Genomic DNA, 56,642 nt, shown 5'->3' with positions numbered 1-56,642 from the left:
TCAGCTACATTAAATATTTCGTGATCTATTTTTCTAAGATTAAAATCTATTTCATCAGCGATAGCACCGCTTTTTCCTGTTGTTGTACCGTAAAAAACTCCTATTTTTTCCATAATTCATTCTCCTTAAATTTATTTTAAATTGCAAATATCCTTTATAACTTCAGAGGCAATAATAAGTCCTGCCACAGATGGAACAAAAGATATGCTACCCACATTGACAGATTTTTCTCTGCTATTGTCTTCATTGAAAGGTTTTCTAGGATTTTCTTTAGAATAAAGCACTTTTAATTTTTTAATTCCTCTATTTTTAACTTCTTTTCTAATAACCCTAGCCAAAGGGCAAACAGAAGTTTTTGAAATATCGGCAATTTCAAGAGCCATAGGATCTAATTTATTCCCAGTTCCCATAGAAGATATAATGGGGATATTTAGATTGTAGGCATTTTCAATTATACTAAGTTTGGAAGTAACCATATCAATAGCATCAACTACATAAGTATAATTTTTGTTTTCGAAAAATTTAGAGCTATTTTCTCTTAAAAATTTTTCATTGAATTTATTAATTTTTATCTGAGGATTAATTGACTTAGCCCTCTCTTCTATTAAGTCAACTTTAACTTTTCCAATAGTTTCAGTTGTGGCTATAATTTGACGATTTATATTTGTGATGTCCACAGTATCAAAGTCAACTATACTTAATTCACCGATTCCGCCACGAACAAGTCCTTCAACTACAAATCCTCCAACTCCACCGACACCAAAAACAATTACATGGGAGTTTTTAAGTCTTTCTAAATTTTCTTTTCCAATTAATAATTCTTCTCTTTTAAATATCATATTTCTCCAATTATTTTAATTTTTTATCTGTATGCTCTAAAAGCTCTTTCATTAAAGTGATATACTTTGTTTCAACATAGGGGATAGAGATGTCAAACTTAACCTCTATTTCACTAACTATATTGGCAATATCAAAAGAGTCAGCACCTAAATCTTTAAATAGATCTGAATCATCAGTTATATCAGATATTGATATATCAAGTTGATCAGCTACAATTTTTTTAATAATTTCTAATTGATTAAAATTCATAGTTTCACTCCTAACTTACTCCTACGAGAGTATTATATAATACTTGATTAAAAAAATAAAGAAAAAAATATAATAAACTGTAATAAAATAAAAATTGTAATGATTCAAAACTAAAATATCTTTATCTCGTCACCAGTATTAAGCTGACAACTTAAAAATTCATCATCTTTTTTTATAAGTTCAGTAATTTTTTCTCCAGAACAATGAGAGAAACCTAAAATTTTTACACCTAATTTTTTCATCTCTGTTAAAGTCTTTTCAAGACGGGAATCGTCAGCCTCAACTAAATGTGTTCCACCATATACAGCATAGATTTTTTCATTAAAAATATCTTTTATACTAGAAAGCATATTTAAAATACCAGGATGAGAACATCCAGTTACAACAACTAACCCTTCAGATGTTTTTATAACTATACAAATTTCATCTTCAAAATTATCTATCTCTATTTTATCTCCTCTATCAACAATAAATCTTTTAGGACTCATTTCAAAATCATAATTTCTTTTAAAATTTCCAATGATAAATAGATTTTTTTCAAGCTTAATTAAATTTTTACAAACTGTGTGAGAGATATTATTCTTTTTAAGAAAGTTTTCATCAAATCCACAACCTAAATATGAATACTTTAATCCGTCGAAAGAATATTTTGTATCAAAGAAATTTTTTCCAGTATAAAGATTTTTAACTTCAAAATTTTCTACAAGATCTAAAAATCCACAACAGTGATCAAAATGAGAGTGACTAAGAATAACACCCTTTATTTTAGAAAGATCGACATTCATTTTTTTTGCATTTTTTAAAAATTTATCTCCTCCACTACAATCAAAAAGATAAGAATTTTCATCGATAGTGATAAGGAAAGATAAACCATGTTCAAATAAAAGGCTACGATTTCTAGAACCAGAATTTTCTAATAAAGTTTTTATAGTGATCATTTTTTCCTCCTAAAACAATTATCATATAAAAAGATTATAGCACAAAAAATAAAAAAATGATTATTTTTTAAACGAATTTATATAATTTGAGATATTTTTAAGAAAAAATAAGGAATATTAATTAAAGGGTTGAAAAGTAAAAATAAAAGGAATATAATCAAGACAGCTGGAGAAAATGGGAGATGATTTTTGATGAAAGAACATAAATTTGTAAACTTTTCTCAAGAGGCTGATGTACACTATATTATAAATAAATATCATAAAAAAGAGCACGAAGCTGTAAAAGAATATCTTGAAACTTTAAAAGGTGAAAAAAGTTTAACACATGAAGATGTGTACAAATTGATTGAAAAAAATTTAAAGTTAAAAAAAATAGCTAAGTAGAACAACTTAAATGAAATTTAATTTTTAATTAATACTCCAGTGATAAAAAATAGCCAATGTATTTTGGCTATTTTTTATATTCTATATTATAAAATCTATATTAATATGATATAATAATGAAAAAAATAAAGGTTTGGTATAAAAAATATGAAAAAAGAAGAAAGAATAAAAGAACTAAGAGAATTGATTGAAAAATATAGTTATTATTATTATACTTTAAATGAAAGTCTTGTTTCAGACATAGAGTTTGATAAACTTTTAAGAGAATTAGAGGAGCTAGAAAAAGAAAATCCTCAATATACAATGTTTAACTCTCCAACTAATCAAGTTGGATCAAGTTTAAAAAATACAAAATTTACAAAGGTAACTCATAAGGAAAAGATGTTGAGTCTTTCTAATAGTTATAATATTGGAGAGATTGAGGACTTTATAAAAAGAGTGGATAAGCTTTTAGAAGAGAGAAAAAAACCAAGTTATGTACTTGAAGTAAAACTTGATGGACTTTCTATAAGTGTAACTTATAAAGGTGGAAAATTGGTTCAAGGTGTTACAAGAGGAGATGGAATGATCGGTGAGGATGTAACAGAAAATATTTTACAAATTCAAAGCATTCCAAAAATTTTAAAAGAAAAGATTGATATAGAGGTTAGAGGTGAGATTGTTCTACCTATTAGTAGATTTATAAAGATAAATGAGAAAAGACTTGTCGATGGAGAGGAAATATTTGCTAATCCAAGAAATGCAGCTAGTGGAACTTTAAGACAATTAGATCCAGAAATTGTAAAAGAGAGAGGTCTTGATTGCTATTTTTATTTTGTAGTTGACGGGGAAAAATATGGATTAAAATCTCATAGTGAAGCCTTTGAAATGTTGGAAAGATTAGGGCTTAAAACTACAAAAATAGCTGAAGTTTTATCTAGTGTAGATGAGATAGATAAAAGAATAGAGTATTGGAAAGATGCTAGAGAAAAACTTGACTATGAAACAGATGGAATGGTATTAAAAGTAAATGAGATTGAATACTGGAGTATATTAGGAAATACAACTAAAAGTCCAAGATGGGCAATAGCTTATAAATTTCCAGCTAAACAAGTATCAACAAAACTTTTAGATATTACTTGGCAGGTAGGAAGAACAGGGAAGGTTACTCCAGTAGCAGAACTTGAAGAGGTTGAAGTATCAGGAAGTAAGGTAAAGAGAGCGAGTCTTCATAATTTTGATGAGATAGTAAGAAAAGATATAAAAATAGGAGATAAAGTTTTTATAGAGAAGGCAGCGGAGATAATACCACAGGTAGTAAAACCTATAAAAGAATTAAGAACAGGAGAAGAAAGAGAAATAGAAGCTCCTAAAACTTGTCCAATTTGTGGTTCTTCACTTGAAAAAGAAGAGGGACTTGTAGATTTAAGATGTATTAATGAAAGTTGTCCAGCAAAAATTCAAGGAAAATTTGAATATTTTGTTTCAAGAGATGGAATGAATATAATGGGACTTGGACAAAAAATAGTTGAGAGATTTTTAGAATTGGGATATCTGAAAGATATAACTGATATATATAATTTAAGTCAGTATAAAGAAGAGATAGAAAAACTTGAAAAAATGGGTAAAAAAAGTGTGGAAAATCTTTTGAATTCTATTGAAGAGAGTAAAAAAAGAGATTACTCAAAGGTACTTTATTCTTTAGGTATCCCAGAGGTTGGAAAATTTTTAGCCAATTTATTAGCTGAAGAAAGTAAAAATATAGAAACTCTTATGAAGATGACAGTGGAAGATCTTCTACTTATAAATGGAGTGGGAGATAAGGTTGCGGAATCTGTATATAATTTCTTCAAAGATGAGAAAAATATAGAGATGATAGAAAAATTAAAATCTTATGGATTAAACTTTTCACAAGAAAAAGAGTCTAAGGTAGAGAGAAATATTTTCGAGGGAAAAACATTTTTAGTTACAGGAAAATTGGTTAAATTTTCAAGAAATGAGATAAAAGAAGAGATAGAAAAATTTGGTGGAAAAAATCTTTCTGCTGTTAGTAAAAATCTAAATTATCTAATAGTGGGAGAAAGTGCTGGAAGTAAATTAAAAAAAGCTCAGGAAATAGAGAGTATAAAAATAATTACTGAAGAGGAATTTTTCAAGATAGTCAAAGGGGAATAATGAAAGACAGGTTTGACTAATAAGTAATATTATGATATATTAGAATGTGTATAATTGCAAAAAATAAAAATGGAGAGGAAATAGAGAATGATAACAAGTCTATTGAAAATGATCTTTGGTACCAAAAATGATAGAGAGATCAAAAGAATTCAGAAAAAAGTAAAATTAATTAATGATTTAGAAGAAAAATTTGTAAATCTAACAGATGAAGAATTAAAAGCAAAAACTGAAGAGTTTAAGCAAAGACTTGCAAATGGAGAAACACTAGATGATATATTAGTAGAAGCATTTGCAGTTGTAAGAGAAGCATCAAAAAGAGTTTTAGGAATGAGACACTATGATGTTCAATTAATCGGAGGAATAGTTCTTCACGAAGGAAAAATTACTGAGATGAAAACAGGGGAAGGTAAAACTTTAGTTGCTACTTGTCCTGTATATTTAAATGCTCTTAGTGGAAAAGGTGTACATATAATCACAGTAAATGATTATTTGGCAAAAAGAGACAAGGAGCAAATGGGAAAAGTTTATGAATTCTTAGGATTAACAACAGGGGTTATTCTTAATGGACTAGAAAATGATGAGAGAAAGAAAGCTTATCAAGCAGATGTAACTTATGGTACTAACTCTGAATTTGGTTTTGACTACCTAAGAGATAATATGGTTGGAAGAGTAGAAGATAAGGTACAAAGAAAATTAAATTTCTGTATAGTTGATGAGGTTGACTCAATATTAATAGATGAGGCTAGAACACCACTTATTATATCTGGTGCTGCTGAAAATACAGCTAGACTTTATCAAACTTTTTATAGAATAGTTACATATCTAGAAAGAAGTAGAGAGACTGAAAAAATAACAGATGTTAAAAAGAAAAAAGAAATGAATATTCCAGACGAAGTATGGAAAGATTATGAAGTAGATGAGAAAGCTAAGAATATAGTTTTAACAGAAAAAGGAATTAAGAAAGTTGAAAAAATGCTTAATATAGAAAATCTATACTCTCCAGAAACTATTGAATTAACTCACTACTTAATGCAATGTTTAAAAGCTAAAGAATTATTTGAAAGAGATAAAGATTATTTAATAAGAGAAAATGAAGTTGTAATAATAGATGAGTTTACAGGAAGAGCTTTAGAGGGAAGAAGATATTCTGATGGTTTACACCAAGCTATTGAAGCTAAAGAGGGTGTAAAAATAGCTGGAGAAAACCAAACTCTTGCATCTATAACTTTACAAAACTATTTTAGAATGTATGAAAAGTTATCTGGAATGACTGGTACAGCTGAAACAGAAGCTACTGAGTTTATGTTTATATATGGTTTAGCTGTTGTTATTATACCAACAAACAAACCAGTTATAAGAAAAGATAATGGAGATATAATCTATAAAACTCACGAAGAAAAAATTGAAGCAATAGTTGAAAAAATAAAAGAACTATATGAAAAAGGGCAACCAGTGTTAGTTGGAACAATAACTATTCAAGGTTCAGAACTTTTATCAAATGAGTTAAAAAAATTAAATATACCTCACAATGTATTAAATGCTAAATTCCACGAAAAAGAAGCAGAGATAGTTGCTCAAGCTGGAAGATATAAAGCTGTAACAATAGCTACAAATATGGCAGGAAGAGGAACTGACATTATGCTTGGAGGAAATGCTGAGTTTATGGCAAAAAGTGAAAATGTTTCTCCAGAAGAGTATAATGAAGTGTTAAAAAAATATAAGGCTCAATGTGATGAAGAAAAAGAAAAAGTAAAAGCTTTAGGTGGACTTTATATTCTTGGAACAGAAAGACATGAATCAAGAAGAATTGATAATCAGTTAAGAGGAAGATCAGGAAGACAAGGGGACCCAGGAGAATCACAATTCTACTTATCACTTGAAGATGATCTTATGAAACTATTTGGATCAGATAGAGTTAAAAATGTTATGGAGAGATTAGGAATCCCAAGAGGAGAGCAAATCACTCATAGAATGATAACAAAAGCTATTGAAAATGCTCAAAAGAAAGTTGAGTCAAGAAACTTTGGTATAAGAAAATCTTTACTTGAGTTTGACGACGTTATGAACAAACAAAGAGAAGCTATCTATGCAAGTAGAAATGAGGCTCTTTCTAAAGATGACTTAAAAGAAACTATAATTTCTATGTTAAGAGGAAGTGTCCAATCAGCAGTAATTGAAAAATTTGTTGGAGAGTATAAAGAAGAATGGGATATAAAAGGACTTTCTGAATTTTTAGAAGAAAAATATGGATATGTAATAGAAAATCAAGAAGAGTATAAAGCTTTTGGTATTGAAGAGTATGCTGATAAGTTAGCTGATGACTTAGAGGCAAAATATAATGAGAGAGAAGCTGAAATTACTCCAGAGATAATGAGACAGATTGAAAAATATGTTTTATTAGAAGTTGTTGATAATAGATGGAGAGAACACTTAAAAACATTAGATGGTTTGAGAGAGGGAATTTATTTAAGATCTTATGGACAAAGAGATCCTATTGTTGAATATAAATTACTTTCTGGAGAATTGTATGGACAGATGCTAGAAACAATAAAAAAAGAAACAACTTCATATATGTTTAAAGTAGCTATAAGAACTCCCGAAGAAGAAACTTTAGAGAGAATATCTGAGGAAGAAGAAGCAAAAATTGTAGAAAATAAAGAAAATATTGGTGGACCAGAAAATCCAGAGGCTCCTTGTTCTTGTGGAAGTGGAAAACCTTACAACAAATGTTGTGGAAGATAAAAAATAAGGTATGGTGATTAGATGAAAAAAGCTTTATTAATAATGTCTATCTTAGTTTTAGGAGCTTGTAGCTCTGTAAAGGAAAGACAGGCAACAGATGAAGAGATGAAGAATTGGGAATCAACAATATCAAAAGCAGTTGTTGAAAGTGCTTATATAACTGATGAATATGGTAATGAAGATCCGATCTATTATTTAAGAAAAACAGGAATAATGTCAGAGAAAGATTATAATTTCTTATCAACTTTAAGCACAAAAAAAGAGATGGATGAAGAGGATAAAGAGAGATTTGTAAAACTTTTAAATAAATATCCATCAAAAATAGATAGAAAATTCTATTTAGAAGATACAAACTTAAAAAATCCTAAAGGTTTAGTTGAAAAAATGGTTATGGATTCTCGTTTAAAAATGGCTAATCCATCAACACATATAGCTACACAAGTTGCAACAGAAGAGGAATGGCAAGAAATAGTTGCACTTTCTAAGAAAAATGATTTAGATGAAAGTGATACTAAAAAATTAAGAAAACTTTTAAATAAATTTATAAAAAGAAAAGAGTTCTTTGATGAAAGAAGTTGGTATGGAGCAGAGATTTCTGAAAGACTTGAAGAGATAGTAGGAAAATCAAAAGCAGAAACATTGGATAAAAAAGAGTTAAATAATATAAATGCAAAAGCTTTATATATAGCTTATCCAGATTATTTATCTCCATTAGAGAGATGGAAACAATAATTTTGTGGCGTTCATAAGAACGCCATTTTTTCTTCAAAAAATGACTTTAAAAAATTAGTAAAAAATGGTAAAATTTAATTAGTTATATATAATGTACCATAATTGAAAGGAGAGACACTATGATAATAGTAACAGGTGCGGCAGGATTTATAGGAAGTGCTTTTATATGGAAGCTAAATGAAATGGGAATAAATGATATTTTAGCAGTTGATAAAATGAGAACAGAAAATAAATGGCTAAATTTAAGAAAAAGAGATTATGCTGATTGGATGGACAGAGATGAATTATTTGATTGGTTAGAAAATCCAGAAAATGCAAAAAAAATCACAGGAGTAGCTCACTTCGGAGCTTGTTCAGCAACTACTGAAACAGATGCTGATTTTCTTATGAAAAATAACTACGGTTATACTAAAAAATTATGGGAATTTTGTGCAAAACAAAATATAAACTTTGTTAATGCATCTTCAGCAGCAACTTATGGAGCTGGAGAATTAGGATATGATGATGATATATCTGTTGAAGAGTTTAAAAAATTAATGCCATTAAATAAATATGGATATTCTAAAAAATTATTTGATGACTGGTCATTTAAACAAAAAGAAACTCCAAAGCAATGGATAAGCTGTAAATTCTTTAATGTTTATGGTCCTCAAGAATATCATAAAGGAAGAATGGCTTCAATGGTTTTCCATACTTTTAATCAGTATAAAGAAAATGGAAAGGTTAAACTTTTCAAATCACATAAAGAGGGGTTTGAAGATGGGGGACAACTTAGAGACTTTGTATATATAAAAGATGTTGTAGATGTATTATATTTCTTCTTAACAGAAAAAGTTGAATCTGGTGTATATAACTTAGGAACTGGAGAAGCTAGAAGTTTCAGAGATTTATCAATGGCTACAATGGAAGCTGCATCTGGTAAAAAATTAAATTCTGAGGAAGTTATAGAGTTTGTACCTATGCCAGAAGATTTAAGAGGAAGATATCAATATTACACAAAAGCAGAAATGGCAAAATTAAAAAGAGCTGGATATACAAAAAAATTCTGTACATTAGAAGAGGGAGTTTATGATTATGTAGTAAACTATCTAGCTAAAGAAGATCCATATTTATAGGGGGAAATTTTTAAATGAATCCGTTTTTATTAGTTATAATACTTGGAATAGTTGAAGGAGTTACAGAATTTCTACCTGTAAGTAGTACTGGACATATGATACTTGTTGAAAAGTTTATAAACAGTCCATATGTAACAAAGGCTTTTATGGATAATTTTTTAATAATAGTTCAATTAGGAGCTATACTTTCAGTTGTTATATATTTCTGGAATGATATTCATCCTTTTGTTAAATCGAAAGAGGTTTTTAATCAAAGAATAAATCTTTGGAGTAAGGTTATTGTAGGAGTTATACCAGCTGGAGTTTTAGGGCTTTTATTGGATGACTATATAACAGAATTTTTCTTGGGAAATACTAAAATAGTTGCAACAACTTTAATTCTTTATGGAATAATTTTTTGTTTTATAGAGGATAAAATAAAAAAATCAAATGCAATAGATAAGATTGAAAAGATACCATATAAATTAGCATTAGCTATTGGATTTTTTCAATGTTTAGCAATGATACCAGGAACTTCTCGTTCAGGAGCAACAATAATAGGTGCTTTAATTTTAGGACTTACTAAAGGAGTAGCAGCTGAATATTCATTCTTTTTGGCAATACCAACTATGCTTGGAGCTACTTTATTGAAAGTTGTAAAAAATGGCCTTGCTTTTACTCCACTTGAATGGCAATTATTAGGGATAGGTTTTTTTATATCTTTTGTAGTGGCTTATGTAGTTATAAAATGGTTTATGGGATATATAAAAACAAGAACATTTAAATTATTTGGAGTATACAGAATAATACTAGGAATATTAGTTTTATTATTTTTAAAATAATAAAATGGAGGATATTGGGAAGGAGAATCTATGAATAAAGAAACTTTTTTAGAATTAATATCTAAAGGAAGAACTTACAAAGTAACAGACATTCATTTATCAGTAGATGAATTTCCAATTTTTAGGATAGATAATAAACTTTATAAGTATGATAAATGTTCAATCATAAAAAAAGATGATATTGAGGAATTAATTTCTGAATTATTAACAGAAGAGGAAAAAGAAAGATTAAAAAGAGATAAGGAAATAGATATATCTTTTAAAGATTTAGAAGGAAATTGTAGAGTAAATATTTTTTATGAGAGAGGGGAACTTTCTCTTTCATTAAGAATTGTAAGAAAAGATCCACCTACATTGGAAGATTTAAATCTAAGTGTGAAAATAAATGATTTTTTTGATGAGACACAGGGACTTATAATTGTTTGTGGAAAAACTGGTTGTGGAAAAACAAGTACAATAGCTGCAATGATAAATAAATATAACAGTGAAAAGATATATAATATTTTAACTTTAGAAAATCCTATTGAATATGTTTTTAAAAATGATAAAAGTATAATAAGACAAAGAGAGATAGGTAAAGATGTAAGAAGCTATTCAGAAGGTATGAAGTCTGCTCTAAGACAAAATGTTGATATAGTTATGGTTGGAGAATTAATTGATAAAAAGAATGTTGAATTAGCTTTGACTTTAGCTGAAACAGGACATTTGGTCTTAACTACTTTACATTCAAATAGTGTTGTTGATGCGGTTGATAAAATTATAGGTATGTTTGAAGAGCAAGATAGAGAATATATCCAAAGGTTGGTTGCATCAAATTTATTAGGTGTAATACATCAAGAATTTATTAATGGAATCGATGAAGAAAATAAACCTATAAAACTACCTGTTTGTGAGATTATGTATACCAATAGTGGAATACAGGGAAATATAAAAAATGGAAAAGTTTCTCAAATATCATCTTTCTTAGATGTCAGTGGAAGAAAGGGAGTGCTTAATAAGCAAGAATCTATAAAAGAATTATATAGAGCTAAAAAACTTACAACTGAGCAATTTGAAAAAGAGATAAAAAATTTAAGAAAGAATTTAATGTAGGAGTAAAAGTTGAAAATAAATTTAGACTTTGTGGCAAAAGAGAATACCATATATGAATTTAAGAAAGTTCTTTTGCCTGATGAAAATATAGAAGTTTTAGATGTCAAAACCTTAGAAGAAACATCAGACAAAATATCTTTAGAAATATCATCTAATGGAAAAACTAAAGTTTTTACTTTAAAAAATTATACTGATAAAATGATAGATCAAAAAACTGTGATGGTAAAAGCTGGACTTTTAATGTTATTTGATAAAGTTTATCCTTGGGGAGCTTTAGTTGGAGTGAGACCGACTAAGCTTGTAAGAAGATATTTGATAATGGGGTATAGTTTTGAAGAGATTGATGAAATTTTGGAAAAATTGTATTTTGTATTTCCAGAAAAAAGAGAACTTCTTATAAATGTAGTAAAAAAAGAAAATCAATATTTAAATGAAGATGCAATAAATATGTATGTAGGAATTCCTTATTGTCCTACTAGATGTAAATATTGTTCCTTTGCATCTTATGAAATCAATAGTAAATTAGGAAATTACTATGAAAAATTTGTAGAAACTCTTATTGAAGAGATTAGACTTACAGGAGAGCTATTAAGAGATAAAAAATCAAAGATAGAATCCTTATATTTTGGTGGTGGGACTCCGAGTATCTTAAAAGAAAAAGATTTGGAAAATATTTTAGAGGAACTATATAAAAATATAGATCTTACTCATCTTAAAGAATTTACTTTTGAAGCTGGAAGAGAGGATACTCTCACTAAGGAGAAACTTCAGATTTTGAAAAAAATGAAGGTTGATAGAGTAAGTCTTAATCCACAAACTTTTAATGAGGAAGTTTTAAAAGATTTAAATAGAAGATTTGATATAGAGCATTTTAATGAAATGTATCAAGAGATAAAAAGATTGGGATTTATAATAAATATGGATTTTATAATCGGATTACCAAATGAAAAAGTAGAAGATGTATTAAATACTTTTGAAAAGGTAAAAGATTATGATATTGATAATTTAACTATCCATTTTCTAGCAATAAAAAATGGATCTACTCTTATAAAAAATAATTATAAGATAACAGAGATAGATAACCAAAAGATAGAGGATAAGATAAAAGAGGTAGTGAGAGAGAAAAATATGTTCCCATACTATCTTTATAGACAAAAAAATAGTATGAACTGGGGAGAAAATGTAGGTTACTCTATTGAGGGAAAAGAATCTATATTTAATATAGAGATGATAGAGGAAAATCAATCTACAATAGGACTTGGTGGTGGAGCTATCAGTAAAAAAGTAGATAAAGTTGATGAAACAAGATTTTCCATAGTTAGACAGATTAATCCAAAGGATCCTTATATGTATATCTGTGAATTAAAAGAGAGAATGGATCAAAAGAGAGAATTATTTAAAAATTTATAGTAGGTGAGCTTTATGAAAAAATTAATATTGTTGATTTGTAGTTTTTTATTTATATTTTCTTCAAGTTTTTCTCTAGATACTAAATATAAAATAATATATAGTGATAATAATTTAGGGAAACTAAATATAAATACAGCTACTCAAGAGGAGATGTTGAGAGCTGGAGTTGCCTCAAGTTATGTTTCTAAGATAATAAGCTTTAGAGATATAAAAGGCGGAATAGAATCTATAGAAGAGTTAGAAAGAATAAGTGGTATTGGTTCTAAAACTTGTAAAAAATTAGAAAAGTATTTTTTTATAGATGAAAATGATATTAAATTAAAATCAATAAATATTAATGAAATAAATGAAAAAGATTTAAGATATTATGGTTTTTCAACAAGTGAGATAAAAGCGATTAATAAGTATTTATCTACTGGAAGAATTAGAAATAATAAAGATTTAAAAAAATTAATTTCAAAGAAAAATTATGAAAAATATAAAGATTTATTTAGATATTAGGAGGAAAAATTAATTGAAAAGCAGAATAATTAGAGGAGTGAGTAAGAATGCTAGATTTTTTGTTGTAAATTCAACAGAAGTTGTACAAAAAGCTCTAGATATTCATAAATGTAGTCCAACAGCGATTGCTGGATTTGGAAGATTTTTAACAGCAGGACTTATAATGGGAGCATCTTTAAAAGGAAATGATATGTTATCTCTTATAACAGATACAGACGGACCTGTTAATAATATGGTTGTTACAGCTGATGCAAATGGACATATTAAAGGATATTTATCAAATCCTCAAGCAGATTTACCTTTAAAACCGATAGTAAACCAACCAGATGTAGCTAATTTAATTGGAAAAGGTAGTCTTAGAGTAATAAAAGATATGGGACTTAAAGAACCATATGTAGGACTTTCAGAAATTCAAACAGGAGAGATTGCGACAGATATAGCTTACTATTATGTTACTTCTGAACAAACTCCAACTGTTATAGCTTTAGGAGTAGATCTGCAAGATGAACATACAGTAAGATCTGCTGGAGGATATATGGTTCAGTTATTCCCAGGAGCTGATGAACATTTTATAGATTTGTTAGAGGCTAAAATAAAAGCTATAAGAAATGTTACAGAACTTTTTAAAGGTGGAATGGATTTAGAAAGAATTGTAAAATTATTATATGAAGATATGAGTGATGAAAGCTATGAAAAATTAGTTGAGGACTATGAAATTTTAGAAGAAAAAGAAGTTTCTTATTACTGTGATTGTAATAAAGATAAATATTATAAGGGACTTATTACATTAGGAAAAGATGAAATTTTAAATTTATTAGAAGAGTTAAAAGGAACAATAGAAACAGAATGTCATTTCTGTGGTAAAAAATATCAATTTACAAAAGAAGATTTTAAAGAATTTTTAGAAGGGAAATAGGTTACTTTAAAAATGAATATTAACCGCCTGGTCAAAACCAGACGGTTTTTAAAATTATAAGGGGGGTGTTATAGTAAAAAATATGTCATTACATTTATTTTATACTCCAGTGGAAGCCATAGAGGTTATCATTAAGAGTAATTTAAAAAAAATTTATGCAGAGACTGAAAAAATATTATTAACTGGGATTTTAGGGGGAATATTTATAGGAGTTGCAGGAGTGGGACAACTTTCTATATTGCAAAGCAGTAATCCTACAAATGAAGTATTTGTAAAATTTTTAGGAGCAACAATCTTTCCAGTTGGACTCATTCTTTGTCTATTATTAGGTGGAACTTTATTTACAGGAAATTGTTTGCTATTTGTTAATTATTTAAAAAAAGATGTGGGCTTAAAATTAATTTTAAGAAATTTAATATTAACTTGGATAGGAAATTTTTTAGGTGGAGGACTTGTAGCATATTTAAGTTATTTTGCAGGAATATTTAAATCAGAACCTATGCAAAAAATTATTGTTAATATAGCTACTAATAAATTATCTCTAAGTTATAGTGAAAATATTTTTAGTGGTTTTTTATGTAATATTTTAGTTATAGCTGGTATTTGGTTATCAACTTCCTCAAAGGATTCAGCAGGAAAATTTTATGGGTGTCTTTTTCCTATAATGCTGTTTGTAATTAGTGGATATCAACACGTTGTAGCAAATATGTTTTTTATAACGATGGCTAAGATAACTTCACCAGAATCAGTAAACTTTATAGGAAGTTTTTCTACACATTTTTTACCAGTAACAATAGGGAACTTTTTATCAGGTGGGATATTTTTCCCAATGGTATTTTATTATTTATATGTACATAAAAAATAAAAAAATGAGGTTTTGCAATGAATAAAAAAATTATAAAAAAACTGATATTGATTGGTTTTATTTTACAAATAGTAGGCTGTACCACATTAGATAAATATTTTGGTGAAAGGAATATAGATAAGGCTACAAATATATACAATAAAGAGGGCATAACTATAAAAGGTGTTGAAAAATTAGCTAAGGGAATAGAAGCTATACCGGATTCTTCAAAAGGAGTTATACTTTTTAATGTCCAATATTCTGAGATTGTAGAAAATAAAAAACTTATTATGAAAAAGAATAATTTATCAAAAGCAGATATAGAAAAGTTAAAAATTTTTATGTATGCCAGTGATAAAGCAAAAAAATTATCAAAAGGGAATAATAGGATAAAATTTAATAATAAAGATTATGAAAAATCTCAAGCTGAGATTGTAAAAAAGGTAGAAAATTATATTTTAAAAGAAGAGGTAGAAAATTATACTCGTCGAGAAAAAATAAGAAAGATAAGAGAGTATGAAAATGTGTTGAGATATATCCCTAGTTTAAAAATAAATCAAAAAAAATTAGATTTAGAAAAAGATGTTACAAGAAAAATCTCTTTTTCAACTAGAGGATTAGGATACGATACCCTGTCCAACATAATCAGAGGAGAATTTCATAAAATTTCAAATGCATATATGGATAAAACTTTAGGTGAATATATTTATTTTAAAGGATATAGAAGAGATGGAGAAGCTGACTATTTAGTTGAGCTTGATTTAACAAAAGAAAATATTAGTACTAGAAGAATATCTATTGAGGAAACAGAAAAGGGAAAAATTTTTGTTAAAGAGAAAGAGTTGGTTATAAGTGGATATTATAGTATATTTAAAATCTCTGACAGAAAATTATTAAATATGCAAAACTTTGAGATAAAAAGAAATTATACTGTTAGAAATATTCAAGAGGAAAATTCAGTTATTTTTGAATCAGAGAGAGAAATAATAGAAAAGATTATTGAGGAAGAATTAGAGTCAAACTTCTTCCAAGATATAAAAGTTTTATTAAATAGTGTTGAATTATAAAATAAAAAAGAGAGATTAAATTTCTCTCTTTTTTATTTTATAATTATATTAATTATTATTTCTTTTCTTGAATAATCCATTTAATATCATAGTTAAAGCACCGTCACCAGTAACATTACAAGCAGTACCAAAACTATCTTGTAAAGCAAATACAGTTAACATAAGTGCAGTTCCATCCTCTTTAAATCCCAATACAGAGTAAATGATACCAAGAGAAGCCATAACAGTTCCTCCGGGAACTCCAGGAGCTCCAACTGCAAAAACTCCAAGTAAAACTATGAAAAGTAGCATTGTTCCAAGGCTAGGAATTTGTCCATATAAAATTTTAGAAACTGTCATAACAAAGAAAACCTCAGTTAAAACAGAACCACAAAGGTGAGTATTAGAACCTAATGGAACCCCAAAGTTTACAACATCTTCATCTAAAACTGGAGATTTTCTAGCACATTTTAAAGCAACTGGTAAAGTAGCTGCAGATGACATTGTACCAACTGCTGTTAAATAAGCAGGTCCGTAGTGTCTAAGAACATCAAGTGGGTTACATTTATTAACAATACCTCCAATTGTATAAAGAATAAATAACCAAATGAAATGTCCAATTAAAACTATAATAATAACCTTAAAGAAAACAGGAAGTTGATTAATAATTTTACCTTCGTATGCAAGTGTAGCAAAAGTACTAGCAATAAAGAAAGGTAAAATTGGAATTATAATTTTATTAACAATAGATAGAGTAATATTTCCAAACTCAATTAAAAGTTCTTCAACTTTTTTAGAATTTGTCCAAATAACAGCAAGTCCAAGAAAGATAGATAACACAAGAGCACTCATAACAGACATTATTTGTGGTACCTCAACTTTAAATATTAGGTCTGGTAAAACTTTTGCAACTTCTTTATTTCTTTCAATATTTAATAAAGGAATTAAAGCATAGCCAGCTACCATTGACATAAAAGCTGCTCCAACAGATGATACATAAGATAATCCAAGCATAGTTCCAAGCATTTTACTTGCATTTGATTTCATTTGTGTAATAGCAGGTGTGATGAACCCTAGAATAATTAAAGGAACAACAAATAATATAATCTGTCCAAGGATAAACTTAATAGTATTAATTACTCCAATAATCTGTTGATTTGAAAAGATTCCTACAATAAAACCTAAAATAACTCCAATTATAAGTTTTATTATTAGGTAATCTTTATTTTTTGTTTTTACTTCTTCTGACATATAAAAACCTCCCTAAAAATAAAAAATTAGTAACTATACCCTAAGTATAATTTAAAATTATGAAAAAGTCAACTTTTTTTATTAAAAAAGTCAGGAATTATTTAAAATGAATTAAAGTGATTAAAAAAATTTGATAAAAAATTAAATTATAGTATAATTAATAGTGAATAGAAAAAATGAGAGGACTTTAAATATGAAATTTTTAATAAGAGAGAATTTTTTTAAAAATATAAAAAATGAAAAAATAGAGGAAATAGAAAAAAATTTATATTATTTTTATCAAGAAATTTTAAGAAATATAAATAATATAAGAAATATTCCTAAAGGATTTTGGATAAAAAAAATAAATGGGATAGAAAATAGATTTGAATTTAGAATAAATAATGGAGATAGAATTTTCTTTTCTTTAGATAGGAGAGGTGATGAAGAGGAAAAAATAACTTTTATTCTTTATTCAACTCATGATAGAGGAGTAAAGAGGGGAAAAAATGCAGATATAAAAGAAGTAAGAGATTTTAAGATAGATAAAAATGAATTTATAGATGAGGAAAAAGAAGAGATTCCTCAGGAGATTTATCTTGATTATAATCAGGTAATAAGTTATGAAGTTACCTCTGATGGTGAATTTAAAAAGGTTGGACACAGCAATAAATATTTTTATTATTATTTAAATGATGAGCAATATGAGGCTTTGAAAGAGCCCACACCTCTGCTTGTAGCTGGAAGTGCTGGAAGTGGAAAAAGTACAATTACCATAAGAAAAATTTTAAATTTAGAGGAATATCAAAATATATATGGAATAAAGAAAGTAGTATATTTTACAGGAAATAAACTTTTAAAAGACAGCATAGAGGAGCAGTATAATCTTTTTAGAAATAAAGATGATAAAAAAATAACTGAATTTTATACTCCAAGAGAGTTTTATAAAAAAGTTTTAAAAATAGATACAAGAAAAATTGTAAGACTAAAAAGATTTAAAGAGTTTTTAGCTTTTTCATTTCCAGATAGAAAAAAAATGAAGATAGAGGATTTTAATATCTATTTTGAAATAATGGGAATATTAAAAGGTTTAATGTTTAAAGAGAGAACTGATAACTGGAGCAGAGATATAAATGAAAAGTTTATCTCTTTTGATGAGTATGAAAAGTTAAATAAAAACTATTCGTTGCTGACTGTTGAAGAAAAGAAATTTATTTATAGGATAGCTGAAAAATATGAGAACTGGAAAAAAGAAAATGATTTATACGATATGAATGATTTAGCAGTGAGAAGTATAGGACTTGATATAAAATATGATTTTTTAGTTGTAGATGAGATACAGGATTTTACAGAGGTAGAAATTTATTTTATGTTGAATTTAGTAAATGATTATAGAAATATCTTATTAGCTGGAGATATTCATCAGATGATAAACTTTAATTCATTTAGTTTTGAAAGGCTTAGAAATTATTATTTTACTAAAAAAATTCAAAATCAAGAGGTTATTTTAAGTAAAAATTACAGAAACTCAAAAGATATTGTTGAACTTGCTAACTTTTTAACGGAGTTAAGACAGGAATATATAGGGAACTTAGGTGTAAAGGATTATAAAGAAAATTTTATAGTTGATAAGGGAAAAATTACTTTGATGTCACCTGATTATGAACTTTTAAAAACTATGCAGAAAGACGTTAAATACGCTATTATAGTTTCTTCGAAAGAGGAAAAGTATAAACTGGATAGATATTCAGATATACACATGAGAGTGTTTAGTATAGATGAGATAAAGGGGCTTGAATATGATAATGTTGTATGTCTAAACTTGATAACAACAAATCTATTTGCTTGGGAAAAAATATTTAATAAGGATGTAAAAAGAGATCAAAGATATAGGAAATATTTTAATCTGTTTTATGTTGGAATAACTAGATGTAAAAAAAATCTGATTATAATGGAGGATAAACTAGAAGGTAATCTTCTATTAGAAAAGATAAAGAATTTTATAAAAGTAGTTAATAATGAAACAAAAGAAAAAATAACAAAAGAGATAAATATATCAAATAAAGAGGAATGGCTAGAAGAGGGAATAAGACTTTATAATGTTGAAAACTATGAAGAGGCACAAAAGGCTTTTGAAATGGCAGGATACCCTACTTGGATACTTGAGAAAAATATAGAAGAGGATATTGAAAATGGAGATTATAAAGTAGCTCTTGAAAAGATAAGTGAGAACAGATTAGAAAATAAAAGAAAGATTTATGAAAATTTAATAATAGATACAACATTAAAAAAAGAGGAATATATAAAAAGTTTGATATATTCAGTTGAAACTTTTGACACCCCATATAGATACGCTGAGATAAAAAAAATATTTTTAGAAAAATTAAGTGAAAATAGATTTAGTAAAAAAGAGTTGGATAGAGCTGTGGCTATATTTGGAAAAAAACAAGAGAATAATATATTGGCTGAGATCTATGAAGTACAACAAAATTATTCTTTAGCACTTAACTTTTATAAAAAAGCTTCAAATTATATTGGAATTTCAAAGATGAGAAGAAAATTATTAGAGGAAAAATTTAATAAAATAGAGGGTGTAAATGATAAAATAGAGGTAATAGAAAAACTTTTAGGTAAAAAAGATATAAATACCTTCGATAAAAATAAATTAACTCCACTATTTAATAGTTTAAAATTAAATGATATTGATATCTTAAATATGCTTCTGTTCTTAGGAGCTAAGAAAAATATAAAAGTTCAGGGAAAATATGATATATTAACTTATATAGCAAAGGAAAATTTTTCCAATGCAATAGAATTATATAATTATTTCTTTGATGAAGAGTATGAATATGTATTTAATTCAAAAGTAGAAACTCCTGTTGAGTTTTCTTTAAAAAATAAAAATAGACAATTAACAGATTTAATTTTAAAAATAAATTTAGTAGAAGATAACTATGCAAGTATAGAAACTAACCCTTTAGATGTCTGTATTGAAAATTATCAAGTAAAATATTTTAAAATTTTCTTAAAAAAATTGAATATAAATTTCTTAAATGAAAAAATAATAGAAAATCTTTTTATGAGGATTTTGGTGCTTGATGATAAAAATTCGATCAAAATGAGAAAAAAAGAGATAATGAAAAAAATATATATAAGAATAATAGGGGAAACTAATAAAGAATTAAAAGAAAAGTTAAGGGAGATAGATAAAAAAATAAAAGAAAAATCTCTTGACAAAAAATTAAACTTATAGTAGAATAATCTTCGAAAATTAATTTAGGAGGAAAAAATGAAGAGATTAAATGGCTTTTTTAATAAGATAAATACAGCATTTTTAATAAAAAAAGACGATCTTTTTAATCTTTTTAAATTTTCTATTTTTTTCAATTTTAATTAGAGATATGACTATTTTAGTTATATCTCTTTTTTATAAATTTTGGGAGGTCTTTAATGAAGGGAAAATTAATTCTTGAAAATGGAAAAGTTTTTGAAGGAAAAATTTTTGGTGAGTTAGCAGATACTGTAGGAGAGATATCTTTTAATACTGGAATGACAGGATATCAAGAAATATTAACAGATCCAGCAAATCATGGAATGATGATTACAATGACATATCCAATGATAGGAAATTATGGGATAAATACTGATGATATGGAATCAGATAAAGTTCAATTAAGAGCATTAATCATAAAAGAAGATGCAAAATTACCAAACAACTTTAGATGTGAAATGACTTTAGACGGTTTCTTAAGACAATACAATGTAACAGGATTTAAAGGAATCGATACAAGATACCTTACTCAAATAATAAGAGATAATGGAGCTATGAAAGCTATCATAACAGCTGAGGATTTAACTAAGAAAGAGATCCAAGAAAGATTTGAAAAATTTTCAAATAAAAATGCTGTTGCTGAAGTAAGCACAAAAGAAGTTTATGAAATAGCTAATGAAGGAAAAAGAATAGGAGTTCTTGATTTAGGAGTTAAAAATAGTACTCTTGAATATATGAAAGAAAGAGGATTTAATGTTGTTGTATTCCCATACAATACAAAAGCAGAAGAAATCTTAGCTGCTAATCTATCAGCTTTAGTAGTTTCAAACGGACCTGGAAATCCAGAAAACTTAACTGAGACTATGGAAGAGATAAAAAAATTAGCTGGAAAAATTCAAATGTTTGGAGAAGTTTTAGGACACCAAGTAATCGCTCTTGCTCTTGGAGGAAAAGTAGCAAAATTAAAATATGGACATAGAGGTGGATACCCAGTTAAAAACCTTGCAACAGGAAAAGTTATTATAACAGCTCAAAATACAGGATATGTAGTTGAAGAACTTCCTAAAGATTTTGAAATGACTCATCAAGGAGTAAACGTTAAGACAATAGAAGGAATGAAAAACGATAACTTAAAAATAGTTACAGTTCAATATATGCCTGACTTATACAAAGAGTCAAACGATGTTTTTGAAAACTTTTTAAAACTTGTTTAATAAATTTTTAAATATTTTAGCATATATTTTTGAAGAAACAATTTTAGGAGGAAATGATGTTAGATAAATCAATAAAAAAAGTATTAGTAATAGGTTCAGGACCAATTATAATAGGACAAGCAGCAGAGTTTGACTATTCAGGAACACAAGCTTGTGAAACTTTAAAAAATGAAGGTGTAGAAGTTGTATTAATAAACTCTAACCCAGCTACAATAATGACAGATAAAGCTGTTGCAGATAGAATATATATAGAGCCAATTACAGCTGAGTTTGTTGAAAAAGTAATAGCTAAAGAAAGACCAGACTCATTACTTGCTGGAATGGGAGTACAAACTGCATTAAACCTTGCTGTTGAATTAACAGAAAAAGGAATATTAGAAAAATATAATGTAAGAGTAATCGGAACTTCTGTTGAGTCTATAAAAAAAGGTGAAGACAGAGAAATCTTCAGAGAAACAATGGAGAAAATAGGAGAGCCTTGTATAGAGAGTGAAATCGTAGAAAGTCTAGAGCATGGAATTGAAGTTGCAAAAGAAATCGGATATCCAGTAGTTGTAAGACCAGCTTATACAATGGGTGGAACTGGTGGAGGAATCGCTTACACTCAAAAAGAATTAGAAGAAATATTATTAAAAGGATTAAAACTTTCAAGAGTTGGACAAGTTTTAATAGAAAAATCTATCCTTGGATGGAAAGAGATAGAATATGAAGTAATGAGAGATAAAAATGGAAACTGTATTACAATTTGTAATATGGAAAACGTTGACCCAGTTGGAATCCATACAGGAGACTCAATAGTTGTTGCTCCAACTCAAACATTATCTCACAAAGAAGCAGTAATGCTTAAAAAATCAGCTTTAAAAATATTAGATGAGGTAGGAGTAATCGGAGGATGTAACGTTCAATTTGCTCTTCACCCAAAATCAATGAAATATGCTATAATCGAAATTAACCCAAGAGTTTCTCGTTCGTCAGCTCTTGCATCTAAAGCAACTGGTTACCCAATAGCTAGAGTATCTACAAAACTTGCTTTAGGATATACACTTGATGAAATAATAAATGAAGTTACTGGAGAGTCTTATGCTTGTACAGAACCAACAATTGACTATATAGTTGCAAAAATTCCTAAATGGCCATTTGATAAATTCAGAAATGCAAACAAAGTTTTAGGAACAAAAATGATGGCTACTGGAGAGGTTATGTCAATAGGAGATAACTTTGAGGCAGCATTCTTAAAAGGATTAAAATCTCTAGAAATTGGAAGATTTAACCTTGAGCATCCAGCAGTTAAAAAACTTACAATGGAAGAATTAAAGAAAGCAGTTGTAAGACCTGACGACGAAAGAATTTTCGTAGTTGCTGAAATGTTAAGAAGAGGATATATAAAAGAAAAATTACAAAAAATCACTGGTATAGACAAATTCTTTATGGAAAAAATAGAGTGGTTAGTAAGACAAGAAGAAATATTAAAGAAAACTAAATTCAAAGATTTAGATCCTGAATATTTAAGAAAATTAAAGAAAAAAGGATTCTCTGATAAAGGAATAGCAGAACTTATGGGAGTTACTGAAGACGATATCAGAAGCAAAAGAGAAGAGCACAACATAATACCAGCTTATAAAAGAGTTGATACTTGTGCTGCTGAATTTAAAGCACAAACTTCTTACTTATATTCAACATATGATGAGCACGATGAAGTAGAAGTAGAAAATAAAAGAAAGATAATCGTTATAGGTTCAGGACCAATAAGAATTGGACAAGGTATTGAGTTTGACTACTGTACAGTTCACTCAATTAAAACATTAAAGAAAATGGGAATTGAAAGTATCATAATCAATAACAACCCAGAAACAGTTTCAACTGACTACAATACAGCAGACAGATTATACTTTGAACCATTAATATTAGAAGATGTTTTAAATATAATAGAAAAAGAAAAACCAGAAGGAGTTGTACTTCAATTTGGAGGACAAACTGCTATAAAACTTGCTAATGCTTTATCAGATAGAGGAATAAAAATTCTTGGAACTTCAGCTGAGAAAATAGACGAAGCAGAAGACAGAGAAAAATTCGAAGAAATGATGGAAAAATTAGATATAAAAAGACCTAAAGGAAGAGCAGTTTGGGATATCAACCACGGAATTGAAATTGCAAATGAAATTAAATATCCAGTACTTGTAAGACCATCTTATGTACTTGGTGGACAAGGAATGGAAATTTGTCACGATGAATATAACTTAGTAAAATATCTTGAATCTTCATTTGACAGAGACCCAGAAAATCCAGTATTAATAGATAAATATTTAAACGGAATTGAATTAGAAGTAGACGCTATTTGTGACGGTAAAGATGTATTAATCCCAGGAATAATGGAACACTTAGAGAGAGCAGGAGTTCACTCTGGAGACTCAATAACAATCTATCCTCAACAAAACTTATATGAAGGAACTGAGGAGAAAGTATTAGAAATAACTAAGAAAATATCTCAAGCTTTAGAAACTAAAGGTATGATGAACATTCAATTTATAGCTTATGAAAATGAGTTATATGTAATTGAGGTTAACCCAAGATCTTCAAGAACAGTTCCATATATTTCAAAAATATCTGGACTTCCTGTAATTGAAATTGCAACAAGAATAATTTTAGGAGAAACATTAGAAGAAATTGGTTATGGAACAGGAATCTACAAAAAACCAAATCTAGTGGCTGTAAAAGTACCAGTATTCTCAACAGAAAAATTATCAGAAGTTGAAGTTTCATTAGGACCTGAAATGAGATCGACAGGAGAGGTTTTAGGAGTAGGACATACAGTAGAAGAAGCTATCTACAAAGGATTACTTGGTGGAAAAAGAGTTAATAAAGTTTCTGGTAAAAAAGTTTTACTTACAATCAGAGATAAAGATAAAGAAGAGTTTTTACCAATCGTTAGAGAATTAATAGATCTTAACTGTGAAATATTTGCAACTGCTGGAACAAATAAATTCCTATCTGAGCACGGAATAAAATCAGAAGTTGTAAGAAGAATTGGAGAAGAAGAGCCAAATATCTTAACTATTCTTATGAATAAAAAAGTTGATTTATTAATCAACACTCCTACAAAAGCAAACGACGCTCAAAGAGATGGATTCAGAATGAGAAGAACTGCTACTGAGTATGGAGTAGAGGTATTAACTTCAATAGATACTTTAAAAGCTGTTATAAAAATGGAAAAAGAACACTTAGAAGAAGATAAATTAGAAGTATTTGATATTTCAAGACTTTAATTAGAATCTAAGGTGTACTGTTTCAAAGTTAAATAGTTATAAAAATAAGCCAGAGGGATTTTAAAATCTCTTTGGCTTTTCTTTTGCAAATTTAATAAAATTATAATTTAAATTTAATTGGGTTATAATAATATTATTTTTTATAAAACAAAAAATATACCGAACAAATAAATATTAAAAAATAAAATTTAATATTAATAAAAATAAGGAAATATATATTTTTTTACGAACAAAAAATAAAAAATATTGTTATCTTTTATTTTATATATTTTAATGATATACTAAATGAGTAAAAAAGAAAGGGAAGTGAGTGATATGGAAATATTAACAGGAATTGTAGATCAAGTAAATAATTTATTATGGGGGAAAAATATTTTAGTTGTCTTATTGATCGGGGCAGCACTTTTAGCAAGTGTAGGAACAAGATTTATGCAATTTAGATTATTAGGAGCAATTTTATCTGTTTTTACAAATGATGAGAAGAAAGAAAATGGAATAAGTTCTTTGGAAACATTTTTCTTGGGAACTGCTTGTAGAGTTGGAGCTGGAAATATAGCTGGAGTTGTAGCAGCTATAACAGTTGGAGGGGCTGGATCATTATTCTGGATGTGGTTAGTAGCTTTATTAGGAGCTTCAACATCTTTTGTTGAATCAACTTTAGCAGTTCTTTATAGAGAAAAAAATAAAGATGGAAAATATATTGGTGGAACACCTTGGATAATTAGAAAGAAGTATAAATTAGGGTGGCTTGGTGGAATATATGCCATAGCTTCAATACTATGTTATGTTGGAGTTACTCAAGTAATGTCAAACTCAGTTACAGAGTCAGTATCAAGTGCTTATAATATAAATCAAGACTGGGTTTCAATAGGATTAACAGTTATTGTTGGATTAATAATATTTGGTAAAGGAAAAAAAGATGCAATAATAGAGGCATTAAATAAAATAGTTCCTATAATGGCTACTCTATATTTAGGAGTTGTAATATATATACTTTTAAGAAATATAGGACAGATTCCAAGTATGGTTCACACTATTTTCACTCAAGCATTTGGTGCTCAAGAGATAGCTGGAGGAGCAATTGGAGTTGTAATTATGCAAGGGGTTAGAAGGGGACTTTTCTCAAATGAGGCCGGAAGTGGAAACTCTAACTATGCAGCAGCAGTAGCTGATATAGAACAACCAGCTAAACAAGGAATGGTTCAAGCACTAGGGGTTTTCGTAGATACATTACTAGTATGTAGTGCAACAGCCTTTGTAGTTCTTTTAGCAGGAGCTAAAAAAGTAGTTGGTGTTGAGGGAATGATGTTAAATGGAAAAGAATTAAGTGGAATGGCACTTTTCCAAGAATCAATAAAAGCACATATTGGTTGGGTTGGATTACCATTCACAGTAGTTATAATTTTCTTCTTCTCATTAAGTACAATTTTAGCAGTTGCTTATTTTGGAAAAAATGCACTTAACTATATAAGTGAAAAAACATCTTTAAATATAGTTTATCAAATAGCTATTATATTGATGGTTTATGTAGGTGGAATAAAACAAAATATCTTTGTTTGGTCTTTAGCAGATTTTGGATTAGGAATAATGACAGTAATAAATATAATTTTCCTTGCACCTTTAGCTAAAGAAACTTTTGTAGAATTAAAAAAATATGAGGTTTTATTAAAAGAAAAAAGATATGAGATAAAAAAAGAAAAAACAGAAAAGAAAATGGTAAGAGAAAGAAACTAAGATAAAATTTTATAAAAAATTAATTAAAACAGATTTAAGTATTAAGTTATTTAAATCTGTTTTATTTTTATATACAAGAAAATTATAAATTATTATAGATTGAATTTTAATAAAAATTTTAAAAGTTAATATTAAAAAAAATAAAAGAATAACTTTAAAAATTGAGAATATCTGAAAGAGAAAATAAAATTGAATTTATATGAGAAGGGTAATAAAATAATTGGCTTAGTAATAAAAGCTCCCATATAAAGAATAAGTTAAATCTAGAACGTTAAATTAAAGATATAAGAATACTATTAGGATAAAACTATATTTTATCATTCTTTTATAAGAAAGCTTAATAATTAAAATTTAGATGGATCTTTAAAATTGGTTATTGGTAGAATTAAATATTAAGATAAAATAAAAGACTACTGCATTTATAAAAATACAATAGCCTTTAGGGTGGGCATATTATTTAGGTTCAAATATAAATTCTTTAATGAAGTAAACTTTTATATTTTTTCCTTTGTAGAAGATAGGTTTAAATTTCCAACGTTTTAAAGAATCTAAAACCTCTTTATCAAAACCTAGTTTTGCGTGAGATTGTAATATTTTTATATCTTGAACCTGACCGTTAAGATCAACTAAGAATCTAACTTTTACAGTTACAACTTTTCTGTATCTGATATTTTCAGCTTGTTTTGGATATTTAGGATCAAATTGTCTTAATATCTCAAAAGGAATACCTTGAGTAGTAAGAGCAGTATAAGTACCATCAGAGTTAATCATAAAGTTCTCGTTTTCAAAAGGATTAGACTTTTGTTCTTGCTTAGGTTTATCATCTTTCTGATCACTTTTCTTTTTCTTACTATCATTATTTTTTTTAGGTGATTCTTTTTCTTTTGGTTTTTTCTTATTACTTTGCATTTTACTTTCAAAGTTTTCTTCTTTTTTTACTACTTTTTTCTCAACCTCTTTTACAGGTTCAGACTCTTTTACTTCTGGACGAGATTCAGGAATAGCTTTTGTACTATCCACTTTTTCAATCTTATTTTTCACATTATAAGAGATAGGGATAGAAAGTTTTTTATGTACATAGACATCTCCAAGTGTATTCATTTTGCTGTGAAAAGGAATAAAAATGGCGAGATGAATCAGTAAAGATATAACTATATATTTCATATTCCCTCCAAACTACTCGTAGAAATTTATTCCTAAATTTTCTATTCCTTGCTGTTTAACTTTTGCAATAGTATCCACAACAACTTGATATTTTAAATTTTTATCAGCTGTAATAGATACTTCTTTTACTCCATTTAAAACCTCTGGTAAATTATTTATATCCATTTCATTTGTTTTTCCATCTTTTAAAGTAAAGTATTTTCCATCTTTATCTATTATAATTTCCAATGGAAGATCTTTCTTTTCTTCCTCGATTTTGGCTTGTGGAACATCAATTTCTATTTGATGATATCTATTAAATGTAGTTGACACCATAAAAAATATTAGCAATAGAAAAACTACATCTATAAGAGGAGTTAAATCTACGGCGAGAATATTTTTCTTTTTTCTATATCTTCCCATATTATCCTCCTATTTTTTTCTAATTATATTAATGATATTTGTTGTTATCTTATCAATATTTCCTTCTACATCTTCAATTCTTTTATTTAAAAGATTATATACAACGATAGCTGGTATTGAGATAGAAAGTCCAGCAGCAGTAGTTAAAAGTGCTTGAGATATTCCGTTAGCAACAACTGTTGGATCTCCTCCCCCTAATGATGCAAGGTTACTAAATGCTTGAATCATTCCAGTAACTGTTCCTAAAAGTCCAATCATTGGAGCAGTGTGTCCAATAATTCCTAAGATATATAATCTTTTTTCAAGAACTCCAACTCTTTCCATAGCTATTTCTTTTACAAGTTGGTCAAAGTGATGGAAATCTCCATCGTGATTATAACGTACTAAAAACTCTTTTATAGTTTCTCCAACAGTATTTTTTTCACGATCACAAAGCACAAATGCCTTTTTCATATCGTGTTGTGAAATTGCTAAAATAACATTAGATTTAAAGTTATTACTAAGATTTTTTTCTTTAAGGATAAAATATAAAACCCTTTCTAAAATAATTGATAATGAAATAATTGATAAAAATAAAAGAATCCACATTAATGGTCCACCTATTTCTAAATAATGTAACATTGTTCCTCCTTAAAATTTATTTATTTGTGATAGTTTTTATTTTTATGATATGAGTTGATACTCCAATCAAAACAAATATTAAAAATATTTTTAAATGTAAATTGTTTACTTTGTATATAGAAAAACTTATACTCACCAAAAGAGTGGTTAAGGCAATAATCTTATTTTTCCAAGTTATACCTTTTTTCTCTCTATAATCTTTAATGTATTGTCCAAATATTTTATTTTCTAAGAGTAAGCGATGAAATTTTTCTGATGATCTTTCAAAACAAAATACACTTAGTAATAGAAATGGAGTAGTTGGTAAGACTGGTAAAAATATCCCAACAGCCCCCAAGATTAAAGAAATAAAACCTAATAATAGTAAAAGATGTTTCATAGTACCTCATTTTCTTTCTTAATAATTAAAAAAATAAAAGATCTGAATTTTTCAGATCTTTTACTTCAATTTAAGCAGATTTTCTAGATAAGTATCTAGTGCATTGCTTTTCTGTATTATATCCTAATAAAATTCCAAGTATAAAGTCTTCTTCTGGAGAAAGATGTGTCAATGAAGATTTGTTAAAACTTTTAACAACTAAGATAGATTCAGCGGTCCCAAAATATACATTGATCATTTTATTATTTAAATATTCAAACATATATTTATAACCACATTCATCTAATTTTTCTTTTATTACATCTTCGTTATCCATAGAAGTTGTAAGAAGAGAAAGGACTCTAACTCCCTTGTCTAATTCATAAATCATATGGATAAAAAGATCAAGCTCTCTTCTTTTTTCTATACTCATAGTTATTTCACACTTTCAACCCATTTTGCAATTCTTTCATCAGTTAAATCACTTTGATTGTTTTCATCTATGGCAAGTCCAACAAATTCTCCATCTCTAACTGCAGTAGAATCTGAGTGATCATATCCATCAGTAGAAGTTCTTCCTACTAGGTTGCAACCTAATTCAGAAACAACATCATAGATAGTTCCCATTCCGTTAACAAAAGTGTCTCCAAATCCCATTTGATCTCCAACACCTATTAAAGCAACTTTTTTATTTGAAAGATTTTTATTTTTTAAAGAGTCAATAGCATCTAACCAAGAATCTTGAAGATCTCCCATTCCCCAAGTAGAAGTCGCAAAAATTAGAAAATCGTAGTCGTCTACTTTATCTATTTCACTAGCTTCAAAAACATCTGCATCTAAAAGTTTAGCAACCTTTTTACAAACATCCTCTGTAACTCCTGTTGTACTTCCAAAAAATATTCCTGTTCTCATATTATATCCTCCTAGATAATTTTAAAATTTAGAATTTTTATTTCTATGAGATGAGTTTATCATAAAATGTTTAGGTTGTCAAACTATTTTTTGAAGAAAATATTTTATTTTTGAAATTTCTTAGAAAATAAGAACTATTATAGTAATTTTAAATAAAAAAATATAATAGTTCAAGTAAAAAATCTTTTATTAAATTTTAAAAAATTATTTTAAGAATTAAAAATTCTTAAAAATTTCTTCAAATGCTTTTTTAGCATTTATTAAATCATTTTCATCTGGATGAGTTGATGCATCATTCCATCTTTTAATTCTCTCAGGATTAGGTCCATGTGGATGATCAGCACCAAAAGATTTTTTCATAAATTCAATAAGTTGTGGATCGATAGCTCCTTGACAATGATAATGTCCAACAACAGTATTATTATTTTTTTCAAATAACTCAGTTATATTTTTTGTACAATCCATTGCGTGTTGAGAGTCTGGATAAGCACCTAATGTAAAGAAAAATGCAACTTTTTTATTAGATATACTTTCTATAAATTTTAGAGCTTTTGTATCAGCAGTTCCCTTATCTATCCAAGTTCCGACTACAACTAAGTCATAATCTAAATTTGTAACTTCGGATATATCTTTTAATTCAATTCCCTTATTAAGCTCTGATATAGCAGCAGCAACTTTCTTTGTATTTCCAGTTTTTGTAGAATAAGTTATTAAGATTTTATTCATAAAGCCTCCTAAATTAATTATAATCAAAAGAATTCTATCACTTAATAGTTAGTTTGTCAAATAATTCTTGACAAAAAAATAAAAAAAGATTAGAATTTAAAAAGATTTTTAAAACAAAGGAGATTAGGAAATGGAATTAGTGTTTAACACAAGAATGAAATCACATCACGAATCTGGAGGTTTAATAGATAAACATCTAGAAAAAAAACAAGTAACAGAAAAAGACTTTTTAGAGTTTTTAGATAAAGAGCCTGAGAATGTAGAAAGAGCGATCTATGTACACACACCATATTGTGATAAAATATGCTCATTTTGTAATTTGAATAGAAAACAATTAGATGGTAGTTTAGATGAATATTCAGAATATATAGTTTCCGAATTTGACAAATATGGAAAAACAAAATATTTTAAAGATAGACCTTTTGAAGTAATATTTTTTGGTGGTGGAACTCCAACAGTATATAGACCTTATCAATTAGAAAATATTTTAAAAAGTATTGAGAGAAATGTGAAGTTTGCTGATGGTTATGAATTTACTTTTGAAAGTACTTTACATAATCTAAATAAAGAAAAGTTAGATATAATGATGAAGTATGGTGTAAACAGAATAAGTGTTGGGATTCAATCTTTTTCAGATGAGGGAAGAGTTTTTTACAATAGAACTTACACAAAGGCTGAAACAATAAGAAGACTTAAAGAATTAAAAGAATACTTTAAGGGTGATGTTTGTGTAGATATAATTTATAATTATCCTAATCAAAAAGAGGAAGATGTAAGAGAAGATGCTCGTATAATAAAAGAATTAGGAATCAGTAGTTCTAGTTTTTATTCTTTAATGGTTCACGAGGGATCACATCTTTCAAAAGATATAAAAGATGAAAAAGTTGTTATGACAGTAAATTATGAAAGAGAGAAAAAATTACATGATATTTTTGTTAATGAATTATGCAAAGATGATGAGTACTATGTTCTTGAATTAACAAAGATAGCTAAAAAAGATGGAGATAACTATCAGTATATAAAAGTTAGAAATAATGGTGGAGACACTTTCCCAATAGGAGCTGGAGCTGGAGGAAATGTTGGAAACTTTGGAGTTTTCAGAATGAATAAAATGATGTCTTTCTTTGGTAACAGAACAGATCTTCATAAAAAATATGGAATTTTATCTGGATTAATGCAGTTCCCTGTTTTATCAAAAAAAGATATTAAAAAACTTTTAGGAGAAGAATATAAATATTTTGTAGAAAAAGCAGAATATTATAAAGATAAAAAATTATTTACAGAAACAGAAGAAAATTATGAATTGACTTTAGATGGTTTATTCTGGGGAAATAATATAGCAAACGATATTACAAATTACATAATAGAAAAACATTTTGAAAAATAAAAAATCAAACGAGTTGAGAAAATGTTAGGCAGATTAAAAATATAAATTTAAATAACATTTATCAACTCTTTTTTTAAAGAACTGGGAAACAACAAAAAATTAATTTTTTAAATAATTTGATTGACAAAACATTTAAAAATTGATATATTGATAGCGAAACAATATGATTTAAGGAGAATATATGAAAGAAAAAATAAAAAATTATTTAATTGAAAATAAAAACATATCTTTAGCAAAGGTATCTAAAGATTTAGGAATATCTTTTATGGAGGTTTTAAGACAAAGTCCAGATGAATATTCAAAATCTTATCCAGTGGAAAAAATAGATGAGCTTTTTGAAAAATTAAATAGCTGGGAGCAAGTTTTAATGCTTGTAGTAACAGAAAGTTTTGTTTTAGAGATAAAAGATAAATTCCCTAAAGGAAAATATGGACACGGATATTTAAATTTTGGAGATAAAGAGTCTTCAATAGGTGGACATTTAAGCGTTGGAAATATAAAAGATATTTTTATAGTAAACGATATAATGTTTGGTAGAAAAAGTTGTTCAATAAAGTTTTTTGATGCAAACGAAAAAGAAATTTTTGCAGTTTATGTTCCAAGAGATGAAAAAGGACAATTAATTGAAAAGTATTTAAATGAATTTAATTCTTTATAAAAAATTATGAAAGGAAAGAAAAGGCATGAATAAAAAAGTTTTATTAGTGAGTTTTATAATGTCAGCTATGGCATATGCTCAAGGAGCAGAAATTAAATTAGATGATACTGTTGTAACTTCTACAACAGGGTTTGAAACAAGTGTTAGAAAAGTTGTAGCAAGTCCAACTGTTGTAACTTCTAGAGAAATTGAAGAAAAAGGATATAGAACAGTTTCTGATGCATTAAAAGATATACCAGCAGTAAATGTTATAGGAAATACTTTTGGATCTATTATTGACTTAAGAGGACAAGGTGGACTTGATGGATCATCATCAGGAGCAAAGGCAAATGTACAGGTAATGGTTGATGGTGTAGCAGTAAACTCTCTAGATACTTCAATGGTAAGTAGCCCTATTAATACAATAGATGTAAAAAATATTGAGAGAATAGAGGTAATCCCCGGTGGAGGAGCAGTTCTTTATGGAAGTGGTACAGCTGGAGGGGTAATTAATATAATTACTAAAAAAGGAACTGGATTAAGAGGAAATGCAGGATATAATTTCTCAACTTTGGGAATGCATAAATCAGATGTTTCAGTTGGACAAACAATAGGAAAATTTGATATAGATTTATCATTTAATAAAAATGAGGGAGATGGATATAGAAAAGATTCTAAGTCTGATTCTCAATATTTCCAAGGAAAAGTAAGATATGATATAAATAAAGATCATAATTTAGAATTTAAATATGCTAGATATGATGAAAATAAAAATTTATTAGATTCTTTAACTAAAGAACAATTAGATGAGGATAGAAAGCAAGGAAATTCAACTAAATATATGAATACTATGGATATAAAAAAAGATGATTATCAATTAACTTATAATGGTAAATTAACTGATAACTTATCAACAAATGTAATAGTATTTAGATCTGAAACAGATATGCTAATGGGAATGCCTGGTGAAGGTGAGCAAGTAATGAAGCCAGGAAAACCACCAATTCCATATACATCAGATGTAAAATGGACTTTTAAAGATAAAAAAACAGGAATTAAACCTAAATTAAAATACAATTATGGAAATGATAGTTCCTTAATATTTGGTATGGATTATATTAAAAATGATGGTGGAAGATATGGAAAAATAAATAATACATTAAAAATGGGACCTACGATGACAAGACCTATGAATGTTCAAACAGATATGGATTTAAATAAAGAAACTTTAGCTGGATTTGTAATGAATAATTATAGAGTTGGAGATTTTGAATTTAATCAAGGATTTAGATATGAAAAAGCTAAATACGAAACAACAAGAAATAGCATAATAACACCTCCATTTGGGCCAATGCAAGTAAAGCCAACTTATACTAATGAAAAAGATGAAAATAATTATGCTTATGAATTATCAGGAAATTATTTCTATTCAGATACAGGAAAAACTTATTTAAGATATGAAAGAGGATTTACATCACCAGCTCCAGCACTTCTAACTAATAAAGATACAAAAGGTGAGTATACATTAAATGATTTAGAGTCAGAAACATATAATAATATAGAAGTTGGAATGGCTGATTATTTAGGAAATACATCTGTTAATTTAGCATTCTTCTACTCTCAAATGAATGATGAAATATTTACAAAAATGACTGGTTCAATGGGAAGTTCAGCGGGATCTGAATCAATAATTAACTACAATATTGATAAAACAGAAAGAATGGGAGCAGAGTTAAAATTACAACAAAACTTTGGAAAATTAACTTTATCTCAATCATATCAATATGTTAATGCAGAGATTAAAGATGGTGTAGAGAAAAAATTTGGTAAAAATGGAGAAGTAGTTAACGGAAAAGATATTTCTGGTAAAAAGATAGCTGGAGTACCAGAACATAGATTTACTTTAGGAGCTAAATATGAATTTACACCTAAATTTAATGTAAATGGTGAAACTATTTATAATGGATCTTCTTACCTTGATAATAATAATGAAACAGGAAAAAAAGATTCTTATGTAGTAACAAATGTAAGATTTAACTATAATGCTGATATGGGACTTTCATTATTTGCAGGAATTAATAATATATTTGATGAAAAATACAACGAAGAAGTAAGCTTTGATAGCAAAAAGAATATTTATTTATATGATCCAGCAGCAGAAAGAAACTACTTTGTAGGATTTAGTTATACTTTATAATTGGAAAAAAATATTTAATAATAAATAAGAACCAAAGGAGAGATAATAAATCTGAAAAAGAGTTATTATCTCTTTAGTTTGTTTCTATAAAAAATAATTTTATAAAAAATACAATTTTTTTTAAGGAGAATAAAAAATTTATGAAAAAAATTTTACCACTTTTATTATTAGGAGGAATAATTCTTGGTGGGATATTATCAGTTGTAATTGGTAGTGTAGAAATTCCATTAGAATATATATTTTTCCCACAAAAAGCACCAGATTATATAAAAACAATATTATTTGATCTGAGAATACCTAGAACATTGATGGCGATTTTGGTAGGAATGATGTTAGCCTCAAGTGGAGTAGTTGTTCAAACTGTATTCCAAAATCCACTAGCTGATCCATATATAATAGGTATAGCAGCAAGTGCAACTTTTGGTTCGGTTATAGCTTTTGTTTTAAAAATGCCAGATTTTATGTATGGAGTTTTAGCTTTTGTAACTTCATTGTTAAGTACATTTATAATTTTTAAAATGTCAAAAAACGGTAATAAAATGAATGTATCAACTTTACTTATAATAGGTATAGCTTTATCATCATTCTTAGGATCGTTTACATCTTTTGCTATGTATTTAATCGGTGAAGATTCTTTTAAAATAACAATGTGGATGATGGGATATTTAGGAAATGCAACTTGGAATAAGGTGTTTTTATTATTACCACCACTTGTTTTTTCATTGGGATATTTCTTTATGAATAGAAATAATTTAGATGCATTATTATCAGGAGATGAAGAAGCTCACTCACTTGGAGTTGATGTAGGAAAATTAAAAGCTAGAATATTGGCAGTTTCTGCTTTAGTTGTAGCATTTTCTGTGGCATTTTCAGGAATGATAGGGTTTGTTGGTTTAATAGTTCCTCATACAATAAGAATGATAACAGGACCATCAAATTCAAGATTAATTCCAAATTCAGCACTTGCTGGAGGATTTTTCCTTTTAATATGTGATACTTTTGGAAAAACATTTTTAGCTCCAGTGGAGATACCTATTGGAGTAGTTACATCATTTTTTGGAGCACCATTCTTTTTATACCTAGCTCTAAAAAATAAAAGGGGTGTGTAATGGACGCTATAAGAATAGAAAATTTAAATTTTGGTTATGGAGAGAGAAAAATTTTAAATGATCTGTCTTTAACAATATCAGAGAAAAAGTTAGTGGGAATACTAGGACCAAATGGTTGTGGTAAATCAACTCTTTTAAAAAATATTTTGGGATATGAAAATCCTAAAAATAAAAGTATAGAAATTTTAGGGAAGAGGGGAAATGAATATACACAAAAAGAAAAAGCTAAAATAATGGCTTTAGTTCCTCAAAAATCTAGTTTGTCAAGTCCTATGAATGTATTGGATTTTGTTGCTATGGGTAGACTTCCACATCTAAAAAATTCTTGGGAAGGTTATTCTAAGTACGATATAGAGTTTTCAAAATCAATTTTAAAAATTTTAGGGATTGAAAAATTTTCTGAAAGAATAGCATTAAGTTTATCTGGTGGAGAATTTCAAAGAGTTTTACTTGCTAGAGCTTTAACACAAGAGCCAAAAATACTTTTACTAGATGAGCCAACATCAGCTCTTGACTTAAATCACGCTGTGGATCTTATGGGTAGAGTTAGAAGACTTGTAACTAACCACGATATAACAGCAGTGGCAGTTCTACATGACTTAAACTTAGCCTCTATGTTTTGTGATGAGATTTTCTTAATAAAAAATGGAAAGGTAGCTTATAAAGGAACTCCAAAAGAGGTTTTTACAGAAAAGATATTGGAAGATGTTTATCAACTAAAATCAAAAATAATTTATGATGAGAATGGGAAACCTTATATAATACCATTGGAGAAAAATTAGTTGGAGGGGAAAGAATGAAAAAATTAATAGTATTTATATGTATGTTAGTATTGGGAGTTAATTCTTTTTCTTTGGAAATAAAAGATAATAAAATTTATGGAGAAAAAGGATATAATATTCAATTAAAAGAATATAAAAGAGTAATAGCGATAGATCCAGCAGTGGTGGAAACAATGTATCTTTTAGGTGCTGAAGACAGAATAGTTGGAATAGCTGGAACAAATAGAAGTAAAATTTGGCCTTATGATAAGACTCCGAAACTTACTTCAGTTGGTAATACAAGTAAACCAAATATTGAGAAAATAATTTCTTTAGAGCCAGATTTAGTAATAGTTAATGGAATGTCATTAGGAATAGCAGAAACGTTGAGAACAAAAAGTATACCAGTTCTTGTAAATGATACAACAAAAAATTTTGATTCTATATTAGATAGTATTAAAATCTATGGAGAAATTTTTAATAAAAAAGTAGAGGGTGAAAAGCTTTATGCTGAAACTCAGAAAAAAATAGATAACTTAAAAGAAATAAAAAGTTTAAAAAAGGGAACTATGAGAGGGATGATATTATATTCAACATCTCCAATGATGGGATTTGATGCAAAATCATTACCTGGACAAATTTTAGATATTATAGGGATAGAAAATATTACTGTTGGATTAAAGGGAAGTAGACCAATAATTTCTCCAGAATATTTATTGGCTAAAAATCCAAATATTATAATAGGTGCAATGAGCATTAATTCGGCAGATGATATAGTTAATGCTAATCCTTTTGTAAAAGAGACAGATGCAGCAAAAAATAAAAGCATCTTTATAGTTGATTCAGCTAAAATATTGAGAGGATCACCTAGAATATTTGATGCAATAGAAGAATTATATGGGGAAATAGAGAAATGTCAAAATTCAAAATAATTTTAAGATATTATTTATTAGAAAAAAAATTATTATTTATTTTCTTACTTTTTGGGGTTTTAGTAACAGTATTTGATTTACTAACCCCCATATTAGTAAAAGAGATAATAGATGTAATAATGCCAAGTAAAAATTTAGAAAGACTTATGCTTTTTTCTGGACTTGCTTTACTTTTTTATATTTTAAGGGCTGCGTCTTTGGTAATCTCATCAAGTTCAGGGCAACTTATGGGAAATAAATTAAAATTTAGAATGAGAAATGATTTAGTTAATCATTTCTTGAATCAATCAAATAAATTCTTCCATAATAAAAATAATGGGGAATTAATTTCAAGGGTAACAGGTGATTTGGAAAATATTTCTACTCTATTACACAGAGGGCTGGAAGATTCCATTTCAACTGCATTATCTTTATGTGGTTCTTTCTTTTTAATGTTAAAATTTAGTCCAACTTTAGCTTTTTATGTGTTTCTTCCTTTACCAATAACTATTTTTTTTGTTTATTGCCTAAATAAAAAATTAAAAAAAGGATATTTAAATATAAGAAAAGAAAATGGAAATTATATCAGTACTTTAAATGATATTTTTAGAATAATATTTTTTATAAAGGATAATAACCTTGAAGAAAATAATAAAAATAAAATTTTTAAATCAAATGAAAAACTTTTGGAATCTGAAAAGAAAAACTTTTTAAATTCTAGTTATTTAACATCTGGAATAGTTTTTTATACTCAATTTGTTCAACTTTTATTAATTTTTGTTGGAGGAGTTTTGTATATAAAAGATCAGATGAGTTTAGGAATAATTTTTTCTTTTCTTTTACTTGTAGATAGATTTAAAGTATCTATTATGAGATTTTTAGGACTTATAGATCTTTATCAAAGGGGTATGGTAGGAATTACTAGATTTGAAGAGATGCTTGATTTAAATACCACTTTACCAGATGGTAAGATGGATTTAAATGGAAAATTTGAAAGTTTAGAATTTAAAAATGTATATTTTGCTTATTCTGAAGATAAAGAATATATATTAAAAGATGTAAGTTTTAAAATTTCAAAAGGGGAAAAAGTGGCTATTTTTGGAAAAAGTGGAATGGGAAAAACTACTATTTTTAATCTTATTAAGAGAAATTATTTTCCAACAAAAGGGAACATTTATATAAATGGAATAGATATAAAGGATATTAAAAAAGATTCGCTATTAAAAATTATAGGGGTTATAAATAAAGAAAATAATCTTTTTAATGACTCTATTTTAGAAAATATTAGGGTTATAAATCCAGATGAAATTTCACTTGAAAAAATAGAAGAGGCCTCAAAAAAAGCTTGCATTCACAATAAAATTATAAGTTTCCCTAAAAAATATCAAACAATTTTAGGAGTAGATGGTATAAATTTAAGTCACGGAGAGGAACAGAGAATATCAATAGCAAGAATTTTCTTAAAAGAAGCGAAATTGGTAATGCTTGATGAAGCTACTTCAGGATTAGATAATTTGTCAGAAAATACCATTATGAAAAATATTAGAAATATATTCAAAGATGAAACAGTAGTGACTATAACTCATAATTTTTCTCTATTAAAAAATTATGATAAAATAATTTTAATCGAGAATGGAGTGGTTCAAGAAGAGGGAAATTATAGTGAGTTAGAACAGAAAAAATCGAAATTCTATGAAATAATCAGTAAAAAGTGTGATTAAATTAGAATCAATATATAAAAAAAACACTTTACAAAAAAATTAAAGTATGCTAGAATTAGTTTAACAAAATTCAGATACCTTTTTAGGTAAAAAAATAACCTAGAATAGATTTGAATAAGTTCTTTTTTTAATATTTTTTGAGGACTAATGTATAGTCTCAAAGAATTAGTGTTAATTTTTAAATACTTTTAAAATTAAAGATTAACTTTTGCACAAATAATATTGAAAAGGAGTAAAATTAATGAACGTGTGGAATGGATTTAATGGGGAATTATGGAAAAGGGAAATTAATGTAAGAAACTTTATTCAGGAGAACTATACACCATACTTAGGTGATGAAAGTTTTCTAAAGAAAAGTTCTGAGAAAACTCAAAAAGTTTGGGATAAATTAACTGAACTTTTAGCTGAAGAAAGAGCTAATGGAGTTTATGATGCTGAAACTAAAAAACCACAAGCAATAGATGCTTATGGACCTGGTTACATTGAAAAAGATTCAGAGGTAATCGTTGGGGTTCAAACAGATGTTCCTTTAAAAAGAGGAATCTATCCAAAAGGTGGATTAAGAGTAGTTGAGAAAGCATTAAAAGCTTATGGATATGACATTGATCCAATGACAGAAGAGATATTTACAAGATACAGAAAATGCCATAACGAAGGAGTATTCCAAGTTTATACTGATGAAATGAAAGCTTGTAGAAGTGCTGGAATTATAACTGGATTACCAGATGCTTATGGAAGAGGAAGAATAATAGGAGATTACAGAAGAGTTGCTCTTTATGGAATCGACAGAATAATCGAAGATAAACAACAACAAATGAAGTTACTAGAAGTAGCAGAATTAGATGATGAAACAATCAGAAGAAGAGAAGAGATCGCAGATCAAATCTCTGAAATGAAAAAGTTTGTAAAAATGTGTGCATCATATGGTTTCGACGTTACAAAACCAGCTAAAGATGCAAGAGAAGCAGTTCAATTTGTATACTTTGCTTACTTAGCAGTTACAAAAGATCAAGACGGAGCAGCTACATCTTTAGGAAGAACTTCAACATTCTTAGATATTTATATCGAAAGAGATATAAAAGCTGGAGTATTAACAGAAGAAGAAGCTCAAGAGTTAATCGATCAATTTATAATCAAATTAAGAATAATCAGATTCTTAAGAGCTCCAGAATATAATGAATTATTCTCAGGAGATCCAACTTGGATAACAGAATCATTAGGTGGACAAGGTGTAGATGGAAGAACTTTAGTTACAAAAACTTCTTACAGATATTTAAATACACTTTATAATTTAGGACCAGCACCTGAGCCAAACTTAACAGTTTTATGGTCAACTCAATCTCCAGAAAACTGGAAAAAATTCTGTGCTAAAGTTTCAATAGATACTTCATCAATCCAATATGAAAATGATGACTTAATGAGACAAACTTTAGGAGATGACTACGGAATAGCTTGTTGTGTATCTCCAATGGAAATTGGAAAAGGAATGGAGTTCTTCGGAGCTAGAGCAAACTTAGCTAAATGTCTTCTTTACGCTTTAAATGGTGGAAGAGATGAAAAATCAGGAAAACAAATTGCACCAAAATATCAGGGAGCAGTAGGAGAATACCTAGACTTTAATGATGTTATGGAAAAATTTGATAATATGATGGGATGGTTAGCAGGAGTATATGTAAATGCTCTTAAAATAATCCACTATATGCATGACAAATATGCTTATGAAGCATTTGCAATGGGACTTCATGATTTAAATATCAAGAGAACTCAAGCTACTGGAATAGCTGGACTTTCAATAGTTGCTGACTCATTAGCTGCTATAAAAAATGCTAAAGTTAAAGTTGTAAGAGATGAAACTGGATTGATCGTCGACTTCGTAAGAGAAGGGGATTATGTTCCTTATGGAAATAATAATGAAGAAACTGATAACTTAGCTGTAATGGTAATGGAAAAATTCATGAACCACTTAAGAACTCATGAAACTTATAGAAATTCTATACCAACACAATCAATATTAACTATTACTTCAAACGTAGTTTATGGAAAGAAAACTGGAAATACTCCAGATGGAAGATTAGGAGGAACTCCTTTCGCACCAGGAGCAAACCCAATGAACGGAAGAGATACTAACGGAGCATTAGCATCTTTATTATCAGTATCAAAACTACCTTTCCACCATGCTGAAGATGGAATTTCTTATACATTTGCAATAGCTCCAGCAGCTTTAGGAAAAGAAGAAGCAGAAAGAGTTAATAACTTAATCGGATTACTAGATGGATACTTCACTCCACAAGGTGGACAACATCTAAATGTAAACGTATTCAATAGAGAGTTATTAGAAGATGCTATGGAACACCCAGAAAAATATCCACAACTTACAATCAGAGTTTCTGGATATGCAGTTAACTTTATAAAACTAACTAGAGAACAACAACTAGATGTTTTATCAAGAACTATTAACCAAAGAATGTAATTTTATTTAATATAATTGCTCTATAATTTTTTATAGAGCAATTTTTATATATATTAATGTAGGAATTTGAAAAATAGAATGGATAAGATAGAAAATAAATAGTATAATATTAAAAATAGGAAAAAAGTATAAGGAGAAAGATGGAGATAAAAGGAAATATTCATTCATTAGAAAGTTTTGGAACAGTAGATGGACCTGGAATAAGATTTGTTGCTTTTTTACAGGGATGTCCTCTAAGATGTAAGTTTTGTCATAATCCAGATACTTGGGATTTCGGAAAAAAACAAAAAGAATACACACCAGAAGAGCTATATCAAGAGATGTTAAAATATAAAAGATTTTTTGGACCAAATGGTGGTGTTACAGTTACAGGGGGAGAGCCATTAGTCCAAAGAGAATTTGTAAAAGAGTATTTTAAATTATGTAAAGAAAATAATGTTCATACAGCAGTTGATACTTCTGGATATATTTTTGATGAAAAGGTTAAAGAGGTTTTAGAATATACAGATTTAGTTCTTTTGGATATAAAATGTATAGATGAAAAAGTATATAAAGATTTAACAAATGTGGAACTTGAAAATACTTTGAAATTTTTAGATTATTTAAAAGAGATAAAAAAAGATGTATGGCTAAGACATGTAGTTGTGCCGACAATCACAGATGATAATGAACTTTTAGAAAAATTAGCTGATTATTTAGTACCATACAAAGAAATTATAAAAAAAATAGAGGTTCTTCCCTATCATACTCTAGGAAAATTTAAGTATGATGAATTAGGAATGGACTATCCTTTAAAAGATATAGAACCTTTAGATCCAAAAAGATTAGAAGAGGTAAAAAATATATTTATAAAAAAAGGATTTAAATTATAATTATAAATAAAATTTAAAACTAGAGAAGTCTTAATATAGGACTTCTTTTTTGCCTAATAAAACTCTTGAGTTTTATTGTAGAATTTGATAAGATTAGAGTATTAAATAAAAGTTTAACTAAAGGGTAGAAGGAATTTTATGAGTAAAAAAGTTTTTATTTTTGGGAGAATTATACTTAGTGGAATTTTAAGTTGGTGTATTTGTTTTTCTCTTATAAGTCATAGTGAAATAATTATAGAAAAAGAATTTCTTACTAGTATAAAATCTAAGATAGTTAGATTTGAAAGACATATACAAGAGGATTTAAGTGTAGCGGAGATATTAGGAATAAGTTCATTTGAAGATGGTAAAATAAATTTTAAAAAGAATGCTGAAATAGTTTCTAGTATGATGAGAGAGATGAAGGGAGCTAAACTTATTTCTAGAACAGGTGAGGATGTAGGAAGTTATCCAAGTGATTTTTCTCTTGATAGAAATAATCTATTAAAAGAAATAGAACATATGAGATTAACAGGAAAACCGCTTTTTTCTAAACAAATTTTTAGTATAAAAAAGAAAAATTATTTTATATTTCAATCTCCGATTTATATAGAATTAGAGGAGAAAAAAATATTTTGGGGAATTTCTAGGATTGTAGTTCCTTTTGAAAAATTTCTAGAGAGAGTAAATTTTCATGATAATGACTATGATGTAAATTTTAGATTGGAAAGAATAATGGAAACAACAGATAGCATACTTCTACATAAAGAAGAGCATCCATTAAAGAAGAAGTATAAAACTGTAATAATTGATGAAAAATATATTTTATCATATGATTATTCTATAAATAATTTAATAAAAAATTATATGATAATCATATATTGTTTGGGATTTTTTGTTATTTATTTTTTATTAGGAATGTACAAAAAAATAAAAGAGTCTAAAAAAACAAAAGAAGATAAAACTATATTAGAATGTGTTAAAATTTTACAGACACCAATTGATGCGAATAAAAAGATTAGTGATTTTTTAAAAGAAATAGGGGAATTTTTACAGTGTGAAAGAACTTATATTTTTTCAATAAATGAGGAAACGATAAATCTAGAGTATGAATGGCACACAGAAAATAGTTATTCTTTAGAGGATAGATGTAAAGTTTTATCAGCAAGTAAATTTCAAAAAATAGTTGATGTTCTAAATAAAGAAGAAATTGTTAATGTAAATAACAATAGGGCAAAAGATTTTTTTCTTAGTTCTTTAAAAAAAGAACTTTTAAATGACACAATAAATTCGATAATATTTGTAGCTCTTAAAAATACTCAAAATGAAATTATAGGATTGTTTGGAGCAACAAATATAAAAAATAAAGAATTAGCATCTTCAGAACAAATTATAAAATTATTTTCATTATTTTTAGGAAATACAATAAGACAATTAAAGCAAAGAGAATATTTAGAGAAATTAAGTTATAAAGATGATTTAACAAAGGTAAAAAATAGAAATGGATATATTATGAGTTTGGAAAGAATATCTTATTCAATGCCACATAATTTAGGGGTAATCTTTATAGATATTAACAATTTAAAAGTTATAAATGATACTTTAGGACATGTTCAAGGAGATGAAGCTATAAAAGATATATCTCAAAAGATTAGTCATTATTTTTCTAGTGAGGAGATATATAGAATAGGTGGAGATGAGTTTGTAGTTATTTGTGAAAATATTACAAAGGAAAAATTTGAAGAAAAATTAAAAAAACTTACTTTTGAATTGAATGAAGATAAAAAAAGGGTTGCTATCGGTTCAACTTGGGATAAAGATGGTAAAAAAGTTATATCTATGGTAGAAAAAGCAGATAGATTGATGTATGAGGATAAAAAAAGAAGTAAGATAAATCAAAAATATTCCAAAGAAGTATCGGAAAATTAATAAAAATATTTTTAGCGATTATAAAGAGTACAATAATTTGTGGAGAGAAATCTATATTATGTACTCTTTTTTTAATGGATTATGAATATTAAATTATAGAGAGGCTGAAGAATTTTTATAAAATAGATTGGAAGAGAAGGCAGAAAATTTTAAAATTTATCAGGATATTTTTTTCATTTTGAAAAAAATTTTAAAAGAATTTAAACTTTTTAAAAAATCTTATCGTCATAGTGGTGTAAGTAAAAAAGATAGTTCTATTTTGAAAGTTTAGAATTATTTTAATAAATTATCAATATATTTGCCTGTAATAAAGGAGGTAAAATATGAATCCAAATATTTTTACAGAAAATTCAGCTTTAGCAATAAATGAGGCTAGAGCACTGGCTATAAAATATAGTCAATCAAGTATTAAACCAGAAATCTTGGCATTGGCACTTCTTACTAATAAAGAAGGACTTATACCAAGAATAATGGAGAAAATGAACTTAAATACTGATACTTTAATAAGAGAATTACAAAATGAAATAGAAAGATTTCCAAAAGTATCAGGAGATAATAATGTAGGCTTAGATACTGCTACAAATAAAGTTTTAATAAAAGCAGAAGAAGAAATGAAGAGAATGGGAGATTCTTATATAAGTGTAGAACATATATTTATTTCTTTATTAGAAGAAAGTAGAAGTTTACAAAATCTAGGAATAGATTTAAATAAATTTAAAGAGGCAGTAAAAGCAATAAGAGGAAATCAAAAAGTAGATTCACAAAATCCAGAATCGAAATATGAAGTTTTAGAAAAATATGCAAGAGATTTAGTTGAACTTGCTCGTGAAGGGAAAATAGACCCTATTATAGGAAGAGATACAGAGATTAGAAGAACAATTCAAATAATTTCAAGAAGAACGAAAAATAATCCTATATTAATTGGAGAGCCTGGAGTAGGTAAAACAGCAATAGCAGAGGGAATTGCCCAAAGAATATTAAATGGAGATGTTCCTGAAAATCTAAAAAATAAAAAAGTATTCTCTTTGGATATGGGAGCTTTAATAGCTGGAGCAAAATACAGAGGAGAGTTTGAAGAAAGATTAAAAGCTGTATTAAAAGAAGTTCAAGAATCAAATGGAAATATAATTCTATTTATTGATGAGATTCATACAATAGTTGGAGCAGGAAAAACAGACGGAGCTATGGATGCTGGTAACTTATTAAAACCAATGCTTGCAAGAGGAGAGGTTAAAGTAATAGGTGCTACTACAATAGATGAATATAGAAAATATATAGAAAAAGACCCAGCTCTAGAAAGAAGATTCCAAATTGTAATGGTAGATGAACCTAGTGTTGAAGATACAATTTCAGTTCTTAGAGGACTTAAAGAAAAATATGAAGTTTATCATGGAATAAGAATAAGTGATGGGGCTATTGTATCAGCAGCAGTATTGAGTGATAGATATATTTCTGATAGATTTTTACCAGATAAGGCTATTGACTTAATAGACGAAGCAGCTGCAATGATAAGAACAGAGATAGATTCAATGCCAAGTGAGTTAGATGAGCTTACAAGAAAATCAATGCAGTTAGAAATAGAAAGAGAAGCTTTGAAAAAAGAAGAAGATGACGCTTCTAAAGAAAGATTAGTTATTCTTGAAAAAGAGTTAGCAGAAATAAACTCTAAAAAATCTATTTTAAAATCTCAATGGGATGTTGAAAAAGAGGGAGTTGAAAAGGTTAAAAAATTAAAAGCTGATATAGACAAAACTAAACTAGAAATAGAAAAAGCTGAGAGAGATTATGATCTTAATAAACTTGCAGAATTAAAATATGGAAAGCTTGCTAGTCTTGAAAAAGAATTAAAAACTCAACAAGAAGCAATTGAAAGTAAATTTAGTCATTCTTTATTAAAATTAGAAGTAACTGATGTGGAGATCGCTGATATAGTTTCTAAATGGACTGGAATTCCAGTTAATAAATTAGTTGAAAGTGAAAAGGAAAAAATATTAAATCTTGAAAATTCTTTAAATCAAAGAGTAATAGGACAAGAAGAAGCAGTAAAACTTGTATCAGATACTATTTTAAGAGCAAGAGCTGGATTAAAAGATAGCAGAAGACCTATTGGATCATTTATTTTCTTAGGACCAACTGGTGTAGGTAAAACTTATCTTGCAAAATCTCTAGCTTATAATTTATTTGATGATGAAGATAATATTGTAAGAATAGATATGAGTGAGTATATGGATAAGTTTTCAGTTACTAGACTTATAGGAGCACCTCCAGGATATGTAGGATATGAAGAGGGAGGACAACTAACAGAAGCTGTAAGAAGAAAACCTTATTCAGTAATCTTATTTGATGAGATTGAAAAAGCTCACCCAGATGTATTTAATACTTTCCTACAAATATTAGATGATGGTAGACTTACTGATGGTCAAGGTAGAGTAGTTGATTTTAAGAATACTTTAATTATAATGACATCAAATATAGGAAGTAGTTTAATATTAGAGGATCCTAATTTAAGTCCAGAAACAAGAGAAAAAGTTATGCAAATAATGAAACAATCATTTAAACCTGAATTTTTAAACAGAATAGATGATATAATTGTATTCAAGAGTTTAGGACTAGAGTCAATTAGAAATATTGTAAAATCTTTATTAAAAGATACAAAAGAAAAATTAAAAGAAAGACATATTACAATAGAATTTTCAGATAAAGTGATAGATTATTTAGCTACAAATGCCTATGAACCACAATATGGAGCAAGACCATTAAAAAGATTTATTCAAAAAGAGGTTGAAACAGCTTTAGCTAAGAAAATTTTATCAAATGAAATAAAAGATAAGAGTGAAGTTCTAGTGGATATTGAAAATGATAATATTATTTTTAAAGTAAAAGAATAAAAATATAAAACTGGCTTGAAATTTTCAAGTCAGTTTTTTTTAGAAAATATTAAAATAAAAAAGTACGATTTTACTCGTACTTAAAATTAATTATTTTTCAATATCTTCAATCATATTATGATTTTTTAAATAATTAGCTAGATAAACAAAAGGTGTATCACATACAGCAACTACAAATTTAATAACATAGCTTGAAATAAAAATCTCTTTTAAAGTATCAAAAGAATAGATACCATAGAAAGCGATAGCTGTAAAAATAAGATTGTCTAAGATTTGACTTATCATAGTACTAGCATTATTTCTTATCCAGATATGTTTAGTATGTGGGAATTTTTTTCTCCAAAACTCATAGGCTATAATATCATGAGATTGAGAGAATAAATAAGCACATAAAGACGCAAACATAAGTCTTGGCATAAAATCAAAAATATTTTTAACTGCCTCAAACATAACAATTCCCTCTTCCATAGGAACGAAAGAAACTGCTATTTTCATTATAAGAGATGTAGAAATTAGTGAGAAGAAACCAATATACACAGCTTTTTGAGCTGATTTTTTCCCGTAATTTTCTGCTAAAATATCTGTGACTAAAAATCCACCAGCATAAAGAATATTTCCTAAAGTTGTATTAAGTCCAAAAAGATTTACTAAAAGTACAACTTGAATATTAGCAAGGATTGTAGAAATAGGAATCCAAGCATAAAGCCCTATCTTTCCAAATTTTTTATAAATAAGAATGATGCTTAAAAAATTTACAATTAACATTAATCCCCAAAGTAGTTCGTTTCTCATTTTTCCTCCTAAAATTTATTGTTCAAAAACACCTAAATCTTTGTTATCAATCAAAAGTTCTACTCTGCCATCGTTGGTTAAATGATGATACTTCTTTACAAACCATTCTACTAACTCTTTGTCTCTTTTAACAACAGTTCCATTATCAATAAAAATATTGATAGTGATATTTTTAAAATATTTAAGTCCAAGTTCGATATCTTTGTCTATCATCTCTTTAGTTTGTCCCTTTGTACAAACTAAAAGGCAAACAGAATAAAGTTTTTCTCCAAGAGAAATTAGATCTTTTTCATTTAAAGAAAAATTTTTGTTATAACAATTAATTCTAAAATCATTGTCAAAAGTTTCTAATCCCATTCTAAATCTAATTTCTATCCCTTTAAAATACTCTCTTATTTTATCAAGTAGGTTAATATATCCGTAATAGATTTCAAAATAAAGAATTTTTATATTTTTTTCAATAACAATTTTTTTGATTTCTGCTAAAGTATTTGGAGTAATCTCAAATACAGAACCAGAATTTATAACCTCTAATACACCAAATTCACCTGTGATATTTTTTAAAACTTCTAAATTGATCTTATCAATTTCCTCGATATTTGTAGAATTATCTTCAATATAATTGCAGAAGCTACATTTTCCATATCTACAAGGTAGACTCTTTAGTAAAACAATTTCTCTTTGATGTTTATCAGTGATTTTATTATAACGTATTCCCATTTTTTTCCTTTCATAACAAAAAATAAAAAAAGCAGGTGAGACTGCTTTCTACAAAAAATATTAGATGACAAAAAGTAACCTAGTTTTTTATAGATGGTTTAACTGTGCAGAACATCTTTTAATAACATATTAAATTTTTGAAATTTTGACAATATTTAGTATAACTTTTTTTTTAAAATTTGTCAACACTAATATTAAAAAAAATAAGAAAAGATGGTATAATATATATAAATCCTAATTAAAGAGAGGAAAATATATGGATAAGAAAAAATTAGTTGAAAGTTTAATAAATAAAAAAGAATATGAAGTTGTTTTAGAAATTTTATTGGATATAGAAAAGCAGGAAACAGAACCAAATTATTGGTTGTATTGTAATCTTGGTTGGGTTTTAGGAAGGTTAGATAGAAGATTAGAAGCCATAGAATATTTAAAAAAAGCAGAGGGAATGGGTGTATATGATGAAAATGGCTGGCTTTGTTGTGAACTAGCTTGGAACTATGGTGGAATAGGAAAACATAGATTAGCTGAATATTATTTAAAACAGTCAAAAAAATTAGGAAGAGATGACAGTTGGCAAAATTCAGAACTTGGGTGGAATCTGGGAAGACAGGAAAAATATGAGGAAGGACTTTATTATTTAAAAAAATCTGAAGAGAGCGGAAGATGTGATTACTGGTTAAATACAGAGATAGGATTTGTATATGAAAATCTTGAAAATTATAAAGAGGCTATAAGTTATTATAAGGTTGCAAAAATTTATAAAAAAGATGATATGTGGGTATATTCACATCTAGGATATTGCTATGAAAGAATAAATGATTTGGAAAATGCTTTAGAGAATTTTTTATTATCTGAAGAGCTAGGAAGAGATGATATTTGGCTTTATTTTCAACTAGCTTGGTGCTATGGAAAAAAATTTAATCATAAGGAAGCGATTAAATATTTAGTGAGGGCTAAGAGAAAAGGAAGAGATGATTTCTGGCTTAATTGTGAATTAGGTTGGAACTTCGGAAAATTAAGAAAGCATAGAAAGGCAGTTACACTTTTGATGAAGGCTTTTGAGTTAAATGGTAAAACTGATGGTTGGCTTGAAAGTGAAATTGGTTGGAATTTAGGTAGAATGGGATTACATAAAGAGGCTTTAAAACATCTTGAAAGTTCATTACAAAAAGAGGGATTTGATAAAAGTTGGGTAATGGAAGAGATCGGTTGGAATTTAGCAAAGCTTGGAAAATATGAAAGAGCTCTTAAAATATATGAAGAGATAAGGAAGAAAAATCCAACAGAAGAAAATGAAAAGAATGTTGAGATATTAAAAAAATTAATAGAATTAAAATAAGAGGAGATGAATTTCATCTCCTCTTAAACTATTAGTTAGCTTTTGGTTCTTCAGTTGAAGTTTCAGGTTGTTTCATATCTTCAGCTTTAGGAATAGGTCTTCCAAACATCCAATCAAGATGTCTTCTAAGTCCTAATAAATCTAATTCAACCTCTCCAACTTTTAATTTGTTATTTTCAGGAATAGTTATATATCCATCTTCTACTGGTACATTAGGATCTAAACTATGTTGAATTTTTATTTTTTCTTCAAGTCCAACAGGTTGGAATTCAGTTTTTATAACTCTTATAACAGTATCATCAGCTAAGATTTTATTAATTTCATCTTGAGTGAATGGTCTTTGAGGTGGATAATCTGCTATAAATAAAGTGTGTTCAGACATAAATTTATATTTATTATCAGGTAATTTTTCAAACACTTCAATTGTATATTTTCCTCTGGTAGGGATTAAGAATTTATCAAGATCTAATATTTTTTTACCAACACCAAATGGATCTACCATAGGTTGAAATTCCCCTTTAGTTATTAAATCTCCTTCTGGTCCGTTTAATCTAACTTCAAAAAGAGTTGGTTTTATAATTTCTTCTATTGTTAATATTATAGACATATGTTGCATAGGGATTGGGAACATTGGTTGAATCATATTGTCAAATATTCCTAAAGCATCAACAGCTCCTCCTAATTGTGGATTCATTTGTGCTCTGTGTGCAACAACAACACTTCTAACTTTCATAATTTTCCTCCTATTTCTTTTTAGTAAAATACTTTACTTTTTATATAATAACATATTTAAATGGAATATTAAATAGTTTTATTTAAAAAAGATTATTTTTTTCTAAAAGCGATATAATCTGTAAGTTCTATCAACAATTTTCCTTTTTCTTCTGAAAAATTTTCCTTAATAATTTCTTTTGCTTCATTAACTATATCCTCTAATAATTTTTTACTTTCATCAAGTCCAATAAGAGATGGATAAGTTGCTTTGTTTAGTTCAGCATCACTTCCAATAGGTTTACCTAAAGTTTCAAAGTCCCCTTCAATATCAAGAATATCATCTTTTATTTGGAAAGCTAAACCAATTAAATCAGCATATTTTTCTAATTTTTCTCTTATCTCTTTAGATACTTCGCTTATTACACATCCAATTTCAATCGGAAGTCTTAAAAGTTTTCCTGTTTTATTTTTATGGATATATTTTAAAGTTTCCATATCTATTTTTTTATTTTCACTTTCAATATCTATCATCTGTCCACCAATCATTCCGTTAATACCAGCATAACTAGATGTAAGTCTTATAATCTCGACAATTTTTTCAGGAGAAAGTAAAGGAAGATTTTTTTCAGTTAAAATATAGAAAGCATGAGTAAGAAGAGCATCTCCTATTAATATCCCTTCAGCCTCTCCAAACTTTTTATGAGTTGTAAGTTTTCCTCTTCTATAATCATCATTATCTAAAGCAGGTAAATCATCGTGAACCAATGAATAAGAGTGAATCATCTCAAGGGCAGCAGCACTAGGAACTCCAAATTTTTCATCCTTATTAAAAAGATCTAAAATCATAAATAAAAGAATAGGTCTTATTCTTTTACCACCATTTAAAACAGCATATTTCATTCCTTCAGCTATTTGAGTTGGATAAGATAATTCATTCAAAAAAGAATCTAAATTTTTTTCAATAAATAGTTTTTTTTCATCTAAAAAAGGTTTAAGCATTTTCATCCTCCATAAAATTTTCCATTTTTATCTGATCATCATCTTTTGAAATTTTTAGTAGTTTTCCTTCAGCGGTATCAAGAATTTCTTTGGCTGTTTGTATGTACTTCATTGCCTTTTCGTACTCTTTTATGGATTCTTCAAGGCTTAAGTTGCCATTTTCTAAATTTGATATAATTTCATCAATATTTTCTAAGTTTTTTTCAAATGAAGTCGATTTTTTCATAAAATTCCTCCACAATTTATACATAATTTAATCTATTAAATACATTTTAACAGAAAAGAGTTGTTTCTTCAATAAAATAAAAAAATTTTTTACTTTATATAGAACTTTTGTTATAATATAGTTATGGTAGAGAATATTAAAAAATATGAGGCAAATTGAAAGAATGAAAGTAAATATGAAGAAAATTAAAATAGCATTATTATTAACAAATTTAGGATTTTTAATTTGGAGTATTGTTCAAAAAAACCATTTATTAATTGTATCTTTAGTAACAAGTTTGGTTTATCTTCTATGGATATGTGGTAGATGGAAGAGAGTTAGGAAAAAACAAAATTTTATGATTAGATCAATAGCTAGTATAGATATAATCGTACTTTTGATGTTAATTTTATTTTTAAGGTTGTATAAAGTTCAAATTATAGATAATGCTAAATATAAAAAACTTATAAAAAAACAGGTGGAAAGTGTTTATACATTTAGAGGAAAAAGAGGAAGTATATATGATAGACAAGGAAGAGAGATTGCTTATGATATACATGTTTATGATATTATAATAGATCCATATATGCTTGATAAAACTAAGGAAACTAAAAAGATTATATCAGATCTTTTTACAACTCTTTCTTTGAAAAGAGATAAAAATAAATTTTTAGCAGAGCTTGAAAAAGATATCGAAAAAAAAAGAAGATATAAGCTTTTGGGAGTTGAGCTTAATAATGAAGAAAGAGCAAAAGTTGTAAAACTTATAAAAGATTATAAGCTTAGAGATAATGAAATTATTTTAAAAGAACAAGCTAAAAGAATCTATCCAAGAGGAGAGATATATCAAAATATTATTGGTGTAATGGGATTTGAAAAGGATTCAGATTTTTTAGTTGGAATAAATGGAATAGAAAAACAATATGAGGATTATTTAAAAGGAAAAGTTTTAAGAAAAAGAGTTTCAGCTGTAAAAAATAGAAGTTTTGCACTTCCAACAGCTAGAGAAAAATTTTCAGTTTCATCTAAAGGGAAAGATGTTTACTTGACACTTGAGGAAGATTTACAATATCTTTTAAATGATGAGATTAAAAAACAGTTTGAAGAAACAGATTCAGAAGAAGCTTATGGAATAATAGTTAATCCAAATACTGGAGAGATTTTAGCAATTTCTACTTTTAGAAAAGATGAATCAGTTGTTAGAAATCCGGTGTTTCAAAATCAGCTTGAGCCTGGTTCAATATTTAAACCAATAGTTGTAGCTGGTGCTATTGAAGATGGATATATTAATGAGGATTCAACTTTTGATGTTAAAGATGGGAGAATTACAAAATATAGACATACAATAAAGGAAGCTACAAGATCTATAAAAGGTATAATGAGTGTAAGAGATATACTTGCTAAATCTAGTAACGTAGGGATGGTTTTAATAAGTGACGAATTTACTAATGAGGTAATGGAAGGTTATCTTAAAAAATTTGGATTTTATAATAAAACAGGTGTAGATTTTCCATATGAGAAAGTTCCTTATCATATGCCTTTAAAAAAATGGGACGGATTGAAAAAAAATACAACAGCCTTTGGACAAGGTATAGTAGTAACACCAATTCAGATGATAATGGCATTTTCATCAGTTGTTAATGGAGGAATTTTATATAAACCATATTTAATGGAAAAAATAGTAGATAGTGAAACAGGAGCTATAATCAGAAGAAATACCCCAGAAGAAGTTCGTAGAACTATAAGTAAAGAAACATCAGAAAAAATGAAAGCTATGCTAGAAGATGTTGTTGCAAAAGGTGGAGGAGCAAGAGCAAAAGTTTCAGGATATAGAATAGGTGGAAAAACAGGAACAGCTCAGATAAGTGCTGGTAGAGGTGGATATTTAAGAAGTGATTATTTAACATCTTTCATAGGAGCTTTCCCAGCAGATAATCCCAAATATGTGGGACTTATCATGTTTTATAAACCAAGTAATGTAGCTAGAAAATTAGGAGGACTTATAGCAGCTCCAGTATTTTCAAATATTATAAAAAGACTTACAATAACAAGGGAAATTGTTGCAGATGATATATCTAAAATAAAAATTACTGAAACAGATATAGAAAATATAAATTATCAAACAACAAAAACTAAAATATATATAATGCCAGATATAAAAGGAAAAACAATGAGAGAGGTAGTAGATATATTTAGTGGAAATCAAATTGATTTAAAAATTACAGGAACAGGAAAGGTAAAAGAGTTTTATCCAGCCCCAGGTACAGAGTTATTCGAGGTAGAGGAAGTAAAAGTTATATTAGAGTAAAAGAAGAGGGTGAAAAATGAAATATTATAAATTGTTTGTAGATGGAACAAATTCTTTTTTTACTTATTTAGATAGGGAAGAGATTTATAACATAGGAGATAGAGTTTTAGTTAGCTTTAGAAATAGAGAAAGAGGAGCTTTAATAGTTCAAGAGGACAAAACAGAAAAATTTGATTTTAAGGTTTTGGAAATAAAAAGAAAACTTGAAAATGAAATTTCTCTTTCACCAAAATATATAGAGCTTTTATTATGGATAAGTAGCTATTATCTTTGTAATTTTTCTCAAGTTATTTCAGCAGCACTTCCAAAGGAATTAAAAATAAAATATGAAGAATTTTATAGATTGAATTTTCTAATTGATTTGAATGAATTAAAAGATGATGAAATTAAAATTATAAACTATTTAAGAGAAAAGATAAGTTTAACAAAGACAACTTTAAGGAAAAATTTTTCTCTTGAAGAGATAAAAGAATATTTAGAAATTAATTTAATAAGTTTTGAAGACGAAGAAAATAAAAAATTAAATTTTAATTACACTGAGTACGAATCTTATTTAGGAAGCGAAAAATATCAAAAAGTTTATGAGTATTTTTTACAGAGAAATAGATTTTCTAAAAAATCTTTAGAAGAAAAATTTGATAAAAAACTTATTGAAAGAGTTGTAAATAAGAATTATATTATTTTTGAGAAAAAAATTTTTGAAAGAGAGTTTGATTCTCAAGAAGAGATAAAAAAAATAATAACAGAAGATGTAAAACTTACAGAAAATCAAGAAAGTATAGTAAAAGATATTGAAAACAAAAATGAAAAATATTTTTTAATAAAAGGTATCACTGGAAGTGGAAAGACAGAAATATATATAAGACTTATTAAAAATAGTCTAAAAGAAAAAAAAGGAAGTATATTTTTGGTGCCAGAAATATCTCTTACACCTCAAATGAAGGAAAGATTTACTAGAGAGTTTGGGGATGAGGTAGCAGTTTTACATAGTAATATATCTGATAAGGAGAAACAAAAAGAGTGGCTCAATATAATAGAGGGAAAGAAAAAAGTAGTTTTAGGAGCTAGATCTGCAATTTTTGCTCCTGTAAAAGATTTGGCCTATATTATAATAGATGAAGAGCATGAAAATAGTTATAAGCAGGATACTAATCCAAGATATAATGCAAAGTATGTGGCTATAAAGAAAGCTATTTTAGAAAATTGTAAAATTGTGATGGGATCAGCTACCCCAGATATAGAGAGTTATTATCTTGGTAAAAAAAATCAATTTCAACTTGAGATTTTGGATAAAAGATATAATAATATTGAGTTGCCAGATATAGATATAGTTGATATGAAGAATGAAGAAAATAATTTTTTTAGTAAAGAGCTTTTAAAATCTATAAGGGATACTTTATTAAAAGGGGAACAGGTAATCTTACTTTTAAATAGAAAAGGTTATTCTACAATGATACAATGTAAAGACTGTGGGTATATAGAGGAGTGTGAACATTGTTCTATAAAACTTAGTTATTATGAGAGTACAAAAAAATTAAAATGTAATTATTGTGGAAGAGAGAGAAATTTTTATGGAAAATGTAGTAAATGTGGAAGCAAAAATCTACATTATGGTGGAAAAGGGACAGAACAGATTGAGGAAAAATTAAAAGAGATATTTGATGTTTCAATTATAAGAGTTGATTCTGAAACAGCTAGACAAAAAGATTTCTATGAAAAAACATATTTTGACTTTTTAAATAAAAAATATGATATAATGATAGGGACACAGATGATAGCGAAAGGTTTACATTTTCCAAATGTAACTTTAGTTGGAGTTATCAATGCTGATTTAATTTTAAGTTTCCCAGATTTTAGAGCCTCTGAAAAGACTTTTCAACTTATAACACAAGTTGCTGGAAGGGCTGGAAGAGGGGATAAAAAAGGAAAGGTTATAATCCAAACCTATCAACCAGAAAATTATGTTATGGAAAATATAAAAAATAGTGATTATGAAGCCTTTTATAATAAGGAGATTGAAATGAG

General features: G+C 27.4%; 46 protein-coding genes. 30 read left to right on the top strand and 16 right to left on the bottom strand.

Going from position 1 to position 56,642, the window contains the following annotated elements:
* Positions 1-131 precede the first annotated feature (131 nt).
* From Q1J48_RS08070 to Q1J48_RS08060, 3 genes are all read right to left on the bottom strand, one after another.
* Positions 132-839: a tRNA threonylcarbamoyladenosine dehydratase gene (locus tag Q1J48_RS08070; RefSeq protein ID WP_300330190.1), complete on the bottom strand. Its 708-nt coding sequence runs from the start codon at positions 837-839 to the stop codon at positions 132-134.
* 10 nt (positions 840-849) lie between these two features.
* Positions 850-1,089: an acyl carrier protein gene (locus tag Q1J48_RS08065; protein ID WP_300330193.1), complete on the bottom strand. Its 240-nt coding sequence runs from the start codon at positions 1,087-1,089 to the stop codon at positions 850-852.
* Positions 1,090-1,199: 110 nt separating this feature from the next.
* Complete coding sequence (locus tag Q1J48_RS08060; RefSeq protein ID WP_300362529.1) at positions 1,200-2,027, bottom strand: MBL fold metallo-hydrolase; 828 nt, start codon at positions 2,025-2,027, stop codon at positions 1,200-1,202.
* 192 nt (positions 2,028-2,219) lie between these two features.
* Here Q1J48_RS08060 and Q1J48_RS08055 point away from each other — a divergent pair, with 192 nt between their 5' ends.
* From Q1J48_RS08055 to Q1J48_RS08000, 12 genes are all read left to right on the top strand, one after another.
* A complete protein-coding gene (locus Q1J48_RS08055) occupies positions 2,220-2,411 on the top strand; it encodes a hypothetical protein (RefSeq protein WP_300330199.1) in 192 nt (63 codons plus the stop codon).
* A 147-nt stretch (positions 2,412-2,558) separates the two neighbouring features.
* Entirely contained in the window at positions 2,559-4,565 is a 2,007-nt protein-coding gene (gene ligA, locus Q1J48_RS08050; protein ID WP_300362526.1) for an NAD-dependent DNA ligase LigA, read from the top strand.
* 87 nt (positions 4,566-4,652) lie between these two features.
* On the top strand, positions 4,653-7,307 hold the full coding sequence (secA, locus tag Q1J48_RS08045; protein ID WP_300362523.1) for a preprotein translocase subunit SecA: 2,655 nt from the start codon (positions 4,653-4,655) through the stop codon (positions 7,305-7,307).
* Between the two features lie 21 nt (positions 7,308-7,328).
* Positions 7,329-8,039: a hypothetical protein gene (locus tag Q1J48_RS08040; protein ID WP_300362521.1), complete on the top strand. Its 711-nt coding sequence runs from the start codon at positions 7,329-7,331 to the stop codon at positions 8,037-8,039.
* Positions 8,040-8,158: 119 nt separating this feature from the next.
* On the top strand, positions 8,159-9,154 hold the full coding sequence (gene rfaD / locus Q1J48_RS08035; protein WP_300330209.1) for an ADP-glyceromanno-heptose 6-epimerase: 996 nt from the start codon (positions 8,159-8,161) through the stop codon (positions 9,152-9,154).
* Positions 9,155-9,168: 14 nt separating this feature from the next.
* Positions 9,169-9,975, top strand: a complete 807-nt coding sequence (locus Q1J48_RS08030) for an undecaprenyl-diphosphate phosphatase (RefSeq protein ID WP_300330212.1) — start codon at positions 9,169-9,171, stop codon at positions 9,973-9,975.
* A 30-nt stretch (positions 9,976-10,005) separates the two neighbouring features.
* A complete protein-coding gene (locus Q1J48_RS08025) occupies positions 10,006-11,067 on the top strand; it encodes a type IV pilus twitching motility protein PilT (RefSeq protein ID WP_300330215.1) in 1,062 nt (353 codons plus the stop codon).
* A gap of 9 nt (positions 11,068-11,076) precedes the next feature.
* Positions 11,077-12,477, top strand: a complete 1,401-nt coding sequence (locus Q1J48_RS08020; protein WP_300362519.1) for a coproporphyrinogen III oxidase — start codon at positions 11,077-11,079, stop codon at positions 12,475-12,477.
* A gap of 12 nt (positions 12,478-12,489) precedes the next feature.
* Positions 12,490-12,978, top strand: coding sequence for a ComEA family DNA-binding protein (locus Q1J48_RS08015; RefSeq protein WP_300362517.1), 489 nt, complete (start codon positions 12,490-12,492; stop codon positions 12,976-12,978).
* Between the two features lie 13 nt (positions 12,979-12,991).
* The gene (hslO, locus tag Q1J48_RS08010; protein ID WP_300362514.1) at positions 12,992-13,894 is read left to right on the top strand and encodes an Hsp33 family molecular chaperone HslO; all 903 of its coding nucleotides are present in this window, start codon (positions 12,992-12,994) and stop codon (positions 13,892-13,894) included.
* A gap of 82 nt (positions 13,895-13,976) precedes the next feature.
* Positions 13,977-14,759: a formate/nitrite transporter family protein gene (locus tag Q1J48_RS08005; RefSeq protein ID WP_300330227.1), complete on the top strand. Its 783-nt coding sequence runs from the start codon at positions 13,977-13,979 to the stop codon at positions 14,757-14,759.
* A 17-nt stretch (positions 14,760-14,776) separates the two neighbouring features.
* Positions 14,777-15,805 carry a hypothetical protein gene (locus tag Q1J48_RS08000; protein ID WP_300330230.1) on the top strand — a complete coding sequence of 343 codons (1,029 nt, stop codon included), beginning with the start codon at positions 14,777-14,779 and terminating at the stop codon, positions 15,803-15,805.
* 48 nt (positions 15,806-15,853) lie between these two features.
* Here Q1J48_RS08000 and Q1J48_RS07995 read toward each other — a convergent pair whose 3' ends face one another.
* Positions 15,854-17,035, bottom strand: coding sequence for a dicarboxylate/amino acid:cation symporter (locus tag Q1J48_RS07995; protein WP_300330233.1), 1,182 nt, complete (start codon positions 17,033-17,035; stop codon positions 15,854-15,856).
* A gap of 193 nt (positions 17,036-17,228) precedes the next feature.
* Between Q1J48_RS07995 and Q1J48_RS07990 the strand changes: the two genes are divergently transcribed.
* From Q1J48_RS07990 to Q1J48_RS07975, 4 genes are all read left to right on the top strand, one after another.
* A complete protein-coding gene (locus Q1J48_RS07990) occupies positions 17,229-20,267 on the top strand; it encodes a UvrD-helicase domain-containing protein (protein ID WP_300362511.1) in 3,039 nt (1,012 codons plus the stop codon).
* 197 nt (positions 20,268-20,464) lie between these two features.
* Complete coding sequence (locus Q1J48_RS07985; protein WP_300362509.1) at positions 20,465-21,499, top strand: carbamoyl phosphate synthase small subunit; 1,035 nt, start codon at positions 20,465-20,467, stop codon at positions 21,497-21,499.
* Positions 21,500-21,555: 56 nt separating this feature from the next.
* Entirely contained in the window at positions 21,556-24,762 is a 3,207-nt protein-coding gene (gene carB, locus Q1J48_RS07980; protein ID WP_300362507.1) for a carbamoyl-phosphate synthase large subunit, read from the top strand.
* A 315-nt stretch (positions 24,763-25,077) separates the two neighbouring features.
* Positions 25,078-26,496 (top strand): alanine/glycine:cation symporter family protein, encoded by a 1,419-nt coding sequence (locus Q1J48_RS07975; protein ID WP_300330244.1) that lies wholly within the window; start codon positions 25,078-25,080, stop codon positions 26,494-26,496.
* A 453-nt stretch (positions 26,497-26,949) separates the two neighbouring features.
* Here Q1J48_RS07975 and Q1J48_RS07970 read toward each other — a convergent pair whose 3' ends face one another.
* The 7 genes from Q1J48_RS07970 to Q1J48_RS07940 form a co-directional block, all read right to left on the bottom strand.
* Positions 26,950-27,660 (bottom strand): energy transducer TonB, encoded by a 711-nt coding sequence (locus Q1J48_RS07970; protein ID WP_300362504.1) that lies wholly within the window; start codon positions 27,658-27,660, stop codon positions 26,950-26,952.
* Between the two features lie 12 nt (positions 27,661-27,672).
* Complete coding sequence (locus Q1J48_RS07965; RefSeq protein WP_300330252.1) at positions 27,673-28,062, bottom strand: ExbD/TolR family protein; 390 nt, start codon at positions 28,060-28,062, stop codon at positions 27,673-27,675.
* A gap of 9 nt (positions 28,063-28,071) precedes the next feature.
* On the bottom strand, positions 28,072-28,683 hold the full coding sequence (locus Q1J48_RS07960; protein WP_300330255.1) for a MotA/TolQ/ExbB proton channel family protein: 612 nt from the start codon (positions 28,681-28,683) through the stop codon (positions 28,072-28,074).
* A 16-nt stretch (positions 28,684-28,699) separates the two neighbouring features.
* Positions 28,700-29,062, bottom strand: a complete 363-nt coding sequence (locus Q1J48_RS07955) for a YbaN family protein (RefSeq protein ID WP_300330258.1) — start codon at positions 29,060-29,062, stop codon at positions 28,700-28,702.
* Between the two features lie 70 nt (positions 29,063-29,132).
* Complete coding sequence (locus Q1J48_RS07950; protein WP_300330261.1) at positions 29,133-29,474, bottom strand: DUF2023 family protein; 342 nt, start codon at positions 29,472-29,474, stop codon at positions 29,133-29,135.
* Between the two features lie 2 nt (positions 29,475-29,476).
* Positions 29,477-29,953 carry a flavodoxin gene (locus Q1J48_RS07945; protein ID WP_300330264.1) on the bottom strand — a complete coding sequence of 159 codons (477 nt, stop codon included), beginning with the start codon at positions 29,951-29,953 and terminating at the stop codon, positions 29,477-29,479.
* Between the two features lie 216 nt (positions 29,954-30,169).
* Entirely contained in the window at positions 30,170-30,679 is a 510-nt protein-coding gene (locus Q1J48_RS07940; RefSeq protein ID WP_300362502.1) for a flavodoxin family protein, read from the bottom strand.
* Between the two features lie 130 nt (positions 30,680-30,809).
* Here Q1J48_RS07940 and Q1J48_RS07935 point away from each other — a divergent pair, with 130 nt between their 5' ends.
* The 11 genes from Q1J48_RS07935 to clpB all read left to right on the top strand — a co-directional run bounded on the left by Q1J48_RS07935 (position 30,810) and on the right by clpB (position 47,540).
* Positions 30,810-32,066 carry a radical SAM protein gene (locus Q1J48_RS07935; protein WP_300330269.1) on the top strand — a complete coding sequence of 419 codons (1,257 nt, stop codon included), beginning with the start codon at positions 30,810-30,812 and terminating at the stop codon, positions 32,064-32,066.
* 181 nt (positions 32,067-32,247) lie between these two features.
* Complete coding sequence (gene hutX, locus Q1J48_RS07930; RefSeq protein WP_300362499.1) at positions 32,248-32,724, top strand: heme utilization cystosolic carrier protein HutX; 477 nt, start codon at positions 32,248-32,250, stop codon at positions 32,722-32,724.
* A gap of 25 nt (positions 32,725-32,749) precedes the next feature.
* Positions 32,750-34,900 (top strand): TonB-dependent receptor family protein, encoded by a 2,151-nt coding sequence (locus Q1J48_RS07925; protein ID WP_300362497.1) that lies wholly within the window; start codon positions 32,750-32,752, stop codon positions 34,898-34,900.
* A 140-nt stretch (positions 34,901-35,040) separates the two neighbouring features.
* Positions 35,041-36,009: a FecCD family ABC transporter permease gene (locus Q1J48_RS07920; protein ID WP_300331129.1), complete on the top strand. Its 969-nt coding sequence runs from the start codon at positions 35,041-35,043 to the stop codon at positions 36,007-36,009.
* Positions 36,009-36,791, top strand: coding sequence for an ABC transporter ATP-binding protein (locus Q1J48_RS07915; protein WP_300331132.1), 783 nt, complete (start codon positions 36,009-36,011; stop codon positions 36,789-36,791). The genes Q1J48_RS07920 and Q1J48_RS07915 overlap by 1 nt, the downstream gene beginning before the upstream one ends.
* Before the next feature lie 14 nt (positions 36,792-36,805).
* Positions 36,806-37,702, top strand: coding sequence for an ABC transporter substrate-binding protein (locus tag Q1J48_RS07910; RefSeq protein ID WP_300362494.1), 897 nt, complete (start codon positions 36,806-36,808; stop codon positions 37,700-37,702).
* The gene (locus Q1J48_RS07905) at positions 37,684-39,402 is read left to right on the top strand and encodes an ABC transporter ATP-binding protein (RefSeq protein ID WP_300362492.1); all 1,719 of its coding nucleotides are present in this window, start codon (positions 37,684-37,686) and stop codon (positions 39,400-39,402) included. The genes Q1J48_RS07910 and Q1J48_RS07905 overlap by 19 nt, the downstream gene beginning before the upstream one ends.
* Positions 39,403-39,643: 241 nt before the next feature.
* On the top strand, positions 39,644-41,872 hold the full coding sequence (pflB, locus tag Q1J48_RS07900; RefSeq protein ID WP_300331141.1) for a formate C-acetyltransferase: 2,229 nt from the start codon (positions 39,644-39,646) through the stop codon (positions 41,870-41,872).
* 146 nt (positions 41,873-42,018) lie between these two features.
* Positions 42,019-42,744 (top strand): pyruvate formate-lyase-activating protein, encoded by a 726-nt coding sequence (gene pflA, locus Q1J48_RS07895; protein ID WP_300362531.1) that lies wholly within the window; start codon positions 42,019-42,021, stop codon positions 42,742-42,744.
* Between the two features lie 138 nt (positions 42,745-42,882).
* Positions 42,883-44,652 (top strand): sensor domain-containing diguanylate cyclase, encoded by a 1,770-nt coding sequence (locus Q1J48_RS07890; protein WP_300331144.1) that lies wholly within the window; start codon positions 42,883-42,885, stop codon positions 44,650-44,652.
* A gap of 323 nt (positions 44,653-44,975) precedes the next feature.
* A complete protein-coding gene (clpB, locus tag Q1J48_RS07885) occupies positions 44,976-47,540 on the top strand; it encodes an ATP-dependent chaperone ClpB (protein WP_300331147.1) in 2,565 nt (854 codons plus the stop codon).
* Positions 47,541-47,630: 90 nt separating this feature from the next.
* Here clpB and Q1J48_RS07880 read toward each other — a convergent pair whose 3' ends face one another.
* Both Q1J48_RS07880 and Q1J48_RS07875 read right to left on the bottom strand, forming a co-directional pair.
* Entirely contained in the window at positions 47,631-48,332 is a 702-nt protein-coding gene (locus Q1J48_RS07880) for a queuosine precursor transporter (protein WP_300331150.1), read from the bottom strand.
* A 15-nt stretch (positions 48,333-48,347) separates the two neighbouring features.
* Complete coding sequence (locus tag Q1J48_RS07875; protein ID WP_300362490.1) at positions 48,348-49,052, bottom strand: radical SAM protein; 705 nt, start codon at positions 49,050-49,052, stop codon at positions 48,348-48,350.
* 256 nt (positions 49,053-49,308) lie between these two features.
* Between Q1J48_RS07875 and Q1J48_RS07870 the strand changes: the two genes are divergently transcribed.
* The gene (locus tag Q1J48_RS07870; RefSeq protein WP_300362488.1) at positions 49,309-50,391 is read left to right on the top strand and encodes a tetratricopeptide repeat protein; all 1,083 of its coding nucleotides are present in this window, start codon (positions 49,309-49,311) and stop codon (positions 50,389-50,391) included.
* 31 nt (positions 50,392-50,422) lie between these two features.
* On the opposite strand, the gene Q1J48_RS07865 is transcribed toward Q1J48_RS07870, so the two are convergent.
* The 3 genes from Q1J48_RS07865 to xseB all read right to left on the bottom strand — a co-directional run bounded on the left by Q1J48_RS07865 (position 50,423) and on the right by xseB (position 52,330).
* Entirely contained in the window at positions 50,423-51,124 is a 702-nt protein-coding gene (locus tag Q1J48_RS07865) for a hypothetical protein (protein WP_300331158.1), read from the bottom strand.
* A 92-nt stretch (positions 51,125-51,216) separates the two neighbouring features.
* Complete coding sequence (locus Q1J48_RS07860; protein ID WP_498040976.1) at positions 51,217-52,110, bottom strand: polyprenyl synthetase family protein; 894 nt, start codon at positions 52,108-52,110, stop codon at positions 51,217-51,219.
* On the bottom strand, positions 52,097-52,330 hold the full coding sequence (gene xseB, locus Q1J48_RS07855) for an exodeoxyribonuclease VII small subunit (protein ID WP_300331163.1): 234 nt from the start codon (positions 52,328-52,330) through the stop codon (positions 52,097-52,099). The genes Q1J48_RS07860 and xseB overlap by 14 nt, the downstream gene beginning before the upstream one ends.
* Positions 52,331-52,505: 175 nt before the next feature.
* Between xseB and Q1J48_RS07850 the strand changes: the two genes are divergently transcribed.
* Entirely contained in the window at positions 52,506-54,617 is a 2,112-nt protein-coding gene (locus tag Q1J48_RS07850) for a PASTA domain-containing penicillin-binding protein (RefSeq protein WP_300331166.1), read from the top strand.
* A gap of 16 nt (positions 54,618-54,633) precedes the next feature.
* Positions 54,634-56,642 (top strand): replication restart helicase PriA (gene priA / locus Q1J48_RS07845; protein ID WP_300362482.1); only part of this gene is annotated, 2,009 nt, incomplete at its 3' end.

Source organism: Fusobacterium sp., from assembly GCF_029258315.1.
Taxonomy (GTDB): domain Bacteria; phylum Fusobacteriota; class Fusobacteriia; order Fusobacteriales; family Fusobacteriaceae; genus Fusobacterium_B.
This window is presented reverse-complemented; position numbering and strand designations above follow the sequence as displayed.

Bases quoted from the DNA above. Each gene is read 5' to 3' on its own strand.
- Q1J48_RS07995 (WP_300330233.1), bottom strand. From the start codon at position 17,035: ATGTCAGAAGAAGTAAAAACAAAAAATAAAGATTACCTAATAATAAAA.
- Q1J48_RS07975 (WP_300330244.1), top strand. From the start codon at position 25,078: ATGGAAATATTAACAGGAATTGTAGATCAAGTAAATAATTTATTATGG.
- Q1J48_RS08065 (WP_300330193.1), bottom strand. From the start codon at position 1,089: ATGAATTTTAATCAATTAGAAATTATTAAAAAAATTGTAGCTGATCAA.
- Q1J48_RS07905 (WP_300362492.1), top strand. From the start codon at position 37,684: ATGTCAAAATTCAAAATAATTTTAAGATATTATTTATTAGAAAAAAAA.
- hutX (WP_300362499.1), top strand. From the start codon at position 32,248: ATGAAAGAAAAAATAAAAAATTATTTAATTGAAAATAAAAACATATCT.
- Q1J48_RS07870 (WP_300362488.1), top strand. From the start codon at position 49,309: ATGGATAAGAAAAAATTAGTTGAAAGTTTAATAAATAAAAAAGAATAT.
- Q1J48_RS08070 (WP_300330190.1), bottom strand. From the start codon at position 839: ATGATATTTAAAAGAGAAGAATTATTAATTGGAAAAGAAAATTTAGAA.
- Q1J48_RS07950 (WP_300330261.1), bottom strand. From the start codon at position 29,474: ATGAGTATAGAAAAAAGAAGAGAGCTTGATCTTTTTATCCATATGATT.
- Q1J48_RS07925 (WP_300362497.1), top strand. From the start codon at position 32,750: ATGAATAAAAAAGTTTTATTAGTGAGTTTTATAATGTCAGCTATGGCA.
- Q1J48_RS07920 (WP_300331129.1), top strand. From the start codon at position 35,041: ATGAAAAAAATTTTACCACTTTTATTATTAGGAGGAATAATTCTTGGT.
- Q1J48_RS07990 (WP_300362511.1), top strand. From the start codon at position 17,229: ATGAAATTTTTAATAAGAGAGAATTTTTTTAAAAATATAAAAAATGAA.
- Q1J48_RS08005 (WP_300330227.1), top strand. From the start codon at position 13,977: ATGTCATTACATTTATTTTATACTCCAGTGGAAGCCATAGAGGTTATC.
- Q1J48_RS07935 (WP_300330269.1), top strand. From the start codon at position 30,810: ATGGAATTAGTGTTTAACACAAGAATGAAATCACATCACGAATCTGGA.
- Q1J48_RS07945 (WP_300330264.1), bottom strand. From the start codon at position 29,953: ATGAGAACAGGAATATTTTTTGGAAGTACAACAGGAGTTACAGAGGAT.
- Q1J48_RS07880 (WP_300331150.1), bottom strand. From the start codon at position 48,332: ATGAGAAACGAACTACTTTGGGGATTAATGTTAATTGTAAATTTTTTA.
- Q1J48_RS08040 (WP_300362521.1), top strand. From the start codon at position 7,329: ATGAAAAAAGCTTTATTAATAATGTCTATCTTAGTTTTAGGAGCTTGT.
- ligA (WP_300362526.1), top strand. From the start codon at position 2,559: ATGAAAAAAGAAGAAAGAATAAAAGAACTAAGAGAATTGATTGAAAAA.
- Q1J48_RS07965 (WP_300330252.1), bottom strand. From the start codon at position 28,062: ATGGGAAGATATAGAAAAAAGAAAAATATTCTCGCCGTAGATTTAACT.
- xseB (WP_300331163.1), bottom strand. From the start codon at position 52,330: ATGAAAAAATCGACTTCATTTGAAAAAAACTTAGAAAATATTGATGAA.
- Q1J48_RS07910 (WP_300362494.1), top strand. From the start codon at position 36,806: ATGAAAAAATTAATAGTATTTATATGTATGTTAGTATTGGGAGTTAAT.
- Q1J48_RS08015 (WP_300362517.1), top strand. From the start codon at position 12,490: ATGAAAAAATTAATATTGTTGATTTGTAGTTTTTTATTTATATTTTCT.
- rfaD (WP_300330209.1), top strand. From the start codon at position 8,159: ATGATAATAGTAACAGGTGCGGCAGGATTTATAGGAAGTGCTTTTATA.
- Q1J48_RS07850 (WP_300331166.1), top strand. From the start codon at position 52,506: ATGAAGAAAATTAAAATAGCATTATTATTAACAAATTTAGGATTTTTA.
- Q1J48_RS07865 (WP_300331158.1), bottom strand. From the start codon at position 51,124: ATGAAAGTTAGAAGTGTTGTTGTTGCACACAGAGCACAAATGAATCCA.
- pflB (WP_300331141.1), top strand. From the start codon at position 39,644: ATGAACGTGTGGAATGGATTTAATGGGGAATTATGGAAAAGGGAAATT.
- Q1J48_RS08055 (WP_300330199.1), top strand. From the start codon at position 2,220: ATGAAAGAACATAAATTTGTAAACTTTTCTCAAGAGGCTGATGTACAC.
- Q1J48_RS08060 (WP_300362529.1), bottom strand. From the start codon at position 2,027: ATGATCACTATAAAAACTTTATTAGAAAATTCTGGTTCTAGAAATCGT.
- Q1J48_RS07955 (WP_300330258.1), bottom strand. From the start codon at position 29,062: ATGAAACATCTTTTACTATTATTAGGTTTTATTTCTTTAATCTTGGGG.
- Q1J48_RS07970 (WP_300362504.1), bottom strand. From the start codon at position 27,660: ATGAAATATATAGTTATATCTTTACTGATTCATCTCGCCATTTTTATT.
- Q1J48_RS08030 (WP_300330212.1), top strand. From the start codon at position 9,169: ATGAATCCGTTTTTATTAGTTATAATACTTGGAATAGTTGAAGGAGTT.
- secA (WP_300362523.1), top strand. From the start codon at position 4,653: ATGATAACAAGTCTATTGAAAATGATCTTTGGTACCAAAAATGATAGA.
- Q1J48_RS08025 (WP_300330215.1), top strand. From the start codon at position 10,006: ATGAATAAAGAAACTTTTTTAGAATTAATATCTAAAGGAAGAACTTAC.
- carB (WP_300362507.1), top strand. From the start codon at position 21,556: ATGTTAGATAAATCAATAAAAAAAGTATTAGTAATAGGTTCAGGACCA.
- clpB (WP_300331147.1), top strand. From the start codon at position 44,976: ATGAATCCAAATATTTTTACAGAAAATTCAGCTTTAGCAATAAATGAG.
- Q1J48_RS07940 (WP_300362502.1), bottom strand. From the start codon at position 30,679: ATGAATAAAATCTTAATAACTTATTCTACAAAAACTGGAAATACAAAG.
- Q1J48_RS07985 (WP_300362509.1), top strand. From the start codon at position 20,465: ATGAAGGGAAAATTAATTCTTGAAAATGGAAAAGTTTTTGAAGGAAAA.
- Q1J48_RS07960 (WP_300330255.1), bottom strand. From the start codon at position 28,683: ATGTTACATTATTTAGAAATAGGTGGACCATTAATGTGGATTCTTTTA.
- Q1J48_RS07915 (WP_300331132.1), top strand. From the start codon at position 36,009: ATGGACGCTATAAGAATAGAAAATTTAAATTTTGGTTATGGAGAGAGA.
- Q1J48_RS07890 (WP_300331144.1), top strand. From the start codon at position 42,883: ATGAGTAAAAAAGTTTTTATTTTTGGGAGAATTATACTTAGTGGAATT.
- Q1J48_RS07875 (WP_300362490.1), bottom strand. From the start codon at position 49,052: ATGGGAATACGTTATAATAAAATCACTGATAAACATCAAAGAGAAATT.
- Q1J48_RS07860 (WP_498040976.1), bottom strand. From the start codon at position 52,110: ATGAAAATGCTTAAACCTTTTTTAGATGAAAAAAAACTATTTATTGAA.
- Q1J48_RS08000 (WP_300330230.1), top strand. From the start codon at position 14,777: ATGAATAAAAAAATTATAAAAAAACTGATATTGATTGGTTTTATTTTA.